58 protein-coding genes and 3 pseudogenes (2 of these 61 cut by a window edge) are annotated in these 54,248 nt (G+C 64.2%); 31 read left to right on the top strand and 30 right to left on the bottom strand.

Going from position 1 to position 54,248, the window contains the following annotated elements; all coding sequences use genetic code 11:
• Positions 1 to 147, bottom strand: the start of a protein-coding gene (locus tag ACVWY3_RS35180) for a hypothetical protein (RefSeq protein WP_456842548.1). The gene continues 156 nt to the left of window position 1, outside the view; the window shows 147 of its 303 coding nt (coding positions 1–147); it begins with the start codon at positions 145 to 147; its stop codon lies beyond the left edge, outside the window.
• A 498-nt stretch (positions 148 to 645) separates the two neighbouring features.
• Between ACVWY3_RS35180 and ACVWY3_RS35175 the strand changes: the two genes are divergently transcribed.
• Entirely contained in the window at positions 646 to 831 is a 186-nt protein-coding gene (locus tag ACVWY3_RS35175) for a hypothetical protein (protein ID WP_456842547.1), read from the top strand.
• A gap of 192 nt (positions 832 to 1,023) precedes the next feature.
• Here the strand turns inward: ACVWY3_RS35175 and lpxK are convergent, their stop codons facing one another.
• From lpxK to ACVWY3_RS35145, 6 genes are all read right to left on the bottom strand, one after another.
• A complete protein-coding gene (gene lpxK / locus ACVWY3_RS35170) occupies positions 1,024 to 2,040 on the bottom strand; it encodes a tetraacyldisaccharide 4'-kinase (RefSeq protein WP_456842546.1) in 1,017 nt (338 codons plus the stop codon).
• A complete protein-coding gene (locus ACVWY3_RS35165; protein ID WP_456842545.1) occupies positions 2,033 to 3,367 on the bottom strand; it encodes a 3-deoxy-D-manno-octulosonic acid transferase in 1,335 nt (444 codons plus the stop codon). The genes lpxK and ACVWY3_RS35165 overlap by 8 nt, the downstream gene beginning before the upstream one ends.
• Complete coding sequence (locus ACVWY3_RS35160; RefSeq protein WP_456842544.1) at positions 3,330 to 4,043, bottom strand: lysophospholipid acyltransferase family protein; 714 nt, start codon at positions 4,041 to 4,043, stop codon at positions 3,330 to 3,332. Before ACVWY3_RS35160 ends, ACVWY3_RS35165 begins: the two co-directional genes overlap by 38 nt.
• Positions 4,040 to 4,288 carry a DUF4170 domain-containing protein gene (locus ACVWY3_RS35155; RefSeq protein ID WP_027551945.1) on the bottom strand — a complete coding sequence of 83 codons (249 nt, stop codon included), beginning with the start codon at positions 4,286 to 4,288 and terminating at the stop codon, positions 4,040 to 4,042. Before ACVWY3_RS35155 ends, ACVWY3_RS35160 begins: the two co-directional genes overlap by 4 nt.
• Positions 4,289 to 4,349: 61 nt before the next feature.
• Complete coding sequence (locus tag ACVWY3_RS35150; RefSeq protein WP_456842543.1) at positions 4,350 to 5,165, bottom strand: 3'(2'),5'-bisphosphate nucleotidase CysQ; 816 nt, start codon at positions 5,163 to 5,165, stop codon at positions 4,350 to 4,352.
• Positions 5,152 to 6,543, bottom strand: a complete 1,392-nt coding sequence (locus ACVWY3_RS35145; RefSeq protein WP_456842542.1) for a TldD/PmbA family protein — start codon at positions 6,541 to 6,543, stop codon at positions 5,152 to 5,154. The genes ACVWY3_RS35150 and ACVWY3_RS35145 overlap by 14 nt, the downstream gene beginning before the upstream one ends.
• A gap of 253 nt (positions 6,544 to 6,796) precedes the next feature.
• On the opposite strand from ACVWY3_RS35145, the gene ACVWY3_RS35140 reads away from it, so the two are divergent.
• The gene (locus tag ACVWY3_RS35140; RefSeq protein ID WP_456842541.1) at positions 6,797 to 7,315 is read left to right on the top strand and encodes a DUF6101 family protein; all 519 of its coding nucleotides are present in this window, start codon (positions 6,797 to 6,799) and stop codon (positions 7,313 to 7,315) included.
• 104 nt (positions 7,316 to 7,419) lie between these two features.
• On the opposite strand, the gene ubiA is transcribed toward ACVWY3_RS35140, so the two are convergent.
• Both ubiA and ACVWY3_RS35130 read right to left on the bottom strand, forming a co-directional pair.
• Positions 7,420 to 8,352 carry a 4-hydroxybenzoate octaprenyltransferase gene (gene ubiA, locus ACVWY3_RS35135; protein ID WP_456842540.1) on the bottom strand — a complete coding sequence of 311 codons (933 nt, stop codon included), beginning with the start codon at positions 8,350 to 8,352 and terminating at the stop codon, positions 7,420 to 7,422.
• Positions 8,349 to 9,011 (bottom strand): hypothetical protein, encoded by a 663-nt coding sequence (locus ACVWY3_RS35130; RefSeq protein WP_456842539.1) that lies wholly within the window; start codon positions 9,009 to 9,011, stop codon positions 8,349 to 8,351. The genes ubiA and ACVWY3_RS35130 overlap by 4 nt, the downstream gene beginning before the upstream one ends.
• 211 nt (positions 9,012 to 9,222) lie before the next feature.
• On the opposite strand from ACVWY3_RS35130, the pseudogene ACVWY3_RS35125 reads away from it, so the two are divergent.
• The 6 genes and pseudogenes from ACVWY3_RS35125 to ACVWY3_RS35100 all read left to right on the top strand — a co-directional run bounded on the left by ACVWY3_RS35125 (position 9,223) and on the right by ACVWY3_RS35100 (position 15,188).
• A pseudogene (locus ACVWY3_RS35125) lies at positions 9,223 to 9,982 on the top strand (16S rRNA (uracil(1498)-N(3))-methyltransferase).
• Positions 9,983 to 10,113: 131 nt separating this feature from the next.
• A complete protein-coding gene (locus ACVWY3_RS35120; protein WP_456842538.1) occupies positions 10,114 to 11,265 on the top strand; it encodes an ATP phosphoribosyltransferase regulatory subunit in 1,152 nt (383 codons plus the stop codon).
• Positions 11,266 to 11,268: 3 nt separating this feature from the next.
• A complete protein-coding gene (hisG, locus tag ACVWY3_RS35115; protein WP_456842537.1) occupies positions 11,269 to 12,246 on the top strand; it encodes an ATP phosphoribosyltransferase in 978 nt (325 codons plus the stop codon).
• Positions 12,247 to 12,346: 100 nt separating this feature from the next.
• Positions 12,347 to 13,384: a glycosyltransferase family 2 protein gene (locus ACVWY3_RS35110; protein ID WP_456842536.1), complete on the top strand. Its 1,038-nt coding sequence runs from the start codon at positions 12,347 to 12,349 to the stop codon at positions 13,382 to 13,384.
• Entirely contained in the window at positions 13,381 to 14,226 is an 846-nt protein-coding gene (locus ACVWY3_RS35105; protein ID WP_456842535.1) for a ChbG/HpnK family deacetylase, read from the top strand. Before ACVWY3_RS35110 ends, ACVWY3_RS35105 begins: the two co-directional genes overlap by 4 nt.
• A 125-nt stretch (positions 14,227 to 14,351) precedes the next feature.
• Entirely contained in the window at positions 14,352 to 15,188 is an 837-nt protein-coding gene (locus ACVWY3_RS35100) for a DUF2076 domain-containing protein (RefSeq protein ID WP_456842534.1), read from the top strand.
• A 106-nt stretch (positions 15,189 to 15,294) separates the two neighbouring features.
• Here ACVWY3_RS35100 and ACVWY3_RS35095 read toward each other — a convergent pair whose 3' ends face one another.
• On the bottom strand, positions 15,295 to 16,107 hold the full coding sequence (locus tag ACVWY3_RS35095) for a L,D-transpeptidase family protein (RefSeq protein WP_456842533.1): 813 nt from the start codon (positions 16,105 to 16,107) through the stop codon (positions 15,295 to 15,297).
• A 314-nt stretch (positions 16,108 to 16,421) separates the two neighbouring features.
• Here ACVWY3_RS35095 and ACVWY3_RS35090 point away from each other — a divergent pair, with 314 nt between their 5' ends.
• Positions 16,422 to 17,207, top strand: a complete 786-nt coding sequence (locus ACVWY3_RS35090; RefSeq protein ID WP_456842532.1) for a protein phosphatase CheZ — start codon at positions 16,422 to 16,424, stop codon at positions 17,205 to 17,207.
• A gap of 183 nt (positions 17,208 to 17,390) precedes the next feature.
• On the opposite strand, the gene ACVWY3_RS35085 is transcribed toward ACVWY3_RS35090, so the two are convergent.
• On the bottom strand, positions 17,391 to 17,912 hold the full coding sequence (locus ACVWY3_RS35085; RefSeq protein WP_456842531.1) for a hypothetical protein: 522 nt from the start codon (positions 17,910 to 17,912) through the stop codon (positions 17,391 to 17,393).
• Positions 17,913 to 18,225: 313 nt separating this feature from the next.
• Between ACVWY3_RS35085 and ACVWY3_RS35080 the strand changes: the two genes are divergently transcribed.
• From ACVWY3_RS35080 to ACVWY3_RS35070, 3 genes are all read left to right on the top strand, one after another.
• A complete protein-coding gene (locus tag ACVWY3_RS35080) occupies positions 18,226 to 18,522 on the top strand; it encodes a co-chaperone GroES (protein ID WP_456842530.1) in 297 nt (98 codons plus the stop codon).
• A gap of 172 nt (positions 18,523 to 18,694) precedes the next feature.
• Positions 18,695 to 20,326 (top strand): chaperonin GroEL, encoded by a 1,632-nt coding sequence (gene groL, locus ACVWY3_RS35075; protein WP_456842529.1) that lies wholly within the window; start codon positions 18,695 to 18,697, stop codon positions 20,324 to 20,326.
• Between the two features lie 145 nt (positions 20,327 to 20,471).
• Positions 20,472 to 21,683 carry a hypothetical protein gene (locus tag ACVWY3_RS35070; RefSeq protein ID WP_456842528.1) on the top strand — a complete coding sequence of 404 codons (1,212 nt, stop codon included), beginning with the start codon at positions 20,472 to 20,474 and terminating at the stop codon, positions 21,681 to 21,683.
• A gap of 161 nt (positions 21,684 to 21,844) precedes the next feature.
• On the opposite strand, the gene ACVWY3_RS35065 is transcribed toward ACVWY3_RS35070, so the two are convergent.
• Both ACVWY3_RS35065 and ACVWY3_RS35060 read right to left on the bottom strand, forming a co-directional pair.
• The gene (locus ACVWY3_RS35065; RefSeq protein WP_456842527.1) at positions 21,845 to 22,243 is read right to left on the bottom strand and encodes an META domain-containing protein; all 399 of its coding nucleotides are present in this window, start codon (positions 22,241 to 22,243) and stop codon (positions 21,845 to 21,847) included.
• A 234-nt stretch (positions 22,244 to 22,477) separates the two neighbouring features.
• A complete protein-coding gene (locus ACVWY3_RS35060; protein WP_456842526.1) occupies positions 22,478 to 24,142 on the bottom strand; it encodes an L-lactate permease in 1,665 nt (554 codons plus the stop codon).
• Positions 24,143 to 24,460: 318 nt separating this feature from the next.
• On the opposite strand from ACVWY3_RS35060, the pseudogene ACVWY3_RS35055 reads away from it, so the two are divergent.
• Positions 24,461 to 26,223, top strand: a pseudogene (locus tag ACVWY3_RS35055) (ABC transporter ATP-binding protein/permease).
• 443 nt (positions 26,224 to 26,666) lie between these two features.
• On the opposite strand, the gene ACVWY3_RS35050 reads toward ACVWY3_RS35055, so the two are convergent.
• The 4 genes from ACVWY3_RS35050 to ACVWY3_RS35035 form a co-directional block, all read right to left on the bottom strand.
• On the bottom strand, positions 26,667 to 27,677 hold the full coding sequence (locus ACVWY3_RS35050; protein WP_456842525.1) for a TorF family putative porin: 1,011 nt from the start codon (positions 27,675 to 27,677) through the stop codon (positions 26,667 to 26,669).
• A gap of 434 nt (positions 27,678 to 28,111) precedes the next feature.
• On the bottom strand, positions 28,112 to 28,456 hold the full coding sequence (locus tag ACVWY3_RS35045; protein WP_456842524.1) for a histone: 345 nt from the start codon (positions 28,454 to 28,456) through the stop codon (positions 28,112 to 28,114).
• A gap of 85 nt (positions 28,457 to 28,541) precedes the next feature.
• The gene (gene glcF, locus ACVWY3_RS35040; RefSeq protein ID WP_456842523.1) at positions 28,542 to 29,864 is read right to left on the bottom strand and encodes a glycolate oxidase subunit GlcF; all 1,323 of its coding nucleotides are present in this window, start codon (positions 29,862 to 29,864) and stop codon (positions 28,542 to 28,544) included.
• The gene (locus ACVWY3_RS35035) at positions 29,861 to 31,099 is read right to left on the bottom strand and encodes an FAD-binding protein (protein WP_456842522.1); all 1,239 of its coding nucleotides are present in this window, start codon (positions 31,097 to 31,099) and stop codon (positions 29,861 to 29,863) included. Before ACVWY3_RS35035 ends, glcF begins: the two co-directional genes overlap by 4 nt.
• Positions 31,100 to 31,331: 232 nt before the next feature.
• Here ACVWY3_RS35035 and ACVWY3_RS35030 point away from each other — a divergent pair, with 232 nt between their 5' ends.
• On the top strand, positions 31,332 to 31,667 hold the full coding sequence (locus tag ACVWY3_RS35030; protein ID WP_456842521.1) for a putative quinol monooxygenase: 336 nt from the start codon (positions 31,332 to 31,334) through the stop codon (positions 31,665 to 31,667).
• Positions 31,668 to 31,713: 46 nt separating this feature from the next.
• On the opposite strand, the gene ACVWY3_RS35025 is transcribed toward ACVWY3_RS35030, so the two are convergent.
• Positions 31,714 to 33,207 (bottom strand): FAD-linked oxidase C-terminal domain-containing protein, encoded by a 1,494-nt coding sequence (locus ACVWY3_RS35025; RefSeq protein WP_456842520.1) that lies wholly within the window; start codon positions 33,205 to 33,207, stop codon positions 31,714 to 31,716.
• Positions 33,208 to 33,487: 280 nt separating this feature from the next.
• Between ACVWY3_RS35025 and cycA the strand changes: the two genes are divergently transcribed.
• Positions 33,488 to 33,883, top strand: a complete 396-nt coding sequence (cycA, locus tag ACVWY3_RS35020; RefSeq protein WP_456842519.1) for a cytochrome c-550 CycA — start codon at positions 33,488 to 33,490, stop codon at positions 33,881 to 33,883.
• Positions 33,884 to 33,996: 113 nt separating this feature from the next.
• Here the strand turns inward: cycA and ACVWY3_RS35015 are convergent, their stop codons facing one another.
• Positions 33,997 to 34,953 carry an alpha/beta fold hydrolase gene (locus tag ACVWY3_RS35015; protein ID WP_456842518.1) on the bottom strand — a complete coding sequence of 319 codons (957 nt, stop codon included), beginning with the start codon at positions 34,951 to 34,953 and terminating at the stop codon, positions 33,997 to 33,999.
• A 329-nt stretch (positions 34,954 to 35,282) separates the two neighbouring features.
• Between ACVWY3_RS35015 and ACVWY3_RS35010 the strand changes: the two genes are divergently transcribed.
• A complete protein-coding gene (locus ACVWY3_RS35010; protein ID WP_456842517.1) occupies positions 35,283 to 35,465 on the top strand; it encodes a hypothetical protein in 183 nt (60 codons plus the stop codon).
• 12 nt (positions 35,466 to 35,477) lie between these two features.
• Here ACVWY3_RS35010 and ACVWY3_RS35005 read toward each other — a convergent pair whose 3' ends face one another.
• The 3 genes from ACVWY3_RS35005 to ykgO all read right to left on the bottom strand — a co-directional run bounded on the left by ACVWY3_RS35005 (position 35,478) and on the right by ykgO (position 36,825).
• On the bottom strand, positions 35,478 to 35,738 hold the full coding sequence (locus ACVWY3_RS35005) for a hypothetical protein (protein ID WP_456842516.1): 261 nt from the start codon (positions 35,736 to 35,738) through the stop codon (positions 35,478 to 35,480).
• Between the two features lie 200 nt (positions 35,739 to 35,938).
• Positions 35,939 to 36,580: a tetratricopeptide repeat protein gene (locus ACVWY3_RS35000; protein WP_456842515.1), complete on the bottom strand. Its 642-nt coding sequence runs from the start codon at positions 36,578 to 36,580 to the stop codon at positions 35,939 to 35,941.
• A 119-nt stretch (positions 36,581 to 36,699) separates the two neighbouring features.
• Entirely contained in the window at positions 36,700 to 36,825 is a 126-nt protein-coding gene (gene ykgO, locus ACVWY3_RS34995) for a type B 50S ribosomal protein L36 (RefSeq protein ID WP_006611362.1), read from the bottom strand.
• Between the two features lie 341 nt (positions 36,826 to 37,166).
• Here ykgO and ACVWY3_RS34990 point away from each other — a divergent pair, with 341 nt between their 5' ends.
• Entirely contained in the window at positions 37,167 to 38,051 is an 885-nt protein-coding gene (locus ACVWY3_RS34990) for an amidohydrolase family protein (RefSeq protein WP_027563122.1), read from the top strand.
• 497 nt (positions 38,052 to 38,548) lie between these two features.
• On the opposite strand, the gene ACVWY3_RS34985 is transcribed toward ACVWY3_RS34990, so the two are convergent.
• Entirely contained in the window at positions 38,549 to 38,845 is a 297-nt protein-coding gene (locus ACVWY3_RS34985; RefSeq protein WP_456842514.1) for a DUF1127 domain-containing protein, read from the bottom strand.
• A 170-nt stretch (positions 38,846 to 39,015) separates the two neighbouring features.
• Between ACVWY3_RS34985 and ACVWY3_RS34980 the strand changes: the two genes are divergently transcribed.
• Positions 39,016 to 39,702 (top strand): winged helix-turn-helix domain-containing protein, encoded by a 687-nt coding sequence (locus ACVWY3_RS34980; protein ID WP_456842513.1) that lies wholly within the window; start codon positions 39,016 to 39,018, stop codon positions 39,700 to 39,702.
• Positions 39,656 to 40,576 (top strand): tetratricopeptide repeat protein, encoded by a 921-nt coding sequence (locus tag ACVWY3_RS34975; protein WP_456842512.1) that lies wholly within the window; start codon positions 39,656 to 39,658, stop codon positions 40,574 to 40,576. Before ACVWY3_RS34980 ends, ACVWY3_RS34975 begins: the two co-directional genes overlap by 47 nt.
• Before the next feature lie 61 nt (positions 40,577 to 40,637).
• Here ACVWY3_RS34975 and ACVWY3_RS34970 read toward each other — a convergent pair whose 3' ends face one another.
• From ACVWY3_RS34970 to ACVWY3_RS34960, 3 genes are all read right to left on the bottom strand, one after another.
• Positions 40,638 to 41,015, bottom strand: a complete 378-nt coding sequence (locus ACVWY3_RS34970; protein WP_456842511.1) for a VOC family protein — start codon at positions 41,013 to 41,015, stop codon at positions 40,638 to 40,640.
• Between the two features lie 193 nt (positions 41,016 to 41,208).
• Positions 41,209 to 42,204, bottom strand: a complete 996-nt coding sequence (locus tag ACVWY3_RS34965) for a hypothetical protein (RefSeq protein ID WP_456842510.1) — start codon at positions 42,202 to 42,204, stop codon at positions 41,209 to 41,211.
• A gap of 239 nt (positions 42,205 to 42,443) precedes the next feature.
• On the bottom strand, positions 42,444 to 43,178 hold the full coding sequence (locus ACVWY3_RS34960) for an SDR family NAD(P)-dependent oxidoreductase (RefSeq protein ID WP_456842509.1): 735 nt from the start codon (positions 43,176 to 43,178) through the stop codon (positions 42,444 to 42,446).
• A gap of 86 nt (positions 43,179 to 43,264) precedes the next feature.
• On the opposite strand from ACVWY3_RS34960, the gene ACVWY3_RS34955 reads away from it, so the two are divergent.
• The 7 genes from ACVWY3_RS34955 (at position 43,265) to ACVWY3_RS34925 (ending at position 49,082) form a co-directional block, all read left to right on the top strand.
• Complete coding sequence (locus ACVWY3_RS34955) at positions 43,265 to 43,690, top strand: winged helix-turn-helix transcriptional regulator (RefSeq protein WP_456842508.1); 426 nt, start codon at positions 43,265 to 43,267, stop codon at positions 43,688 to 43,690.
• Between the two features lie 399 nt (positions 43,691 to 44,089).
• Positions 44,090 to 45,067 (top strand): AraC family transcriptional regulator, encoded by a 978-nt coding sequence (locus ACVWY3_RS34950; RefSeq protein ID WP_456842507.1) that lies wholly within the window; start codon positions 44,090 to 44,092, stop codon positions 45,065 to 45,067.
• 95 nt (positions 45,068 to 45,162) lie between these two features.
• Positions 45,163 to 45,843 carry a nitroreductase family protein gene (locus ACVWY3_RS34945; RefSeq protein WP_456842506.1) on the top strand — a complete coding sequence of 227 codons (681 nt, stop codon included), beginning with the start codon at positions 45,163 to 45,165 and terminating at the stop codon, positions 45,841 to 45,843.
• A gap of 35 nt (positions 45,844 to 45,878) precedes the next feature.
• A complete protein-coding gene (locus ACVWY3_RS34940; protein WP_456842505.1) occupies positions 45,879 to 46,424 on the top strand; it encodes a carboxymuconolactone decarboxylase family protein in 546 nt (181 codons plus the stop codon).
• 53 nt (positions 46,425 to 46,477) lie between these two features.
• A complete protein-coding gene (locus ACVWY3_RS34935; protein ID WP_456842504.1) occupies positions 46,478 to 47,395 on the top strand; it encodes an NADP-dependent oxidoreductase in 918 nt (305 codons plus the stop codon).
• A 360-nt stretch (positions 47,396 to 47,755) separates the two neighbouring features.
• Positions 47,756 to 48,487 (top strand): haloacid dehalogenase type II, encoded by a 732-nt coding sequence (locus ACVWY3_RS34930; RefSeq protein ID WP_456842503.1) that lies wholly within the window; start codon positions 47,756 to 47,758, stop codon positions 48,485 to 48,487.
• A 127-nt stretch (positions 48,488 to 48,614) separates the two neighbouring features.
• Complete coding sequence (locus tag ACVWY3_RS34925; protein ID WP_456842502.1) at positions 48,615 to 49,082, top strand: YbaK/EbsC family protein; 468 nt, start codon at positions 48,615 to 48,617, stop codon at positions 49,080 to 49,082.
• A 114-nt stretch (positions 49,083 to 49,196) separates the two neighbouring features.
• Here ACVWY3_RS34925 and ACVWY3_RS34920 read toward each other — a convergent pair whose 3' ends face one another.
• The gene (locus ACVWY3_RS34920; RefSeq protein WP_456842501.1) at positions 49,197 to 49,523 is read right to left on the bottom strand and encodes a hypothetical protein; all 327 of its coding nucleotides are present in this window, start codon (positions 49,521 to 49,523) and stop codon (positions 49,197 to 49,199) included.
• 97 nt (positions 49,524 to 49,620) lie between these two features.
• A pseudogene (locus ACVWY3_RS34915) lies at positions 49,621 to 49,782 on the bottom strand (tripartite tricarboxylate transporter substrate binding protein); the annotation flags it as partial.
• A gap of 152 nt (positions 49,783 to 49,934) precedes the next feature.
• Here ACVWY3_RS34915 and ACVWY3_RS34910 point away from each other — a divergent pair.
• A complete protein-coding gene (locus ACVWY3_RS34910; RefSeq protein WP_456842500.1) occupies positions 49,935 to 50,192 on the top strand; it encodes a hypothetical protein in 258 nt (85 codons plus the stop codon).
• A gap of 67 nt (positions 50,193 to 50,259) precedes the next feature.
• Here ACVWY3_RS34910 and ACVWY3_RS34905 read toward each other — a convergent pair whose 3' ends face one another.
• Positions 50,260 to 51,195, bottom strand: coding sequence for a LysR family transcriptional regulator (locus tag ACVWY3_RS34905; protein ID WP_456842499.1), 936 nt, complete (start codon positions 51,193 to 51,195; stop codon positions 50,260 to 50,262).
• A gap of 117 nt (positions 51,196 to 51,312) precedes the next feature.
• Here ACVWY3_RS34905 and ACVWY3_RS34900 point away from each other — a divergent pair, with 117 nt between their 5' ends.
• From ACVWY3_RS34900 to ACVWY3_RS34885, 4 genes are all read left to right on the top strand, one after another.
• Positions 51,313 to 52,065 carry an SDR family NAD(P)-dependent oxidoreductase gene (locus ACVWY3_RS34900; RefSeq protein WP_456842498.1) on the top strand — a complete coding sequence of 251 codons (753 nt, stop codon included), beginning with the start codon at positions 51,313 to 51,315 and terminating at the stop codon, positions 52,063 to 52,065.
• A 31-nt stretch (positions 52,066 to 52,096) separates the two neighbouring features.
• A complete protein-coding gene (locus ACVWY3_RS34895; RefSeq protein WP_456842497.1) occupies positions 52,097 to 52,795 on the top strand; it encodes a pirin family protein in 699 nt (232 codons plus the stop codon).
• Positions 52,796 to 52,926: 131 nt separating this feature from the next.
• Positions 52,927 to 53,526 (top strand): NAD(P)H:quinone oxidoreductase, encoded by a 600-nt coding sequence (gene wrbA, locus ACVWY3_RS34890; protein ID WP_456842496.1) that lies wholly within the window; start codon positions 52,927 to 52,929, stop codon positions 53,524 to 53,526.
• Positions 53,527 to 53,633: 107 nt separating this feature from the next.
• Positions 53,634 to 53,768: a hypothetical protein gene (locus ACVWY3_RS34885; protein WP_456842495.1), complete on the top strand. Its 135-nt coding sequence runs from the start codon at positions 53,634 to 53,636 to the stop codon at positions 53,766 to 53,768.
• A 14-nt stretch (positions 53,769 to 53,782) separates the two neighbouring features.
• On the opposite strand, the gene ACVWY3_RS34880 is transcribed toward ACVWY3_RS34885, so the two are convergent.
• On the bottom strand, positions 53,783 to 54,248 hold the 3' portion of the coding sequence (locus ACVWY3_RS34880) for a protein-L-isoaspartate O-methyltransferase family protein (protein WP_456842494.1). It continues 419 nt past the right edge of the window; the window shows 466 of its 885 coding nt (coding positions 420–885); the start codon falls outside the window, past its right edge; it ends in the stop codon at positions 53,783 to 53,785.

Raw genomic sequence — 54,248 nt, 5'->3', positions numbered from 1 at the left:
ATTTTGCGTGGTGGCAAGACAGGTCACGCGCTTGGTCGCGGGAACCGGCACCGTGGCGGTCGGACTTGGCGCCGGCGCTTGCGCCAACACCGGCGCAATGATCAGACACACAAGGCTGGCGGCGAAGGCTGCGGAGGGCAATCTCATCGAATTCTCCTGATCGTCCGACATCGATAGGCGCCTTGCGATGAATGTCGCCTGAATGGCAGGCTGCTGCGGGATGACCGGGCGATGCAGCGAGGCTGGCGATGAAAGTACCAGCATCCCGACAGCGTTCGCGCGGGCCCCTGCCAGTCTCACAGCCGAAAATGATCTTCGTCGCACCGGTCTCGTTGCATCGAGCAGCGCGTGCACTCAATGGTGAGTCATTTCGCGCTGTGGTTGGATTCTTTGTTGCAATTCGGCGCGCTTAAGTTGTTTGACGAAGTCTTGGTGAAACACAGTGCTGCTATCATGCGTGTTAGGTAATTGGCCCTGCTGTTTTTATCGCGCAGACAATCAAGTCAACCAAAAGCCGTTGAGCATTGGAATTGGCTCAGTCTGTGAACGGGCTCATAACGAAGAGCCAATCTGACGGGCTACGATCACCTCGAAAATTTGCAGGTGGAACATCAGTCAATCGAATATGGACCGATGAGGGTGATCATGCCCACCATATTGGACCTGCTCTATCGTGAATATTGCCGCGCCCGTCTCGCTGAAATGCGCAAACAGCTTCTGATCGCAACAGAACGCTTCGAGGCTCTCGATGCTGATTGTCATCCGGCGGATCAGGGTGACGAGAATGAGATGACGGCGCACCACAGGACCGGCCGCAACGGGCCGCATTGAAGCGGCTCGAAGACCGGCGATCTCTCCCGCGTAGCAATGGCCAAGCAATTGGCTGCAGTTTGGGAGGAAGCGATGAATACACCTGAATGCTATACCTTCATGGTGGCCTGCGCCTCGTGCCTGACCATTATCGGAATGATCGCCGTAGGGGCGTGGTAAGCACGACCGAGTGCTGAGCCGCGATCCGCGGAATCATCGCCTGGAAAACAGCCGCTCGCGCGCCTTGTAGAGGTGATCGCTGATCAGCTGCCGCAGCCTTGCCGGATCATCGAAGGCGAGCTGCACGGCGAACGGCACGATGCCGCCTGGCACATCGTCGCGGCCGCGCAGGCGCGCGAGATCCTTTTCCGTCGTCACCAGCGTGAGCTGCTCGCGCCGGGCGTCCGCCGCAAGCAGGACGAGCTCGTCATGTGAGAACCTGTGGTGATCGGCAAAGGGGCGCGTGCGCGCGACATCGATGCCGCAGGCGCGCAGGCTGCGGAAGAAGCGCTCGGGATCGCCGATGCCGGCGAAGGCGAGAACGGACTTGCCGGACAGCTGCGCGACCGAGGCCGCATCCGGCGTCAGGCGCGCGCGCAGCCTGGGCTTGCCGCGCCTGTCGAGCTCGGCGGCGACATCGTCCGCGGCATGGCCATCGCCGATCAGCACCAGCGCATCGGTGCGCGCGAGCTGCGCCTTGAGCGGCGCACGCAGGGGGCCGGCCGGGAACACCTTGCCGTTGCCGAGGCCGCGCTCGCTGTCGATCACGATCAGCGAGACATCCTTCATCAGCTGTGGGTTCTGGAAGCCGTCATCCATCAGGATCACGGTGGCGCCTTGCGACTTCGCCAGCGCGACACCGTCGACGCGGTCGCGCGCGACCGCGACGGGAACGTCGCGCACCATCATCAGCGGCTCGTCGCCGACCTCAGTGGCGGTGTGGCGCGCGCGATCGACCATCACGGGACCGTGGAGCCGTCCACCATAGCCGCGGCTGAGCACCACCGGCGTTTCGCCGAGCTCGCGCAGCAGCTTCGTCAGCGCCAGAACGGTCGGCGTCTTGCCGGCGCCGCCGACATGATAATTGCCGACGCAGATCACGGGAATGCCGGCGTCAAAGCCCTTGCGCGCCATCCGGCGTGCGGTGATGGCGCCGTAGAGCGCGCCCAACGGGCTGAGGAGATGCAACTTCGGGGAACGTGGCCGGTACCAGAAGGCCGGCTCACGCATTGGCGGCCCCCATCTCGATCCGCAGCTGCAACAGATAGGGCTCGAGCGCGCTCATGGTGCGGTCGAGCGCGCCGCCGAGCTGATCCACCACGCCGCTGCCGGCGCGCTGCATCTTGTCGCGCACGGTGGGGTCGGCCAGGAGCTGGCCGAGCTGCTTGACCAGCGCTTCCTGCGTGTCGGCCTGACGCGCGCCGCCGCTCGCATCGAGCGCCTCGAAGACGTCGGCGAAGTTGAAGACGTGCGGGCCATGGACGATGGCGGCCCCCAGCTTGATCGCCTCGATCGGATTCTGCCCGCCATGGCGGATCAGCGATCCGCCCATGAAGACGATCGGCGAGAGACGATAGAACAGGCCGAGCTCGCCCATGGTGTCGGCGACATAGACGTCGGTCGCGGCGGTCGGCAGCTCCTCGCGCGAGCGCAAGGCGGGCTTCAGACCGGATGCCGTGATCAGCCCCGCGATCGATGGGCCGCGATCGGGATGGCGCGGCACGATCACGGTGAGGAGCTGCGGAAAGAAACCGGCGAGGCTGCGATGGGCCGCGACCAGCATCTCGTCCTCGCCCGGATGGGTCGAGGCCGCAACGATGATCGGACGCCCGCGCGTCATCGCCATCAGCCGCTCCAGCCTCGCCGGATCGGCCGGCGGCGCGGCAACGTCGAGCTTGAGATTGCCTGTGGTGACGACGTTGCGGCCGCCGAGCGCGGAGAAGCGCTCGGCATCGGTCTTGGACTGCGCCAGACAAATGTCGAAACGCGACAGCAGCGCCGAGATGGTGCCGTGCATCCGCCGCCAGCGCGGGAAGGAGCGCGGCGACATCCGCCCGTTGATCAGCACCATCGGCACCCGGCGGGCCGCGCCGGCCAGGATCAGGTTCGGCCACAGGTCGGATTCGATGAACAGCGCCAGCGACGGCTTCCAGTGGTCGAGGAAGCGCGCGACGTAGCGCGGCGAATCATAGGGCACGTATTGATGGATGACGTCGGGCGGAAAGCGCTTTGCGACCACGGCCGCAGAGGTCACGGTGCCCGAGGTGAGCAGGATGCGCAGGTTGAGGTCGCGCAAGCGCTCGATCAGCGCAGCCGCGGCCAGGACCTCGCCGACGCTGGCGCCGTGGATCCAGACCAGCGGACCGTGCGGTCGGACGTCCCGGGACAGGCCCCGCCGCTCGCCGACGCGCGCAGGATCCTCCTTGCCCTGCTTCAGCCGCCGCTTGATCAGCGCAGGCGCCAGCGGCACCAGGCCGCTCGCCAGGCGCTGATACATCCGCAGCGTCATCGGAATCGAACTAGCCATCTGCGGGTCCCGGACGGCCGAGCTGCGCATAGGCGCGGCGGGTCGCCTCGTTCAACGTCTCTTCCAGCTCGAGCCGCAGGGTTTCCATCATGGCCGCGTCGGCGTCCGGCGGAACGTGGATTTCCTTGATGCCGACCAATGCGCCGCGGCCGAATGGCAAATTGATGGTGGTGCGGTCCCAGTTCTTGAGCCGGATGAATCGGCTGGTCGCCATCGCGAAAGGCATGATCGGCCGCCCCGATTCCCGTGCCAGCATGATGATGCCGAGCCCGGCCACGCGCGCGCGCTTGGGGACATCGGCGGTCAGCGCGACATTACAACCGTCCTCGAGCGTCCGCACCATTTCCTTGAACGCGCCGACCCCACCCTTGCGGTGGAAGGCGCCGCCATGGTCGCCGGAACCGCGGATCGTGCCGATGCCGAGCCGCTCGGCGGCGATCGCGTTGTACTCGCCGTCGCGGTGCCGCGAGATCAGGACCCTCGCCTTGTAGGAGTCCTTGTTCTTGATGAACGGGGTGAGGAAGTGCTGGCCGTGCCAGAACGCGAAGATCGCCGGGATCTGCGGCTCGACGATCTCATAGACGTCGGGCGGATCGAACGTGAATGTGTTGGTCCGCCAGACAAAGCGCAGATATTCGGCCGCCAGGACCCCGACGGCACGCTGAAACCAGCTGCTTCGCAGCGTATTGCGAAGCAGTTTCTTCAACGCGCCGGCTTCGATTCTTGATTCGGGTCGAGCAGCCGGTGGAGGTGGACGATGAAATAGCGCATCTGGGCGTTGTCGACCGTGCTCTGCGCCTTGGCCCGCCAGGCAGCGTGTGCGGTCGCGTAGTTCGGATAGAGGCCGACGATCTCGACGTCGTCCAGGTTCTTGAACGTGTTGTGCTCGAGATCGACGAGCTCGCCGCCGATGACGAGATGCAGCAATTGTTGCGGGGCACTATCTGACATGGGTTCTGTTCCTAACGGGCTGCCCGGCAAAGCAGTGTTCGACAAGCACGACGAAAGCGCTTTAGGCTATGGGGCGGTTTCGAAAATGCGAGACAATGCTCGCATGACGATCGCGACCCGCTGCCACCAGCACCCCGTGCGCCACTTCCCGGCGGTTATAGAGGATGGGATCTCCGGAGAGATCGCTCATCCTACCATCCGCTTCCTGCACGATCAAATCGGCCGCCGCAAGGTCCCAATCATGGCTGTTGCCACCCGCAAAAGCCGCATCCAGCGCGCCATGGGCGACCCGGCACAGGCGCAGCGCGAGCGAGCCGATTCGCGGATGCAGCTTGATGTCGCCGAGCGACGGCTTCAGCCGCTCGACCAGGGGCTTCGGCCCGGCGACGCGGGCGAAATCGAGTGCGGAGCCGCCGGCCGCCTGCACGGCCTCGCCGTTGAGCGTGGTGCCCTGGCCGCGCGCCGCGAAGAAGAACTCGTCGCTGGCCGGCGCGTACACCGCGGCCAGCACCGGCGCGGCATCCTCGACCAGCGCGACGCTGACGCACCATTCGTCATGGCCGTTGAGATAGTTGCGCGTGCCGTCGATGGGATCGACCACCCAGGTCAGGCGCCGCGACAGCCGCGTCGAATCGTCGGCGCTCTCCTCGGACAGCCAGCCATAGGCTGGAGTCGCCGAGCGCAGGCGCGCCTCGAGCAAATCGTTGACGGCGATGTCGGCCTCCGACACCGGCGAGGACGCGCCCTTGATCCACTTCCTCAGCTCGGTGCGGAACATCGAGTGCGCGAGGCTGCCCGCCTCCCGCACCGTGTCTTTCAGCAGCGCCGCATCACGCGTCAGGATGGTTTCGAGGGAATGCGCGTCAACGTCCGCCAAGCGTCAAACCCTCGATGCGCACCGTCGGCGCATTGATGCCGTAGCGGAACTCCAGATTGTTGGCCGGCTGCATCGACTTGAAGATCTCGAACAGGTGGCCCGCGATCGTCACCTCGCTGACGGGATAGGTGATCTCGCCGTTCTCGATCCAGAACCCGGAGGCGCCGCGGCTGTAATCGCCGGTGACGCCATTGACGCCCGAGCCGATCAGGTCTGTGACGTAGAACCCCTGTTTGATGTCGGCGATCAGCTCGGCCGGGCTCGGCGTGCCGGCTTCGAGATGCAGATTGTAGGGTCCCGGCGAGGGCGAGGAGGAGACGCCGCGATGGGCATGGCCGGTGGTGACGAGGCCGAGCTCGCGCGCGGTGGCGCAGTCGAGCAGCCAGGTCGTCAGCACGCCCTCGTCGACCAGCGCGGTCCGCTTCACGGCAACGCCTTCGGCATCGAAGGTCTGCGAGCGCAGGCCGCGTTTGCGCAGGGGATCGTCGATGATGCGGATGTTCTTGGCGAACAGCTGCTGGCCGAGCTTGTCCTTGAGGAAGCTGGTCTTGCGCGCGATCGAGGCGCCGTTGATGGCGCCGACGAGATGGCCGACCAGCGAGCCCGCGACGCGCGGATCGAACACGACCGGCACCTTGCAGGTCTCGACCTTGCGCGGATTGAAGCGCGCCACCGTGCGCTCGCCGGCGGAACGGCCGACGACCTCCGGCGACAACAGATCGGACGCATGCGGCGCCGAGGTGAAGTCGTAGTCGCGCTCCATGCTGGTGCCTTCGCCTGATATCGCGGTGGCCGAAATGCCCTGGCTGGAGCGCAAATAAGAGCCGTGGAAGCCGGTCGAGGTGACGAGCACCATGCCGCCCATGCCGGCGGACGCCGATGCACCGCCGGATTTGGTCACGCCCTTCACGGCGAGCGCGGCGGCTTCAGCCGCGAGTGCGCGGCGCTCGAGCTCCGATGTCGCGGGCACGTTGGGATCGAGCAGATCGAGCTCGGGGAAGTCGCGCGCGAGCAGCGCGGGATCGGCAAGACCGACATATTTGTCTGATGGCGCGACCTTCGCCATCGCCACCGCGCGCTCGGCAAGCTTGGTCACCGCATCGCCGCTGACGTCGTTGGTCGAGACCACCGCCTGGCGCTGGCCGACCAGGACGCGCAGGCCGACATCGTCGCCCTCGGACCGCTCGGATTCCTCGACGCGGCCGTCGCGCACCTCGACGCCCTGCGAGACGCCGCGCACCGCGACCGCATCGGCCGCATCCGCCCCGGCGCGCTTCGCCGCCTCCACCAGCCGCTGTGCGAGATCGGACAGCGCGGACTGATCGAACAGATCGCGATTGGCTTTCGGCGAAAGCGTCGAGCTTGGTGAAGGGTTCACAAACGAAATCCTGTTGGGGGCGCGGGAGGTTTCGGGGCGGCAAGGGCCCCGAGCACCAGATGTGCCCAAATGGTGCGGACTTCAAGCATTTTCAGCCCGCAAAAGGCTCAGATTCGCGGCTCTCGGGCAACGTCTTGTCAATCATGCGCGGCGGTGAGGTTGGATTAACCAGCCTTTTTAAGCGGTTTCGGAAACGGCCGCGCTAAAGTCCCCGCATCGACCGGGAACATAATCCCGGCGGGGAGAATGAGCCGTGAGGCGTCAAACAGCAACATGCGGGGTCGCTCCCGCCGGGTCGAGCCGCTCCCTGCGGCTCGACCCTCTTTCCCTTCCGGTCCGCTTCGATGCGCACGATCCGCGCGCCGACGGATACATCCGGCAGATCGAGCTTCATCGCGAACGCGTCGTGCTGCGCCGTGCCGTCCACGGCATGCAGATGGCGATCAACGTGCGCGTCAGCGACTTCGTCGGCATTGCGCTGCGCGGCAATGACGAAGCGCAGGCGCTCGTCCTCGTGCATCGCGATCCCTCGCTTTCCGTTCCGCTGCTGGTCGGCGCCGATGGCGAAGAACTCAGCGAAGCCTGGGCCGTCTGGAGCGAGCTCTTCGCGCTGCCGCAGCTCGACGAAGGTGCGCGCAAGCCCGCAGCCCGCCGTCGCCGCGCCAACGCGATCCGCGCCCGCCGCCCGAAATTCTTGATGCGTCGCCGCGCCGGTATCGCGCGCGAGCTGCCGGTTCATCACGGCGAACGCGAGATCATCGCGCGGAACTGAGGTGCCGTAGGGTGGGCAAAGCGAAACGTGCCCACGTCTTCTATCCTTGAGAGATCGTGGGCACGGCGCAAGTGCGCCTTTGCCCACCCTACGAGAGCTGCGAATTAAGCCGCCCGCATCACCGCATCCAGCAGCAGTCCCGCAAACAGCAGCAGACCCGCATCGCGGTTCGACTTGAACAGGCGCAGGCACAGCGCCGGATCGTGGATATTCAGCCGCACGATCTGCGAGGCGAGGTGCGCGGCGAAGGCCATAAGGCCGAACCAGGCCGGCCAGCGCACATCGCCTGAAGCCAGCGCGACACCGATCAGCATCACCGCGAGACCGTAGAACAGGATCAAGGCCTGGTGCGTGTGCGCACCGAACAGGCGCGCGGTGGATTTGACGCCGATCAGCGCGTCGTCCTCGGCATCTTGATGCGCATAGATCGTGTCATAACCGATGACCCAGGCGATCGACCCGGCATAGAGCACCAGCGCGGTGACGTCGATGCGTCCGAAGGTGACTGCGAAGCCCATCAGCGCGCCCCAGGAGAACGCGAGCCCGAGGAAGACCTGCGGCCACCAGGTGACGCGCTTCATGAAGGGATAGACGGCGACGACCACGAGCGAGGCGATGCCGGTCACGACGGCGAAGCGGTTGAACTGGAGCAGCACGAGGAGGCCGACCAGCGCTAGCGCCACCAAAAAGGCCAGCGCCTGCTTCACCGTAATTTGGCCCGCGGGCAGCGGCCGCGAGCGGGTGCGCTCGACCCGGGCGTCGAGGTCGCGGTCGGTGATGTCGTTCCAGGCGCAGCCTGCCCCACGCATCGCAAAGGCGCCGACGAAGAACAGCACGATGGTGAGCGGCAGGCGGCGGACATCGTGCGCCATGCCGCTCGCGAGCGCCGCCGACCACCAGCACGGCATCAACAAGAGCCAGGAGCCGATCGGACGATCGAAGCGGGACAGGCGCAAATAAGGTCGCGCCCAATGCGGCGCGAGCGTATCGACCCAGTTGCCGGTGGAATCGGCAACGCGGGCGGATGTGTCGCTCATCGGGTGAGGACGTTGCCGTTGAGCGTGTCGAAGGTGCTGCCGCCTTTCTTGCCGGCATTGGCTTCAGGCGCCGAGCCCGACCCCAACACCTCGCTCAGCGACGGGCCGGCCGGCCGCGCCTGTTGTTGCTGCATCTGCTGTGCAACGTTGCAGACCTTCGTCGCCATGGCCTCGGTGTTCTTGTGGCCATCCTTCATCTGCGCGCCGACCTGCGGCGGGATTCCGCACTTCGCAGCGTTGGCCTCGATGTACTTGATCATCTTCGTTTCAGCCTGGCTGAAATTGCGGATCAGCTTGCAGGCCTCGTCCGGCGGGGCGTGACGGTCGCTCGCGGCCTTGATCAGCTTGCCGCGCTTCTCGGCCTCCTCGCGCAGAGGCATGAACGCCTTCATGCAGTCCTCACCGGGACCAGCCTGCGTCGGCGGAGCGGCGCTGAAGGCGCCGGCGCCGCCGATGGGCGCAGCGCCATTCACGGGAAACGAGGATTGCGGTGCCGCGCCGACAGAGGCGGTCGGCGCCGAGCCGTTCACGGGCGGAAAGGCCGAGCTGCTCGCAGCCTGGTTCGGCAGCGGCGCCGGGAAGGCGCTTTGCGCGCAGGCGCCCGCGGCGCCCAGGCTGACCATGGCGGCAGTGATCGGAACCATCAAATGACGGATCATGAAGAGAGTTTCTCCGGCAGGAGCTTACGGGGTTCGGCGTCTTCCCAATTGAAGCGCAACCAGCATGTTCGCGTTTTTACGATTCCCGCCGACCCTTAACAACCCGTCGAATAGGGCAAGAGCGCGGCGTCGGGACGCACCAATTTGGCGATATTTACCCCCGAAAGCGCTGCTTTGAGTTAAGAACGCCGGCAAATCGGACCTTCGAACCATGCCCTCCCACGATTTCCGCGCGCCCCGCCTGTACGTCGACGCTCCCCTGGCCCAGGACGCCAGGGTCGCGCTGGACCGCGACCAGAGCAATTATCTCGGCAACGTGCTGCGGCTGGCCGCGGGGGCGGAGGTTTTGGCCTTCAATGGCCGCGACGGCGAGTGGCAGGCCGCCATCGAAGGCCGCAAGCGGCCGGATGGACTGGTGATCCTGCAGCAGATCCGGCCCCAGGACCGGCTGGCCGACCTCGCTTACGTCTTTGCCCCGCTCAAGCATGCCCGGCTCGACTACATGGTCCAGAAGGCCATTGAGATGGGGGGCCGCCACGCTGCAACCGGTGCTGACCCGGTTCACCCAGGCCTCCCGGGTCAACACCGAGCGGATGCGCGCCAATGTCGTCGAGGCGGCCGAGCAATGCGGCATCCTGAGCATCGCCACCGTTGCCGAGCCGGTGCCGCTGGAACGCTTCCTCAGCCAGCGCGGCGCCAGCCGGCTGCTGATCTTCTGCGACGAGGCCGCGGAGGTCGAAAACCCCGTTCAGAGCCTGCAAAATGCACGGGAGGCCGCCGGCCACGGCATCGACGTGCTGATCGGCCCCGAAGGCGGCTTTGCCGAGGAAGAGCGGGCCTTGCTGCAGCGGCAACCCAAGATCCTGCGGCTCGCCCTCGGGCCACGGATCATGCGGGCGGACACAGCCGCCGTGGCGGCGCTGGCGCTGGTGCAGGCGGTGCTGGGCGATTGGGCCCGCCGGTCCGTGTGATTCCGCGGATTGGCCAGCCGTTAAGCGATTGATCCATTGGAGGTCGAAACCGCTTTCGGGCCATGCTAAGGGCTGCGCCAATTCGCCTCCCCCTTTTCTGCCCGGTTCCGCCGGGACGATGGACCCCTGTGATGACCGCGACTGCCACCACAAATGCTGCCGGCTCCGCCGCCTGGGCGGATACGCTGCTGTTGTCGTTCGCGCAGGCCGGATACATCCGGGCCGAGCCCGCGATTCTGCAACCGGCTGAGCCGTTCCTGGACCTCTCCGGCGAGGACATCCGCAAGAGCCTGTACCTGACCACGGACCTCTCCGGCGAGGAGCTCTGCCTGCGCCCGGACCTCACCATCCCGGTCGCCCGCGACTATCTCGCATCTAGCCGCGCCGGCCAGCCGGCCGGGTACAGCTATCTCGGTCCGGTGTTCCGCTACCGCAGCGGCCAGGCCAGCGAATTCCTTCAGGCCGGCATCGAATCGTTCGGCCGCCAGGACCGCGCCGCCGCCGATGCCGAGATGCTGGCGCTGGCGCTGGAAGCGACGAGCGCGTTTGGCGTCCGCGATGTCGAGATCCGCACCGGCGACGTCGCGCTGTTCAATGCGCTGCTCGACGCACTGAATCTTTTTCCGGTCTGGCGCCGCCGCCTGGTCAAGGATTTCAACCGCAAGATCAGCCTGGAGAAGGATCTGGAGAAGCTGGCGGCCGCGGCCGCCGCGACCCGCAGTGAATATGAGGGCGTGCTCGCCGCGCTGGCCGGCTCCGACCGCAAGGCGGCACTCGCCTTCGTCACCGATCTGATGTCGATCGCCGGCACCACCAATGTCGGCGGCCGCACCACGGCGGAGATCGCTGATCGCTTCCTGGAGCAATCGACGCTGAAGGGCGGCGCGCTACCGCGCGAGGCGATCGCCGTGCTCAAGCGCTTCCTGTCGATATCCGGCAATCCGGACGATGCCATCGCCGAGCTGCGCGCGCTCACGCTTGACGCGAAGCTCGATCTGTCTGCCGCAATCGACCAGTTCGAGAGTCGGGTCGGCTTCATGGCAGCGCGCGGCATCGACGTGAAGCAGACGCGCTTCTCGACCGCGTTCGGTCGCGGTCTCGACTATTACACCGGCTTCGAATTCGAGCTGCATCACCGCGGCAACGGCGCCGAGCCGCTGGTCGCCGGCGGCCGCTATGACGGGCTGATGACCCAGCTTGGATCGGCCGAGCCGATCCCCGCTGTCGGGTTCTCGGTCTGGATCGAGGCGCTGAGCCGGATCGGCCGCAAGGTGGGAGCTTAAGTCATGAGCGCGCCGTTCGTTCTGGCCGTTCCCTCCAAGGGCCGGCTGCAGGAAAACACCGAAGCGTTCTTCGCCCGCGCCGGCCTCAAGCTGTCGAAGGCCGGCGGCGCCCGCGATTATCGCGGCACCATCGCAGGCCTCGACAATGTCGAGGTCGCCTATCTCTCGGCGAGCGAGATCGCCTCGCAGCTCGCCCGCGGCTTTGCGCATCTCGGCGTCACCGGCGAGGACCTGGTGCGCGAGAACATCGCGGACGCCGACAAGCGCGTATCCCTGATCGAAGGCCTCGGCTTCGGCTATGCCGACGTCGTGGTCGCCGTGCCGCAGGCGTGGATCGACGTCCGCACCATGGCCGACCTCGACGACGTGACCACCGGCTTCCGCGAGCAGCATCACATGCGGATGCGGGTCGCGACCAAGTTCATCAACCTGACCCGCACGTTCTTCTCGCAGCACGGCATCACCGACTACCGCATCGTCGAAAGCGCGGGCGCCACCGAAGGCGCGCCCGCCGCAGGCAGCGCCGAGCTGATCGTCGACATCACCACCACGGGCGCCACCCTCGCCGCCAACGGCCTGCGGGTGCTCGACGACGGCGTGATGCTGCGCAGCCAGGCCAATCTGGTCGCCTCGAAGGACGCCGACTGGTCGCCGCAGGCGCGCGAGACCGCGCGCGTCATCCTCGACCACATCGCCGCGAGAGCGCGGGCCAACAAATACCGCGAGGTCCGCACCCGCTTCCGCCAGTGCGACGCGGCGCTGCTCGGCGAAGCCCACAGCCGGTTCGGCGTCGAGGCCCCGTTCGGCGGGCCGACCTCGTCAGGCATGCTGACGCTGCACTGCCCGCCGGGCCAGCTCTATGCGCTCGCCAGCTTCCTGCGCGAGCATGGCGCCGAGACGGTCTCGGTGGTCTCGCTCGACTATGTGTTCGACAGGGAGAACCCGCTGTTCGCCAAACTCGAGGCGTTCCTGCGGCGGTGAGCCCAAAGTTTGTTGAGCTGTTCCGTTCAGCGTAGCGACAGCAAACGGCAGCTACCATATGCTGTTGAGATGACCTTGAACGCTTCTGGAACCTTGATCGATGACGCTGGGCTCTGATGTTTCCGGCCTGACGACCACCGCAGCGAACGCCGCCGCGAAGGGACTGTCGATTGTCGTGCCCGTCTACAACGAGGCCGCAGGCCTTGCCGCCCTGCACCAGCGCATCTGCGATCTCGCCAGGACCTTGCGCCAGCGCTATCGGCTGTCCTGCGAGGTGGTCTATGTCGATGACGGCAGCGCAGACGCGACGCTGTCGATTGCCCGTTCGCTGCCGGCCGACGCGATCGATGTCCAGGTGGTGTCGCTGTCGCGCAATTTCGGCAAGGAGGCGGCACTGATGGCCGGCCTCGATCATGCCCGGCTCGGCGCCGTGATGTTCATGGACGGTGACGGTCAGCATCCGCCTGCTCTCATCGAGCAGCTGGTGCGGCACTGGATCGATGACGGCTATGACGTCGTCTATACCGCCAAGGCGCACCGCGATAACGAGACCTTCCTGCGCCGGCTCGCCGTGCACGGCTTTTACGCCCTGATCAACTGGGGCGCCCGCCAGAAAATTCCGGAGGACGCCGGCGACTTCCGCCTCCTGTCGCCGCGCGCAGTCACGGCGCTTCGGCAACTGCCCGAACGCAACCGCTTCTTCAAGGGCCTCGCCAGCTGGATCGGCTTCCGCCAGATCCGTGTCGATTACGAGCCGGCGCCGCGCGCCCATGGCGTCACCACCTTCAATGCCGCCCGCCTGCTCGGCCTGTCGATCGAGGGCCTGACCTCGTTCTCGGTGGCGCCGCTGCGCTTCGCCAGCCTGCTCGGCGTCATGCTCGCCGGCGTCGCCTTCCTGTTCGGCCTCTCGATTCTCTGGGAGGTCTTCACCACAGGCAAGCAGGTCCCCGGCTATCCCTCGCTCGTGGTCGGCCTGATGACGATCGGCGGCGTGCAGCTCATCATGATCGGCATCGTCGGCGAATATATCGGCAAGATCCTCTCCGAGCTGAAGGCGCGCCCGATCTACTTCGTCGCCGAGCACAGCGAGAAGCATTTCGAGGCTGATGACGCCGCCAAGAGGACCGCGGCCGAATGAGCGCGGCCGCGAGCCTGCGGCGGATCTGGCTCTGCGCCGACGATTACGGCATCAGCCCGGGCGTCAACCGCGCCATCCGCGACCTGATCGAACGCGGCCGCCTCAACGCGACCTCGGTGATGATGGTCGGCCCCGCGATCGAACGCGGCGAGGTCGAAGCGCTGCAAGCTTCCGCGAAGGCAAGCCCGCGCTGCGCGATCGGATTGCACGTGACGCTGTCGGCGCCGTTCCGGCCGCTCACGATGCATTTCCGCCCGCTCGACGGCGACATGTTCTTGCCGTTTCCAAAGCTGCTGCGCGCCGGTCTCGCGCGCCGGCTCGACCGCGAATTCTTTCGCAGCGAGGTGAAGGCGCAGCTGGCGGCCTTCGTGGAAGCGTTCGGCCGCGCGCCCGACTTCGTCGACGGCCACCAGCACGTACAGCTCTTTCCGCAGGTGCGCGACGGCTTTGTCGATGCAGTCGCTGAGACCGCGCCGAAGGCCTGGGTGCGCCAGGGCGGCCGCAACCTGCCGCTCTCACAGCGGCTGGCCTCACCGAAGGCCATGGTGCTCGACATCCTCAGCGCGCAATTCCGCCGCCGCGCGGGTAGCGCCGGCCTCAGCTTCAATCCGGGTTTTGCCGGCGCCTATGATTTCGCGCGCGCGGCCGATTTCGGCGCATTGATGCGGCAGTTCCTCGAAGGCCTGCCCGATGGGGGCCTCGTGATGTGCCACCCCGGCTTCGTCGATGACGTCCTCACCGGCCTCGACCCGATGACCGATGTCCGTGAGCGCGAGCATGCCTATCTCTCAGGCGATGCCTTTGCGCGCCTGCTGGCTGACAGCGGCGTCACGCTGGGGTGAACCCGGCCGAAAACAAGCCGCGGGTCAGCTTGTCGCATACCGAAATTTAATATGGCCGGCACTGTTGGGGCCATAATGGAACCCTACATCTTGCTCGCGCTTGGTTTGCGCGAAGGAGATTGATCATGACGCCGCAGGAACGCCAACTCGTTGACGAGCTTTTCGACCGGCTTTCGAAACTGGAAAATGCACCGCGCGATCCCGACGCGATCACCGCGATCTCCGACGGCCTGCGCAAGGCGCCTGGCGCGATCTACGCGCTAGTGCAGACCACGCTGGTGCAGGACGAAGCGCTGAAGCGCGCCCATAACCGCATCCAGGAGCTGGAAGCAGCCCGTGCGCCGGAGCAGGCTTCGTCCGGCGGCTTCCTCGACACCATGCGCGACACGCTGTTCGGCGGAAGCCAGTCTCGCGGCTCGGTTCCGAACGTGCCGCCGCGTGAGCAGCGGCCTGTCTGGAACAGCGGCCAGGCGATGCAGCAGACCCAGCCGGGCTACGGCCTGCCGCCTTATGGTCAGGCTTACGGACAAGGTCCGGGTCAGGGCCAAGCGCCGGGTTATGGCGCCCCGCCGGTCGGCGGTGGCGGCGGCTCGTTCCTCGGCACGGCGGCAGCAGCCGCGGCCGGCGTCGTCGGCGGCTCGCTGCTGCTCTCCAGCATCCGCGGCATGATGGGCGGCGGCTCGCATCAGGCCTTTGGCGACACCACGATCATCGAGGAACGCGGTGGCGGCAGTCCGTGGGGTGGTGGGGGCGATCAGTCCGGCGGCTCGCTCGCACGCGACGCCGGTCTCAACGACATCGGCTCCAACCGCGACTCCCGTCAGGGCTTCTTCGACCAGGCCTCGAACGATCGCGACGACAACGACCAGAACTACGACGACGATCGCGACGACGGCAACATGGACATGGCCGACGACAGCGATTTCGGCGGCGGCGACGATGGCGGCAGCGATTATGCGTGAGCTAGGGACGAATCTCAGTGCAAAGGCCGCCCTTGTGGGCGGCCTTTTTTCGCGCGTCGTGCTCATAACCTCTTTCCTTCCCCCTTGTCGGAGAGGGTAAAGAGACTCACATCACCACGACCTTGGTGCCGACATTGACGCGGCCGTAGAGGTCGATGACGTCCTCGTTGCGCATGCGGATGCAGCCGGAGGAGACGTTGGTGCCGATGGTCCAGGGCTCGTTGGAGCCGTGGATGCGGTAGAGCGTCGAGCCGAGATACATCGCGCGCGCACCAAGCGGGTTTTCCGGGCCGCCTTCCATGTGCCGCGGCAGGTCAGGTCGGCGCGCGAGCATTTCCGCCGGCGGCGTCCAGTCCGGCCATTCGCGTTTTGCGGTGATCGACTTGACGCCGGACCAGGTGAAGCCGGGACGACCGACGCCGATGCCGTAGCGCATCGCCTTGCCGTTGCCCTCGACGAGGTAGAGGAACTTGTTCGGCGTATCGACCACGATCGTGCCGGCACTTTCCTTGCCGCTATAGTCAACAATCTGTTTCTCGAATTTCGGATCGAACGGACGCTGGCGCGGATCGATCGCTTCCTGCTGGAGCGCGCCCTGCTGATATCCCCCCTGCATCTGCGGCTCGCCCATCGGCGGCAGGCGGCGCTGGTCGTAATAGCCGGGCTGCTGCTGATAGACCGGCGCTTGCGGCGCGTAGGCCGGGCCACGGCCGGGACCGTCGCCGAACAGGAACTCGATGAAGCCGCCGCCCATGTTGGAATTGGAGGCAACGCGCATCGGCGCGGGCGGCACCTGCGGGGCGTAGAGCACCGCGGGCGGGTCGTTCGGCACCGTGTTGTCGAAGGCGCTTGCGCTGTTCGCGCCGGCCATGAAGGAGCAAGCGCTGCCGAGCAGCGCGACAGACATTCTCTTGAACATCGACGTACTCTGTACTGTTTCGTCTAGATCATTTGCGTCATGGAGCTGATGGCTGATCGCGCCCCTCGACGTGGTCAATAAAGAGCAAAAGCTGTTTTGTTTGGTAAACGCATCGGGCGTTTCGATTCACCATGTCGTGCGCGAGGCTGCAATTTGGCGATCAGCGTTTATTTTCGATGAATGCCGCGCGGTGATGGTTAACCGCGTCTTTTGTGCGCCGTCGCGCACGTCTGCACCACAGTTCCGGCTGTGAACTTCGTGTTAAATCGCTTCTGCCTACAAAGACGCGTGAGTGAGGTGGGGGGAGTATCCTGATGGCTGTTCACCGCAAGCGTTTTCGCGTCGAAGATATCGTCGGTGGCGAGATGCCGATTCTTGACGCAACCGAAGAGGCGGGCCCGATGCATAGCGAGATCATGGCGGAGTTGCGCGCGATCCGCGCACAGATGGCCAAGGGCGTTGTGGCTGCCCCGCTGTCCGGCAGCGCAGCCATGGCGGCGATCGATGCGTCCACGGCGCATGAGCTTGCCGAAGCGCGCACCATGCTCGAGACCTACCGGGCGCAGATCGAACAGTGCGAGAAGCTGAAGGTCGAGCTCGACCTGATCCACGATGCCATCGACCGCACCAAGCGCGAGATCGCGACGCTGCACGGCAAGAGCTTCGATGGCGGCGAGATGGCCAAGGTCAACGGCGAGCTCGGCGCGGTCGTCGGCGGCACCGAGCAGGCGACCCAGCAGATCCTCGAAGCTGCCGAGTCGATCGACCAGGCGGCCAGCGCGATGTCCAAGGTGGACTCGGCCGACCAGCAGAAGCGCCTTGCCGACGACATCCAGGAACGTGTCATCTCGATCTTCGAAGCCTGCAACTTCCAGGACCTGACCGGCCAGCGCATCAGCAAGGTCATGACCACGATGAAGTTCATCGAGCAGCACATCAATGCGATGATGGACATCTGGGGCGGCGTCGACGCGATCAAGGCGCATGTGCCGGCGCCGGTCGATCACCGCAGCGAAGACGAAAAGCTCCTCAACGGCCCGAAGCTCGCCGGCGACGTCGGTCATGCCTCGCAGGACGACATCGACGCGCTGTTCGACTGAGCGCGGGAAACACGAAACAAAGCAAAACGCCGGCTGAGGGGCCGGCGTTTTTGTTCTAGCCATGACGTCATTCCGGGACGGCTCGACAAAGCCGAACCCGGGATCCAGAGCTTTAAGGCAGGAAGCCTACCACATCGAGATTCCGGGTTCGCGCTTCGCGCGCCCCGGAATGACGGAAAGAAATCACGCCCGTGGCGCGCAGCGGACGTAGACCATGTTGCCGTAGCGGGTGGCGGCGTCCTTGTCGATGAAGCGGGTGATCAGGACGCGGCCATCGAAGGAGACGATCTCGCGGTCCTGCTCGCCGGGGGTCGGGCCGGCCGGTCCAATGTAGTTCTTGCCGCTGGGCGAGCCCTTCAGCCGCAGTTCCTGCGGGGTGGCCTGGTCGGCCAGATGCATGATCACGCCGCCGGAGGAGCCGGCGGTGATCACGTAAGGGTTCTTGCACTGGGCCCTCGCCGCGGCCTCGGTGCGGGCGCGGTCGGCCGGGTTCTGGAACGAGGCGAGACCCCAGCGGCCGACGATCTCGTCGGCACGGATTGTCGCCGGCATTTCAGGACCGGTGCCGGGCTCGGCCTCGGGCGGCGGCTGGGAGGACGAGAACGACGGCAGGCTCATGCCGCCGCCGCAGGCGCCAAGCAGCAACGCCAGGCCAGAGGCAGCGGCCAGATTGGCGACCGTGCGCGCGCGAGCTGAATTGATCATGGCATTCCCCCGAACAAGACCATGGCCGCACCCCTGCCGCAGCCAAGCGCAAAACTGCCGCCGGAGCAATGACGTCCTTTAACACGCGGGCGCCCCGACCAAGTTTCCAATGCCACCATCCTATATCCGCCTCACCAATCGCTTAACCACCTTTGCTTGACAGGATCGCGGCCAAGCCATATTCCCGGGCCACTCTTAGCACTCGGAAAGCCCGATTGCTAAGCGCTCCGTTCGATCCTCGGGAAGAGGAGGAACGGCAGCGCCGCCCCACCGACTTCACTACTTCCGAAGTGAGCCTGCAAAGGGAAACGTCATGGCTAAGTCCAAATTTCGTCCGCTGCATGACCGTGTCGTGGTCAAACGTATCGACGCCGAGGAAAAGACCAAGGGCGGCATCATCATTCCGGACACCGCCAAGGAAAAGCCGTCCCAGGGCGAGGTCATCGCCGTCGGCCCCGGCGGCCGCGACGAGGCCGGCAAGCTGATTCCGATCGACCTCAAGGCCGGCGACCGCGTGCTGTTCGGCAAGTGGTCGGGCACCGAGGTCAAGATCGACAACGAGGAGCTCCTGATCATGAAGGAGTCGGACATCATGGGCGTGCTGGCCTAAGGCCATCCGCCTGAACGGCCGCTGAATACTCCATCGTCATGCCCCGGGCCTGACTCGGGCATCCATCCTTCTTCGCACCAGCATGGATTGCCGGGTCAAGCCCGGCAATGACGACGAGAGCGCCGCACTGCACGAAACAAGACACATCACGCAACACGAGGGACTGCAGACCATGGCTGCCAAGGACGTCAAGTTTTCCGGAGACGCGCGCGATCGCATGCTGCGCGGCGTCGACATTCTCGCCAACGCCGTCAAGGTGACGCTCGGCCCGAAGGGCCGCAACGTCGTCATCGAGAAGAGCTTCGGCGCGCCGCGCATCACCAAGGACGGCGTCACCGTCGCCAAGGAGATCGAGCTCGAGGACAAGTTCGAGAACATGGGCGCCCAGATGGTGCGTGAGGTCGCCTCCAAGACCAACGACCTCGCCGGCGACGGCACCACCACCGCGACCGTGCTGGCCCAGGCCATCGTGCGCGAAGGGGCCAAGGCGGTTGCCGCCGGCATGAACCCGATGGACCTCAAGCGCGGCATCGACAGCGCCGTCCAGGCCGTGGTCAAGGACATCGAGAAGCGCGCCAAGCCCGTCGCCGCCTCCTCCGAGGTCGCCCAGGTCGGCACCATCTCGGCCAATGGCGATGCCGCCATCGGCAAGATGATCGCCCAGGCGATGCAGAAGGTCGGCAACGAGGGCGTCATCACCGTCGAGGAGAACAAGTCGCTCGACACCGAGGTCGACATCGTCGAGGGCATGAAGTTCGATCGCGGCTATCTCAGCCCCTATTTCGTCACCAATGCCGAGAAGATGACGGCCGAGCTCGAGGACGCCTACATCCTCCTGCACGAGAAGAAGCTGTCGGGGCTGCAGGCCATGCTGCCGGTGCTGGAAGCCGTGGTGCAGTCGGGCAAGCCGCTCGTGATCATCGCAGAGGATGTCGAGGGCGAGGCACTGGCCACGCTGGTCGTCAACCGTCTCCGTGGCGGCCTCAAGGTGGCCGCTGTCAAGGCGCCGGGCTTCGGTGACCGTCGCAAGGCCATGCTCGAGGACATCGCGATCCTCACCGGCGGCCAGCTGATCTCGGAAGAGCTCGGCATCAAGCTCGAGAACGTCACGGTGAAGATGCTCGGCCGCGCCAAGAAGGTGGTGATCGACAAGGAGAACACCACGATCGTCAACGGTGCCGGCAAGAAGCCCGACATCGAGGCCCGCGTCGGCCAGATCAAGGCCCAGATCGAGGAGACCACCTCGGACTACGATCGTGAGAAGCTCCAGGAGCGGCTTGCCAAGCTCGCCGGCGGCGTCGCGGTGATCCGCGTCGGTGGCGCCACCGAGATCGAGGTCAAGGAGAAGAAAGACCGCGTCGAGGACGCGCTCAATGCCACCCGCGCCGCAGTGCAGGAAGGCATCGTCCCCGGCGGCGGCGTCGCGCTGCTCCGCGCCAAGAAGGCGGTGGGCCGTCTGTCCAACGACAATGCGGACGTGCAGGCCGGCATCAACATCGTGCTGAAGGCGCTGGAAGCTCCGATCCGCCAGATCTCCGAGAACGCGGGCGTGGAAGGCTCGATCGTGGTCGGCAAGATCCTGGAGAACAAGTCCGAGACCTTCGGCTTCGACGCCCAGAACGAGGACTATGTCGACATGGTCGAGAAGGGCATCATCGATCCCGCCAAGGTGGTCCGCACCGCGCTGCAGGACGCCTCCTCCGTGGCCGGCCTCTTGGTGACCACCGAGGCGATGGTCGCCGAAATGCCGAAGAAGGAAGCTCCACCCGCGATGCCCGCCGGCGGCGGCATGGGTGGCTTCTAAGCCCCTCCTTCACTGCAGCGCCTACGAAGGCCGCCTCCGGGCGGCCTTCTTTTTTGCCGATCCTCTCCCTGACGCTTTGCAATTCAACGGACGGCCAAAACCAATTACGGTGGCGGCCGATTCTGTTCCTTCGAGGATTTCGGCGATGCGCACACTCCTGGTTTGCCTGACGATTGTTTTGGCGGCTCTGCTCGCCGCCTCGCCCGAAATCGCATCCGCGCAGATGAAACTGTCGCCGAAGGCCACCGCGCCGGGCGGAACCGAGACGCGCTATTTCACCTCGATCGACGGGCTGATGGACGGCAATGCCGACGTGATCCTGAAGGAAACGCGGCAGGGCAAGACGGTCACATCCGCCGTGCTCGACGTCTGCTATCCCGTCGCGAAGAATTCCGAGCGCAAGGACCGCTTCGTCGTCAATCTCCAGGTCGCCGGCCAGAACTTGACGGGCACGACGCAGAGCCTCAGCGAGAAAGCGCCAGTCAGCGTCAAGCTGCTGCGCAAGCCGACCGGAGACACGTTCGAGTTCCGCGGTCAGATCAGCATCGGCTCAGTGGTGACCGAGGTCACCTCGCCGGACAACTCCGATCTCAGCGAGAGAGAGTTTCTCGACAACCAGACCTCCGACGACGGCATCACGCCGCAGCCGAAGGACTTCACCGAAGTCTCGCCGGAGGCGATCGCGGTCAAGGTCAAGCTGGATGCGGCAACCGAATTCCTGAAGAGCCTGAAGGGCCAGGATGTCGAGGTGACGCTGGCGAGCCTTTCGGTTGGCTGCGACGCGCTGCGCGCCGGCGAGCAGACCATCAACATGTCGGTCGATCCGGAGCGCGCGGCCGCGCTGCTCGGCAAGTTCAAGGCGATGCCCGGCGTCACCGCGGCCGGCTGGACCGCGGGGATGACCGAGATGGACCGCACCATCCGCATTCCCGCCGCCGATTGGCGCGAGGGCGACAAGGTCAACCGCGACAAGCTCGCTTCGGCCATCGCCGGCGTGCTGAGCAGGACGCTCGCGGCCAAGCCGGTGTCGCATAATTTCAACCCGGCCACCGGCAAGCTCAAGCTGGTCTTCAAGCGGCCGAACCAGGATTTCCCGGCGCTCGAGCTCACCGACACGATCGAGGTCGCAGGCCTGATCTCGCCCGACAAGCCGGGCACCACCGACAAGCTGATGCTGTGGATCGGCAGCCCTGCGATCACCACCGCCGATGAGAGCAGTGGCGCCAAGCTCAATCTTTCGGATGAAGCTTCCGCCGAGGAGGAAGGCGATCAACCCGACGACAACGGCTCGATCGAGGCGCTCGCCAGGGAGCTGAAGGGCCAGCGGTGGGACGCCGACAAGTCGGTGTGGAAGTGACGTGACGCTCGTGCCCCGGACGCAGCGCGAAAGCGCTGCAGAGCCGGGGCCCAGAAGCCACAAGCGAAGTCGCGGATAAGAAACTGGTCCCGGCTTGCACGTGAGGCAAGCCTTTGCGTCGTAGCGCCTGCGCGCTACGCCTTGTCCGGGACACGAGAGACCTAATTCCCATTGACGCGAAACCGCAGCGGCTTCGGGCCGATCAGGGTCAGCACGTCGCCCTGGCGCTTCCAGGTTTCGACGCTGCCGAGGGCTGCGACGAGGTCGTCGTCGGCCTGGGCTTTGGCCGGCGGACAGGAGCGATCCTGGATCTGGCCCGGCACGAAGATCACGGTGTTGCCGGCGACCGAGAACTGGCCCTTGCCGCCTTTGCACCAGAGCTCCAGCACGACCTCGCCATTGTCGCCGATCTCGATGTTCGGAATCCGCTTCGAGCCTGCTTGCGGCAGCGCCTCCAGCGTCATCTCGGTGCCGAACGGAAATCCCTCCTCGGCGCGCGCGAGGCCGGACGCGGCGAGCATTGCAACCGCCGCACACACCACCAGCTTGAACGAAACCATGGCACCTCTCGACCGACCTGATTTGCGGCACCTTCTATAAGACGGCGGCGCCATTGAGAAGGTTCGCCCGCACTAGCGCGACGAGATTGGCAAGAATCGTCATCGCGCTTTGGACCGTTGTTTGAGCATGATCTTCGCGGAAAACCGCTGCGCACTTTTCCGGATCATGCTTGAGATGCAAAAATCCCCGCGTGGGGACGACCCCCGCGGGGATTTGCCGCGAAACCGGTGTGGCTATTTCAGGACCAGCGCCGTGAACGGCCAGACATAGGCCTGCAACGTCACCAGCACACCGACGAGGCAGGCCAGCACGATCGAGTGCCAGAACACGAAGCGCAGGATCGTACCCTCATGGCCGTACCAGTTAGTGGCGGTGGAGGCGACGACGATCGATTGCGCGTCGATCATCTTGCCCATCACGCCGCCGGACGAGTTCGCCGCCGCCATCAGCACCGGCGACAGGCCAAGCTGTTCGGAGGTGATCTTCTGAAGGTTGCCGAACAGCACGTTGGAGGCGGTGTCCGATCCCGTCAGCGCCACGCCCAACCAGCCGAGCAGCGTGCCGAAGAAGGGATAGAGCACGCCGGTTGCGGCGAAGGCGAGACCGAGTGTGGCGTCGACGCCGGACAGCCGCGTCAGCGTGCCGATCGCGAGCATCGCCGAGATCGTGATCAGCGAGATCGCGCACAGCCGGATGGTGCGACCGTACTCGGTCAGGAGCCGGCCGGGACCGACGCCCATCAGGAAGCCGGAGATGATCGCCGCGATCAGCATGCCGGTGCCGGTGAAGGACAGATAGGTGAAGCTGAAGACTGCGCTCTCCTTGGTCGGTCCGGGCGCGACCGGCGGCATCTTGTTGATCATTTGGTGCAGCTCGGGCACCGGATAGTTCCAAGTGAAGATCGAATTCGCCCAGCTCTTGAAGGCGCCGTTGCCCCAGATCAGCATCACGACGCAGACGATGATCCACGGCAGCAGTGCGCTGAACAGCTCACTCTGGGTCAGCGGCGTCTTGTCCAGTGGTCTTGCCGCCGCCATGGTCGCGGCCGATTCATCGTGGCCGCGCAGGGCCGGCGACAGCCAGAGCTGCCGCGGCTGCCACACCCGCAGGAACAGGATCAGCGCGCCCATCGAGATCAGCGATGCGCCGATGTCGACGATCCAGGGATTAATGAAGTTCGAGATCACGAATTGCGGGATCGCGAACGATACGCCGGTGACCAGGATCGCCGGCCAGACGTCCTTCATGCCCTTCCAGCCCGCGAACGCCCACACCACCCAGAACGGCACGATCAGCGAGAAGAACGGCAATTGCCGGCCGACCATCGCACCTAAGATGTAGGGATCGAGCCCGGTCACCGAGGCAAGGCCCTGGATCGGGGTGCCCAGTGCACCGTAAGCCACCGGCGCGGTGTTGGCGATCAGCGACAGGCCGGATGCCGCGAGCGGCGAGAAGCCGAGGCCGATCAGCACGGCGCCGGTGATTGCGACCGGGGTGCCGAAGCCCGAGGCGCCTTCGAAGAAGGCGCCGAACGAGAATGCGATCAGCAGCAATTGCAGCCGCCGGTCCTCGGTGACGCCACCGACCGCGCGCTTGAGCAGCTCGAAGCGCCCGGTCGAGACCGTCACCTGGTACAGGAAGATGACGTTGAGGACGATCCAGCCGATCGGAAAGAAGCCGGTCACGATGCCGAGGATCGAGGCGCGGATCGACATGTTCGCCGGCATGGTGAAGACGAAGATCGTGATCAGGTTGGTCACGATCACGGCGATGACGGCCGCAATATGCGCCTGGACGCGGCCGCTCGCGATCAGGACCAGCAGCGTGACGACGGGCACCGCCGCGGCGATCGTCGACAGCACGGGGCTGTGCAGCGGATCATAGATTTGATTCCACATGGTCTTCCTCCCCCACGCATGTGTTGCGGCAGGCGGCCTTGCGTGGACGGCCAAGCCTGCTTGACGCTGGGAAGATAACCCCCGAGCTGGACGTGAATTCCTCGCAATTTGCGGCGGTTCCCGCCCGCTCACAAGCTCGCGAAATACTGGAGGCCCCCACCCCGCGCCGTTGAAGCCCATGCTAAGGTTGCAAGCCGCGACAAGCCAACGCAAATTGCAGAACCTGCGACTTTAGTCTAAGCGCAGCCAATTTCCGCCATCGCCGCAGCCATTTGGCTCCCGGCATTTGTGCACACCCCCTCGAGGAGATCCTGCTCTGTGAAGAACATCAGCGCCACGCTCGCGGTCGTCTGGCGAATCGCCGGTCCGTATTTCCGATCGGAAGACAAATGGGCCGGCCGCGGCCTGCTTGGCGTCGTCATCGCGATGGAGCTGACGCTGGTGGCGATCAACGTGCTGCTCAATCAATGGCAGAACCGGTTCTACAGCGCACTCCAAGCCTACGATCTCAACGCGTTCGTCATGGAGGTCTGGATCTTCCTTGGCCTTGCCTTCACCTATGTCGCCCTGGCCGTCTACAAGCTTTACCTGAACCAGTGGCTCCAGATCCGCTGGCGGCGATGGCTGACGCAACACTATCTCGGCGAATGGCTGGACGGTGCCACGCATTACCGCATGCAGCTCAAGGGTGATCCGGCCGACAACCCGGACCAGCGCATCACCGAGGACGTCAAGAACTTCGTCGAGCAGACGCTCGTCCTTGGCCTCGGTCTGCTGTCGTCGATCGTGACGCTGGCCTCGTTCGTCGTCATCCTCTGGGGTCTGTCCAACAAGGCCCCCCTGCACATCTACGGCACCGATTTCGTCATCCCGGGTTTTCTGGTCTGGTGTGCGCTGGTCTATGCGATCCTGGGCACGGGACTGACGCACTGGATCGGCGCTCCGCTGATCAACCTCAATTTCGAGCAGCAGCGCTTTGAAGCCGACTTCCGCTTCAACCTGATCCGCGTGCGCGAAAATTCCGAGCAGATCGCACTGTTGAGGGGTGAGAGCGCGGAGCGGGGGCATCTGCTGCACCGCTTCGGCTCCGTCATCGCCAACTGGTACGCGATCATGAGCCGGACCAAGCGCCTCACCGCCTTCACGGCTAGCTACGGTCAGGCGGCAACGATCTTTCCCTACGTCGTGGTCGCTCCGGCCTACTTCGCCAAACGCATCCAGCTCGGCGACATGATGCAGACCGGCTCGGCCTTCGGCAGCGTGCAGGATGCGCTGTCCTTCTTCGTCACAGCCTACCGCTCGCTCGCCGAATGGCGCGCCATCGTCGCCCGTCTCGACGGCTTCGAGATGTCGGTCAGCTCCGCCGCCACCGTCACCGCGCGCGAGCCGACCATCGGCGTCGCGCGGTCGAGTGGCAAGGCAATCACCCTTGCACGCTTGCTGGTGGAGCTGCCAAACGGCGAGCCGCTGGTCAGCGCCGATGCCTTCACGGTCGAGCCGGCGGAGCGGGTGCTGGTGAGCGGGCCATCCGGCGCCGGCAAGTCGACATTGTTCCGGGCGATCGCCGGCATCTGGCCATTCGGCACCGGGACCATCGCCATTCCCGAGAAGGCCAGACTGATGATGCTGCCGCAGCGGCCGTATTTTCCAATCGGCCCGCTCGGCGACGCAGTGATCTATCCGGCCGAACACGGCACGGTCGCGCCCGAGAAGATCGCGGAAGCGCTCAACGCGGTCGGCATGCCGCGGCTGGCCAAACGGCTCGACGAGGACGGTCATTGGAACCGGATCCTATCGCTCGGCGAGCAACAGCGGCTGGGGCTCGCCCGCGCGCTGCTCCATGCGCCGGACTATCTGTTCCTGGACGAGGCCACCGCGTCGCTGGACGAACCCTCCGAGGCGCCCGGCTGTACCGGCTGCTCGCGGAGAAGCTGCCACAGGCGACCATCGTCTCGATCGGCCACCGCTCGACGCTGGATGCCTTCCACAGCCGGAAGGTGGCGATGGTGAAGGATGGCGATATCCACGTTCTCGGCAAGGGCGGCGAGGCGGCCCGGGCGGAGACGACCGCGGCGCGCTGACGCGCAAAGGCAGCCCCGGCAACTCCGGCCGGAAGAAGAACCAGCACGTCCTGTCGTGTCCCCGACAAGCCGCAACGCGCTTCAGCGTTGCGGCGCAGACCCGGGATCCAGGTATCGCACGCCAGAAGCATGGGCCCCGGCTCTGCAGCGCAGCGCTGACCGGACGATGCTTCGCATCGCCGGGATAGCGCTGCGCTGCGTCCGGGGCACGAGAGGGAGATCCGCTCGCTAAAGCATGATCCGGACCCGGAGGGCCGCGTTAGTGCAAAGTGCGCAGCGGTTTTCCCTCGCGACAAACGCGGAACGCGTTTGCGCGGAGATCATGCTCAAACAACAACCTAAAGCGCGATGACGATTCATCCTGATTTCATCGCGCTTTAGCCCCAAAAGCAAAAGGGCGGCAGGTTGCCCTGCCGCCCGCGTCAAGTTGCTCGGGACGAAACTTACTTGAGATTGCTCATCGCCGTCAGGTCGAAGGACAGCTTGGCGATGCCGGCCGCGCCGCACCAGTTCGAGGCGACGCCGGTCGGGTTGATCGGCGTCACGCTCGTGCCAGCGTTCGGAGCGATGTTGCCGCGGGCAGCCCAGTCGCTGGTGAAGGCGTTGCAGTTACCCTTGGAGAGGTCGGTGTCGGAGTAACGCAGATCGAGCGTGAACACCTTGTAGGTGAAGCCGATGCCGATGTTCCAGGTGTTGTAGTCGGCATATTTGATTCCGTTCGGGAAGGCCGGGACGCCGTAGAAGCTGTCCGAGGTGCCGAGCCACTGACGGCCGAACTCGCCCGACACGTACATGCCGACGCCGCTCGATCCGAAGGTCGTGCTCGGCGCCGTGTACTTGGCGGTGATCGAGGTGTAGTTGCCCCACGCGCCGGAGTTCAGGTAGCTCGGCGTGTAGTACTCGTTGAGGCCGACGGCCCAGCTGTCATTGATGGTGTAGAGAACCTTGCCATAGACTTCGAAGAAGTTGAGGTTCTTCTTGATGACGTTGCCGTTGAGCAGGCCCTTCTCGGCGCACTCGGCGCCCTGGAAGACGCCGGCGTTGTCGATGCCGGGTGGGCCAAAATAGCAGGTCCCGCCCGGATACAGGTAACCCCAGACACCGATATCGAAAGCGAAGGCGCCGAAGGTCGGGCGGATACCACCGTAGATGTCGACCTCGGCCGCGGCGCGGTTCGGGAAGGAGATGCTCTCAGCCGACGTACCGATATAGAGCTGCAGGTCCTTGGTGACGTTGTAGCGTGGCTCGAAATAGGCCGTCACGGACGGCTTGTGGTTCGACTGGGTGATGCCGCGGAAGATGTAGTCGCTCATGATACCGCCGCCGAAGGCGACGTCCCAGGGATCGAAGGCGGGCGGCGGCGGAGCCTTCAATGCCTTGACGGGCATGTCTGCCGCGAAAGCCGAACCCGTCACCATTGCCAGCGCCGTTGCCAACAAAGCTACTTTCTTCATTTCGATCCCCATCACCAGTTCTACCAGCCAGTCCCCCGGAAGCCCCCCGGGGCACACGATCTGACTTCAAAAATTCGTAACTGCGGCAATTTGGATTGGGGCGGGTAAACCGTGAAGCAAAAAACGCGGGCATCTGCCGACTTTTTGGGCGTTTTGACGATTCCACGAAAGGTTGTCAGGCTGTGTGTCTTCTCGATCACATTATTTGCATTCCAAAGTGCACCGGGGGGCCCGGGTAACTACGGAGAACCGAGCCGCAGTGGTGCCCGCGCCACGAATCGGGCCGACGGTGAGAAACGGCCGCCGCCCCCGACCATCATGACGATGCAAAAAGGCCGCAGCGTCACCGCCGCGGCCTTTGCTGTTGTCGCTCGTTGCCGTTGGGGTGGCTCCACCTTTGGTGCCCCTTGGGACCCACCCCAAGGCCTTCCGGCCTAACCTTGCCCGTCGGCCGGCGTCGGCTCCGCAGAAGACGAAGGCATCGCCCAGCTCGTCTCAGCAGCGGGCTCGGGAGCCGGAGCCGCCATCGGCGCTGACGGCTTCGGCGCGGGAGCTGCCTTCGCCTTCTTCGGTGCTGCTTTCTTCGCAGCCTTCTTCGGTGCAGCCTGCTTCACAGCCTTCTTGGCTGACTTCGCAGCCTTCTTCGGCGCGGCCTTCTTCGCGGCCTTCTTGGCCGACCTCGTTGCTTTCTTGGCAGACTTCTTCGCGGACTTCTTCGCCGCTACAACCTTCTTGGCCTTTTTGGCCTTCTTGCTTTTCTTCTTCTTCGCTTTCGCCATCGTGGTCCTCCTGTTGCCGCCGAACAATGGTCGATCGGGCGTCGTTCTGCCGTCACCTGCGGACCAAAGCTCAGCCCTTGAAAGCTCAAACCTGCGCGTTCAATGCCGGCCGCGACCCGCCCGTAGCCCAATCGAGAAGCTCAATCGTGTGTACGACCGGAACTGACGTGCCACTGGCAATCTGCACCATGCAGCCGATATTGCCCGCGGCAATCATGTCCGGCTTGACGCTTGCGATGTTGGCGACCTTGCGATCGCGCAACCTGCCCGCAAGCTCGGGCTGGAGAATGTTGTAGGTCCCCGCCGAGCCGCAACACAAATGGCTCTCCGGGACATCTTTCACCACGAATCCATTCTTGGAAAGCAATTCTTTCGGAAGGCCTGTGATTTTCTGTCCGTGCTGCAACGAACACGCGGAGTGATAAGCGACGACGATGTCGTCGTGCCGTGCAGTCGATTCCAATCCGAGGCCGGCGACGTATTCGGTGATGTCCTTGGCGAGCGCAGACACCTTGGCAGCATCGGCCGCGAACGCCGTGTCCTCACGCAGCAGATAGCCGTAGTCCTTGATCACAGTGCCGCAGCCGGAGGTCGTCACCAGGATGGCGTCGAGCCCCTCGCCGGCCGCTTCCTTTTGCCACGCCGTGACGTTGGCGCGGGCCCGCGCCAACGCATCCTGGTCGTTGCCGAGGTGATGGGTCAGCGCACCGCAGCACTGCTCGTCGCGTACCAGCACGACCTCGATGCCGTGGCGGGTGAGCAGGCTGATGGCAGCCTGGTTGATGCGCGGCGCCAGCACCTGCTGGGCGCAGCCCTGGAGCAGCGCGACGCGCCCACGCTTCTTGCCAAGCGCCGCGAACACGCTGCCGGCGGCAGGCCCCGGCGACGGCAGCCGGTTCGGCGCCAGCGCCAACATCGCCTTGAGGCGCTGGATCAGGCCCGGCGTCGCCGACGGCCGCGGTGTCGGCAAGAATACGGCCAGCGGGCGGGCGAGCCGCGCCAGCCACATGCTGACGCGGAAGCGCTGCGGATCCGGCAGGACGAAGGCCAGCACCTGGCGCAGCAGCCGCTCGGCCAGGGGCCGCTCATAGCGCTGCTCGATCCTGACCCGGGCCTGGTCGACGAGGTGCATGTAGTTGACCCCGGAAGGACAGGTCGTCATGCAGGCCAGGCACGAGAGGCAGCGATCGACATGCTTGACCACCTCGGCGGTCGGCGCCTGGTCCTTCTCCAGCATCTCCTTGATCAGATAGATGCGGCCGCGCGGGCTATCGAGCTCGTCGCCGAGCAGCACATAGGTCGGACAGGTTGCGGTGCAGAAGCCGCAATGGACGCAGGCCCGCAGGATCTTGTCGGCCTCCGCGATGTCAGGGTCGGCGAGCTGCGCCAGTGAGAATTCGGTCTTCATGCCGCAGCGCCCCGCCTCAGGCGTCCCCGGTTCAAGATGGTCTTCGGATCGAAGCTGGCGCGCACCCGCTCGCTCAGGGCAGCAACGCCCGGCGCCTGCGGATGGAAGACGTCGACATCGCGCCTGACGTCCTCCGCCGCCCGGATCAGCGTGGCGTGGCCCCCGACGGCATCCGCGCGCTGGCGCACGACCGGGGCATGGGCGTCGCCCTTCGGCGGCAACGCGGCCCAGATCAGCCCGCCCCCCCAGTCGTAGATCACATCGCCGCCGGTCTCGCGCGCCAATTGCGTGCCGAGCGCCGCGCCCGAGGCGGGCGGACAGACGATCCGCCACACCGGCCAGGCGCCGAGCGCGCCGGCGACGGCGAACGGCAGCACGTCGCGGATGCTGGCCCATAGCGCGGCAGAGTCCGTGTCCTCGATCAGCGTCGCGGTTCCGAACGGCGCCAGCAATTCGCGCAAGGACCCGGCGCGGTGCGCGGCGGAGGACGTGATGCCCTCGAGCCGCAGCACGGTCAGCGCCTCGCCCTGGCCGGCGATATCGCCGAGTCCCTCAGTTTTGGCGCGGAACGCCGATTTCGGCAGATGCGCAGCGGCGGAAACGTCGTAGGGCGAGCCGAGCGCCGCGGTCATCGCCTTGTTGGCGGCGGCATCATCCAGTCCGCGCAGCAGCAGCGTGCGCTCGGCCTCGGGCTTTGGCATCACCTTCAGCGTCACCTCGGTCATCACCGACAGCGTGCCCCAGGACCCCGCGAGCAGCTTGCAGAGGTCGTAGCCGGTGACGTTCTTCACCACCTTGCCGCCGGTTTTGAAGCTGTCGCCGAAACCGGAGACGGCGTGCGCCCCCAGCAGATGGTCGCGGACCCCGCCCGCCCTGATCCGCCGCGGGCCGGCGAGTCCCGCCGCGATCATGCCGCCGATGGTCCCGACCGCCGGCGTGCCGAGCAGCGGCGCCGTGTTGACAGGCTCGAAGGCAAATTGCTGGTTCTTGGCATCGATCAGCGAGAGCACGTCGGCCAGCGGCGCACCGGCCTGGAGCGTGACGATCAGTTCGTTCGGCTCGTAGGAGGTGACGGCATTCAGCGCGGAGACGTCGAGCACGGCGTTCGTCGCCATCGTGTGCCCGATGCCGCGCTTAGAGCCATGACCGATAATCTCGAGCGGCTGCTCATTGGCAATTGCCGCGCGCACCACCTCTTCGACGTCCTTGGCGTCTCTGACCCTGAGCGTGTCCACGGGAAAAGGCGGTAGCGAAATTCGCCGTCAAAATCAAATGCGGCGTGACGCCGGCGACTATCGCCGGCGCGCTCGAGCTCCGACACCCGAGCCACCGCAACGCATCGATCATGACCCTAGCGTTCACGACATCGACACTTCGATGGCTGGCGAACCAAGCTGGTTCGGCGCCTCGCTACAAGCTCGCACCGGTCGTGATCGAGACTGAAGCCAAAAGCAAGGAGGAAGAGCCATGAACCACTATGCCACGCAGAAATCCCTAAGCGACGCCGTCGATGGCGGCGGCCTGCTCGTCGTCGCGCAATGGGAGGCAAAGCCAGGCGAGGCCGACAGGATCGCGGGAATCCTCGACCGCTTCCTGCCAGAGGCGCAGCGCGAGGACGGCGTAAAACTGTTCCTGATCTCGCGCGGCAAGGACAATCCGGCCCAGTTCCTGTTCTACGAGCTGTTCCGCGACGAGGCTGCCTTCAAGGCGCATCAGGAGAGCGCGCATTTCAAGACCTGGATCGCCGGCCAAGCCCTGCCGCTGCTGGCCAGGCGCGAGCGGGCGCAGTACGGGCTGCTGTGAGTGTCTTGCGGAGGGACGGGCTCGTCCCTTCCCTCCGCGCGATCGCTCAGAACCGCGGAATGTCCGGAAAGTCCAGCTTGCCGGCATGGACATGCATGCGGCCGAGTTCGGCGCAGCGGTGCAGGGTCGGAAACACTTTTCCGGGATTGAGGAGGCCCTGCGCGTCGAACGCGCATTTCAGCCGCTGCTGCTGGTTGAGGTCGATCTCGGTGAACATATCCGGCATCAGGTCGCGCTTCTCGATGCCGACGCCGTGCTCGCCTGTGAGCACGCCGCCGAACTCGACGCAGGCGCGCAGGATGTCGGCGCCGAAGGCTTCGGCGCGCTCGATCTCGCCGGGCTTGTTGGCATCGTAGAGGATCAGCGGATGCAGATTGCCGTCGCCGGCGTGGAACACGTTGGCGCAGCCGAGCTGGTACTTTTCACCGAGCTCGCGGATGCGCGCCAGCGCCTTCGGCAGCGCGCCGCGCGGGATAGTGCCGTCCATGCAGAGATAGTCGGGCGAGATGCGGCCGACGGCGGGGAAGGCGGCTTTGCGGCCGGCCCAGAACAGATTGCGCTCGGCTTCCGAATTGGAGATCTGGCACGTGGTCGAGCCGCAGCCATTCGCGATGGCCTCGACGCGCATGATCAGCTCGTCGACCTCGATCTTGGGACCGTCGAGCTCGATGATGAGCAGCGCCTCGACGTCGAGCGGGTAGCCGGCATGGACGAAGGCTTCGGCGGCGTGGATCGCCGGCTTGTCCATCATCTCCATGCCGCCCGGGATGATGCCGGCGCCGATGATGCGCGCGACGCATTCGCCGGCCGCTTCGACCTGTGCGAATCCGACCATCAGCGCGCGCGCCGTCTCCGGCTTCTGCAGGATGCGCACCGTGATCTCGGTGATGACGCCGAGCAGCCCTTCCGAGCCGGTGATGACGCCCATCAGATCGTAACCGGAATTCTCGCACCCCTTGCCGCCGATGCGCAGGATCTCGCCGCTCATCAGCACGATCTCGCAGCCCAGCACGTTGTTGGTGGTCATGCCGTATTTCAGGCAATGCACGCCGCCGGAATTCTCCGCGACATTGCCGCCGATCGAGCAGGCGATCTGCGAGGACGGATCGGGCGCGTAATAGAATCCGGCATGCGCGACGGCCTGGCTGATCGCGAGATTGGTAACACCGGGCTCGGTGACGACGACGCGGTTGTCGAAATCGATCTCGCGGATGCGCTTGAACTTGCCAAGACCCAGCAGCACGCCGTCCTCCACCGGCAGCGCACCGCCTGACAGCGACGTGCCGGAGCCGCGCGGCACCACCTTGATGCCCTTCCCGGCACAATATTTCAGGACCAGCGAGACCTGTTCGGTCGTATCGGGCAGCACCACCACCATCGGCGGCTGCCGGTAGGCGGTCAGCCCGTCGGATTCGTAGGCCCGCATCTCGGCAGGCGTATCGATCACGCCCTCGCCGGGCACGATTGCGCGCAATGCAGCCACGATCTCGGCGCGGCGCGCGAGCACCGCCTGGTCGCTCGCAGGCATCATGATGGCCATATCAGATCCCTCATGGCATATTCTTCCGGCTCACGCCGCACGATCAATTTGTCACGCCAAATCAATCACGTCCGCGCGGGTTTGGGTAGGCCATCCGAAAGTCGGAGCCGCGATCTTCGGCGAGTTCGCTCTGGGACAAGTAGGCAGCCATGAAACCTGTCATGGTTTCAAAGCTTGTCCAAGCCGGGCGGGCCTGCCACAACCGGCGGGTTCGACGACTGCCGACCAGGCAAGACACCGAACAGGCCAAACCCTCCAGGGAAGAGACGAAGGGCACCCGATGACAAAACTGACTTTTGGCGCACTGATGATCCTCACCGTGACCGCCGCCGCACCCGCCGCGATGGCGCAGGATGTCGCGGCCGGCAAATCGTCATTCAACAAGTGCCTGGCCTGCCACGCGATCGGCGAAGGCGCCAAGAACAAGGTGGGCCCCGAACTCAACGGCCTCAACGGCCGCAAGTCCGGCACCGCGCCGGACTACAGCTATTCGGACGCGAACAAGAATTCCGGCATCACCTGGGACGAGGCCACGTTCAAGGAATACATCAAGGATCCCAAGGCCAAGATCCCCGGCACCAAGATGGCATTCGCCGGTATCAAGAACGAGACCGAGATCAACAATCTCTGGGCCTATGTCTCGCAGTTCGACAAGGACGGGAAGATCAAGCAGTAAGAAGGGACAGCCGCTCGAGCTTCGGTTCTGATTGACTCAGAACCGAAGCCCCGGCTTCTTGGATTGACGCGTTTTCTTCACGCGGACCGGTCTCCACTTCGCTCGAAGACGCTTTAGTCGGCGGCAGCCTGCGCCGGCACGATTCTCCCGATCATCGCCTCGATCTCCGTCCTCACCAGATCAGGCACGGCGTTCTGCACCATGTGGCCGAGATCTGGCAGCACGATCAGCTTTGCATTCGGCACGGTCGCGGCGAACGGGCGTGCGTGGATGCTGGTCTTCACCGTCTTGTCCGGCTCGCCGGCGATGATCGTGACCGGCGCCTTGATCTCGCCGTAGCGCGGAGCTTGCGCAATCACCGCGTCCTTCAGCGTCACCAGGTCAAAGGCGTTGGCGATGAACTCGCGCGGGCGCAGCAGCAGCGGCGTTGCGGAGTCCTGCACGAAACCATCCGGCATCATCTGCGGCAGGAACACGTTGCGCGCGCCGGATTCGGCGAGAAAATAACCGAGCGGCAGCGTGATCGTGTAGGCGAGCAGCGGGCCGATCACGGGCGTTGCGATGATCTCGTTGTAGCGGCCAACCCCGCCGCGCCAGGGATGCGTCACGGGTGCGAGCATCACGAGGCCGGCGACGCGGGACGGATGATCGAGCGCGATCCGCGCGCCGAGCGCCCCGCTCCAGGAATGCACGACGAACACCGCGCGTTCGATCCCCAGCTTGCCAAGCGCCTCGTCGATCATCCGCGCCTGGATCTCCGGCGTCGAATCCTGCCGCCTGGCGCGCGTGCTCCAGCCATGGCCGGGACGGTCGACCAGGATGACGCGATGCTCCTTGGCGAGCGTGTCGCCGAGCGGCCGCCGCATCGCTTCGAGATTGGAGCTTGCGCCATGCAGCATCACGATCGGCAGGCCGGCCTCGCGCGGGCCGATGTCGACGACGTGGAGCGTCGCGCCCTCGACCTCGATCATCCGGCCCTGCGGCGGAAAGGCGCGCTGCACGGCCATGATTCCGGCCTGCGTGACCAGCGCCAGCAGGACCAGCGTCGTCACGACTGACATTATGATCATGGGAAGAATCCGGACGATCCAGGGCACAGGGCAGTTACGGGTCTTGCACGCGACAGTTTCGCCCGGAGCGCGTCAGCGCTTCCATTGAATTGAGGGGCTGTGGATATGTGCACAATTGCCGAACCAAAAAATCGAGCAAAATCAATGTCATTTTCTCGTGACACACAAGCCTCGGACCAGCTTCATGCAGTCGTCATCGCGGCCTCCATATAATCGCCATGGTCGGTTCCGCCATTTACACGCGGGTGGGCGCCGATCCTCCTCGCAGCCTCAGGGGATACGAGGATAGGCCGGCAGGATTTGTCCTGGTTTGAACCGGAGAATTTTCGATGAGCTTCAGATCGAACGACACTGCGATCGACGAGATCGTGGCGAGCTGCAACGGCGATCTGCGCGGTGCCGTGCGGGCGCTGCTCCTGATCAACGAGCATCTCGAGGCGGAGCTGGCAAGGGCCTACGCCGCGGCCGCCGATCGCGGCCTGACCGAGCGCGGCGGCAGCGTCCTGCACTAGGACGCGGTCGGCTTAATTCGTGCTGTCCTCGTCCTTTTCCTCGTCCGGGCTGACGGCGGGACAGGCGCGGATGGTCGAGCGGGCAAGCTTGGCGTCGTCCCTGGATTTGTAGGGGCCATCGCCGAACCAGATGTCGCCGTTGATCACGGGATTGCTGGTCACGATGTTGCACTTGCCGGTGGCGCGGTTGCCGACCACCCAGAACAGCCCGTCGGCGAGACTCACCGTCCCCGACGCCAGCAGCAATGTACCTGCAAGGATCAAACGCTTCATGGCTGTGCTCCTGCCATGAAGGTAAGCCCGCGACCGTGGCGCCAACACCCCTCGCAACGCGGCGCGTGTCGTCGTGGTTAATCCACCGCCGCCGCACCGGCTCAAGAACTGATCGACTTGTCCGTATTGTTCGAGCGCGACCTCTTGCAAAAGCGCTTCACACTTTGCGCTGATGCGCCCCTTGGGGTCCGGATTGTGCCCTAGATATCGCGGCCTTCGACCTTCTCGGTCAGCGCCTTGACCTGCTCGGGGATCTTCTCGAGGTGCGGATTGACCGCGAGTGCCTTGCGGTAGGCCTCGAGCGCGCGCTTCTCGTCGCCGACCTCCTGCATGATCATGCCGAGGCCTGCGAGCGCGCCGAAGTGACGGGGCTCGCGGATCAGCACCTCGCGGATGTCGGCGAGCGAGCGACCATAATCGTTCTGCATGTAGTAGAGCGTGGCGCGCCGGTTCCAGGCCTCGATGTAGTCGGGCCTGAGCTTGATGACCGAATCCAGCAGCTTGATCGCGATGTCGATCTTCTGCGCCTCGACCGCGGTCTTGGCCCGCGACATCAGCAGCGCCGCGGTGTCGCTCGGGGTCTGGATCCAGATCGCCCAGATGCGCGCCTCGACATGCTTGGCGCTGGCCTCGTCGGGCGCAGCCTTCAGCGCACCGAACAGGAAATCGAGATTCTTGCTGCGGTCGACCTTCGGCAGCTTGGCCGGCGCCTCGGGAAGCTTCTTCTGCTTGCCGGGCGGAGGCGGCGGCTCAACCTGCTGCGCCAGGGCGGGAGCCAGCCCGGCGGTTCCCAGCACAAGGGCCAGACACAGGGTGCGCGCGAAAGGGAATCTCACAGCCATCATCAAAGTCTAAACGCGCAAAGCCGCCCTTGCATAGCAGGGGCGGCGTCAAACTCGTGTGAGACCGTGGTCTTGCGGGTGCGCGCGAAAGGCGACCGCGAGGGCAATCAGTCGCCTGATCAGCCCTGGCGAGCCTTGAAGCGGCGCTGCACCTTGTTGATCACATAGACCCGGCCCTTGCGGCGGACCAGGCGGTTGGCGCGATGGCGACCGCGCAGCGACTTCAGGGAGTTACGGACCTTCATGGCAGAATCCTGAACGTTCGAAAGGCCGTGTTCGGCACTACCGTTTCGGCACGCGCGAATGTGGCAAAATGAGATTTTTCCCGCTGGCGGACCGACCGCCCGGGACGAGGCGGTTCTTAAGGCATGGCGGGAGGTGATGTCAATGTTAACTGCCCGGTCCCGAACCGGCAAAGTCGTGAAAACAACCCCATGCACAGTAGAAACGGCCGGATCGGCCCGATCTTGTCCGTTCGCGGCCAAGCACGGCAAGGACTTTTGCAGGCAGCGCTTTTGCCTGCGGCAACGCCTTGCCAAATTCGTTATATCATATAATCAATTTGCCAACCCGTCGGGAGGACACCATGCCGAAACTGAAGCTGCCAAACATCGACGACGTCGTCGCCATCGACATCCACACCCATGCCGAGGAGCCCTGCGGCACCCATCCCGACGACGGCTATGACGATTTCCAGGCGCAGATGGCGGAGTACTTCAAGTCGCCGCATAAGCATCCGCCGACCGTGCCGGAGACCGCGGCCTACTATCGCTCCAAGAACATCGCCGCGGTGATCTTCCCGGTCGACGCCGAGCGCGAGACCGGCTTCCGCCGCTACAAGAACGAGGAGATGCTGGAGATCGCCTCCGACCATCTCGACGTCCTCATCCCCTTCGTCTCGATCGACCCGCACAAGGGCAAGCTTGGCGCACGCGAGGCGCGCAAGCTGATCGAGGAATACGGCGTGCGCGGCTTCAAATTCCACCCGACCATGCAGGGCTTCTACGCCAACGACCGCATGGCCTATCCGCTCTACGAAGAGATCAACAATGGCGGCGCGATCGCGCTGTTCCACACCGGCCAGACCGGCGTGGGCTCGGGCATGCCTGGCGGCATGGGGATGCGGCTGAAATATTCCAACCCGATGTACATGGACGACGTCGCGGCCGATTTCCCCGACCTCAAGATCATTCTCGCCCACCCCTCCTTCCCTTGGCAGGAAGAGGCGCTGTCAGTCGCGACCCACAAGCCGAACGTCTACATCGACCTGTCGGGCTGGTCGCCGAAATACTTCCCGCCGATCCTGGTGCGCTACATCAACTCGATCCTGCAGGACAAGATGCTGTTCGGCTCGGACTGGCCGGTGATCACGCCGGACCGCTGGCTGTCGGATTTTGCCAAGATCGAGATCCGCGACGAGATCCGGCCGAAGGTGTTGAAGGCGAACGCGCGCAAGCTGCTGGGGATCTAGAGCCTGATCCGGAAAACCGCAGCGCTTTCCGAAAAGATCATGCTCAAACAACAACCTGAAGCGCGATGATGATTCATCCAAATCTCATCGCGCTTTAGCCTAAAGCGTGAAGCGATCAGGAATATCGCGCATCGACGACGAATGGGTGCTCGTGCCAGACGGCGCTCTCATCAAGCAATCCGATCTCGCCGGACAGACGATGGTCTGGAAGCACCACATCGATGGACATCCTCGTGTCCGCTGTTTCGTCCCGGGCAGCATGACCTGATACGCCGCCTCGTCGAACGCACTGCGCATGATCCGAGGTCGATGGTCCGGTCCACCATTGGGATCGGTTGCTCAGTTTCGTTAAAACAAGAGGCTTCGTCTCTCTTCACTGTTGCGGTGCAGGCATCCGGAAATGGCCCTTCTGGACCTCACCGCGACCAGGTCCAATGTCTCGTCTCTGAGGAAGATCAGAAGAGACTTCAGGTGCAGCAATCCAGCGCGCGTGATCTCTATCGAAAGTCGGTAGGTCCAACCTGGCCGTCCACAGTCGGCAGATATCGCAGCCATTCGCCGGATCGGATGCCCCGCGGGTCAGTATTTCGGTGCGAGGCGACGTAGTCGATCTCGCCGCGCGTGGTGCCGATATCCATCAGTTCTCCGTCACTTAGGTCGGACAACGTGGCGCTCAATTTCTGGCGTTCGCGGCGCTCATGAAAGGCATCCCAACATTTCCAGATGAAGCTGGTGACATGCCGGGTCGATACGGATGTCCGTTCCAGCCATTTAGTGCCGTGCGTCGTGGTCATCGCGGCGTCTCCTGGACGGTGTTCTTGCACCGACCGGAGAGTGCCGCGGGGTTGGCGGGGACGCTTGACCGGCAGCTTACATTTTCCCTACCGGCGGCTTATTCTTGCGAGTTTCGGCGAGGCCAAAACGTACCCGGTTATGGGAGGCCTCATCCAACGGGGTTCGCATCTTGCGCTATCTCTTTGCGGAGTACGTATTCGACACTGATCGGCGCGAGCTGCATCGCGGGGCGGACGTCGTCTCCGTCGCGCCACAAGTATTTGACCTGATCGATTACCTGATCCGCAATAGGGAGCGAGTTGTCAGCAAGGATGACCTCATCAAAGCCGTTTGGAATGGGCGCAGCGTATCCGATGCGGCGCTAACAACCCGCTTAAACGCCGCCCGGATTGCAATTGGCGATTCTGGCGACGAACAGCGCTTCATTAAGACACTCCAGCGCAAGGGCTTTCGTTTCGTTGGAGTTGTTCGGGAAGCGAAGGAACCGGCAGGCGCAACAGTTGCCGACGATCAGGTAGAACTTCAAAAGCTCGATCTTGCGCTCCCGGACAGACCTTCCATCGCCGTGCTGCCGTTTGAGAACATGAGCGGCGACCCTGAGCAGGAATATTTTGCGGATGGCATGGTAGAAGAGATCATCACAGCGCTGTCGCGATTTAAGTCTCTGTTTGTTATCGCACGTCATTCGAGTTTTAACCTTCAAGGGCAAAGCCGTCGATATCAAGGAAGTCGGACGCAGGCTTGGCGTGCGCTATATCCTCGAGGGCTCTGTACGGAAGGCGTCGGGGAAAGTTCGCATCGCAGGGCAGTTGATCGATGCGGTTACAGGCGCGCATCTATGGGCGGACAGGTTTGAGCGTGACCTTGCCGACGTCTTTGCTCTCCAGGACGAAGTAACCGTCGCGGTTGTCTCGGCTATTCAACCAAAGATGATTCAGACAGAAATCGAAATGGCTACGCGTAGGCGATCAGAGAACCTCACCGCCTATGACTTGTTTCTCCGCTCCATGCAGCAGTATTACCTGACGACCCGCGAAAGCTTGGCCGAGGCGATCAGGCTGGCTCATTGCGCTTTGGAGCTAGATCCGAGATTCGGGTCTGCAGCGGCGCTGGCAGGCGACTGCCATGCGAGCAACGTCGCCTTTGGCTACGCCAACGATCCTCAGTTTGACTGCAAGGAAGCAGTTCGGCTCGCTCGTTTGGCATTGAGGATCGATGATGGTGATCCAGACATCTTGTCAAGGGTTGCGGTGATCTCGGCGGGCATGGTCGGCGATAGTGAAGCCGAGATCGAAATGGCTGACAGAGCGGTGGCACTCAACCCAAATTCATGGCGCACTTGGAACAACAGAGGCTGGGTCTATGTAATGGTGGGCCAGCCGGAGGAAGCGATACTCAGCTTTGAACGCGCAATTCGCATGAGCCCAGTAGATCCGCTGCTTCACATGACGTTTCTTGGCATTGCGCATGCCCTTATAGGGCTTCATCGCTTTGACGAGGCAATTGTCGCACTGAAGAGAGCCCTTCGTCATAATCCCTCCTTTGCGCCAGCTTGCCGCGGCCTTGCGTCCGCCTTCGCCCATCTAGGACGCGACGCTGAGGCGCACGCTGCGGCGGCGCGAGTGCTTGAGATCGATCCCTCCTTCACAATATCGGCGCATACGGCCCGGTCCTCCAAAAGCCCAAAGCTGTTTATTGAGGGGCTTCGAAAAGCGGGGTTGCCCGAATAGACCGTGCTCACCCGCATCGGCGGGCTGATCGTCCGGCACGAGCTGCTGCGGTGCGGAGGATTTATTGAGCACCGGCGCGGAGACGGGTTGGCCAACCGACACGAACCAACGTGTCATCAGGATCAGACACGGCAAATTCGTACATCCCCCATGGCTTGTCCTCGGGTGATTGCTGAAATTCGCGCGCCGCAGCGTCAACATCCTCAAGGTAAAGATAAAGCCCAAAAGGGTTTCTGCCCGGTATCAACCATCCCTCGACCGCGTCCCTTAGATGTAGATGTCCGCCGTTCGAGTTCGACAGCATGCGATAGCAGTCGCGTTCTCCTGGAGCAGGCCTCTGGCTGTCCGCACGCGCAAAGCCCAATCGGTTATAGAACCGCTCCGACGCATCAAGGTCGTTACACGGCAGGATCGCGATCAAAGATCCGGAAGGGCTCATTCGCGCGCTCTGTCTTAATGAAGCAACTCTCGACCACTCTTTTCAAGAACCCGTCGTCGCTGTTCTTGACAATGCGGAAGAGCAAGGCGGCCCGCCGATGCGGCGCTCGCGGCTTTTTGCCATTGCGGCAGGCAATGCGATCCTAAAACTCCAGCTTGCCGCGTATGGCGTCGATTCCGGCCTTGGCGCAGGCTCAATTCAGCGCACCGTATGTCAGGTCGTCGAATACGGTGACACTGTCGGCCTTGGTCCACAAGCCGATCATGCCGGCGTCCCTGATCGATTCGTCCTCGACCTCGAACATCGGCTTGCCGTCATACGTCACCTTGAACAGCTTTCCGGCGAATTCGCAGCGCAGGGAATGCCATTGACCTGATGGCACCGATGCCTTGACGCCATAGCCGCCTTTCCGCCCGACGATATCGAGCGCGCTGCGAACACCCTTGATCGTCTTGTAAAGCACAATGTTGTCTTCAAGCGCGTTGGCCCGCACGACATAGTAATTGTCCGCATCCCTTGCGCGCCAGACAATACCGGCCGCACGATCCTCGGAGCCTGAGATCGCCTTGAACTTGACCTCGACGAACCCGTCCATGATGCTGGTGCCGTTCCTGAGCGCCACCGGAAACGTCGCCTGACCGGATTGTTTCAGGACGTTCGGCTTGCTTGGCGCCGTCGACTCCACCTCGACCGTCCATTTGGGATGGCCACGACCGGTCATCGTCAGAGTCCAGCCTTCGGGCGCTGCGCCGGCTGGTGCGTTGTCGAAGTTTACAGTTTCTGCCATCGCGTTTCCTTCCGCCAGCAATAGAAACAACGCCGCGCCCAAGAGCGCTACGCCAATTTTTTGCAGGACGTCTAACCTTCCCGTCTGCATTGATCGTACAGAGCTGCAGCGTTGTCCCATTTGATCGCTTCCATCTGGATGTCGACGTATTTCGCGGCGGCGGCGCCATAATCCATGTGATAGGCTGATGAAGTCTCGGCGGTCTGTATTGGTGGTCATGGAGTCCTCCACCTGATCGTCGTCCCGAAAGTGCCCCGCGTGCTCATGCTGCTCGCCGTCTCGTCGAGTGCGCAAATCGGCCGCGCGGTGTTCATCGACACGGACATCGACCAGGGTCGGCGCGCTGGCGGCACCAATATGACGGGATAATTCTTCTGCTGAGGTCGGGATGTAAGAAGACATGCAGCGTCCTTGGTGAGCAGGACGCGATACTTGGGCATGTCGCCTCGCGGGGAGATCGCACATCCCCGTGCCCTGAATTAAACGCCTGCCCGCAGCAGTGTCAATCCGCTGCGCCAGGATCGACAGGATAACGATTCTTTGAAAGAAGCTTGCACGAACTCCGAGACGCGTCAGCGCCACAGCGCATTGAGGGCTTCGATGCCAATGATCGAAGCCCTCTTGCTCAAGCCCTCAAAGCTTCAGACTTGCGCCAGGCCGCCATCGACGAAGACCTCGCCGCCGGTCATGTAGCTGCTGTCCGAGGATGCGAGGAAAGCCGCCACCGCGCCTGTCTCGGACGGATCGCCCAGACGCCCGATGGGCGTAGCGCTGCCGAGTGCATTAAATGCTTCCTCGCCCACGACCTCCAGCGCCAGCTCCGTCTTGGTCGGCCCCGGCGACAGCACGTTGACGCGGATGCCGCTGCCGCGCAGGTCCAGCGCCCAGCTCCGCGCCAGATTGCGGATCGCGGCCTTGGTCGCGCTGTAGATGCTGAACTGCGGCGTCCCCATCACCCCGGTGCTCGAGCCGGTGAGGATGATGGAAGACCCTTTCGTCATCAGCGGCAGGGCCTTCTGCACCGTGAACACCAGCCCCTTCACGTTGACGTCGAAAATCTGATCGTAGTGCTCGACCGTGATCTCGCCGAGCGGCGCGAACGATCCGGTCCCTGCATTGGCAAACAGAATATCGAGCCTGCCCCGTTCGGCTTTCACCGCCGCGTACAGCCTGTCGAGATCGGACAGATCCGTCACCGAGCCCCTGACGGCGCGCGCCGAGGGCCCTAGCTGCGCAACGGCGGCATCGAGCGGGGCCTGCCGCCGCCCGAAGAGATAGACGAACGCGCCTTCGTCGATGAACCGTTTCGCCGCTCCCAATCCGATCCCGGTTCCGCCGCCGGTCACCACTGCCGTCTTGCCTTGTAGTCTGCTCATGATGTGCTCCCGTCATTGAGGTTGCACTGAGCTGGCGGCGTACCCACCTATCGACAAGTATGCACCTTTTGGTAAGTGCCCAAAAAATGTCGTCAGATCACTCCCAACCAAATCCGCCGGTCCAGAGCTGCACGCCGACTGTGCCCGGCTTCACCTGCGGCCTCGACGCAACCCTGCGAGTCATCTCAGGCAAGTGGAAGCCGCTGATCCTCTACTTCCTCGCCCAGGACGGTCCCACCCGCTACGGCGAGCTCCGCCGCGCGGTGCGCGATGTCAGCGACAAGGTGCTGATCCAGCAGCTCAAGGAGCTGGAGGCCGACGGCCTCGTGAAGCGCACCGACTACAAGGAGGTGCCGCCGCGGGTGGACTACAGTCTCACCGCTCTGGGGCACAGCCTCGCCCAGGCCCTCGTGCCGCTTTGCTCATGGGGCACGGAGCATATGGCGGAGGTTATCGAGGTCTACGCAGAGCGAGCGACCTGGACGCGGCGAGCACGCGAGCCGACCGGCTAACTTGCGCTGAACGTGTGAGACAGGTCGGCGTCCGAAGCCATCACTGTCGCTAACTTCGCGGCGTTGGCTGCGGCGCCCGCCTATGTTCGTGCTCGCTAACGGGAACGGAAGGGCGTTGGCAAAGTTCCGAGCGGCGCACAGGCGCTGGCGATCATGCGCGCTCCCCAAAGCAGCGTTCTTTGACCACACCAGCCGCCCATGAGCCTCAGGGCCGTCGCCTTCGATGCCGGATCACTCCGCGCGTTCCAAGTCATGTCGACCATATCTCCGGCCGGCGGACGAAGGGTCCATGTCGGTTGGCTTTCATCGCCGCGATCAATGAAGACGAAAGACCAAGCCTTTCGTCGAAAGCGTCGCTAATTGATATGCTGCGTCGGCGATCCACGCTCTCGAGGTCTTATGTCTCAAGTCGACTGGTTGAGTCATCTGCTGCAGATCATCACCGTCACCGGCCAACTCGAGGTCCGCTGCGCCTACGGCGCACCGTGGCGTATCATCTGGCCCAAGGCGGCGGCGAACGAAATCCCCTACCATGTCATCGTCATGGGCCGGGCCATTTTCGAGGACCCTGATGCGAGAACGGTGCAGGAGCTTGGGAGCGGGGATATCGTGCTGCTTCCTCACGGTTCGTCGCACGTGCTGCACGACGGCAGCGGCGAAACGCCGATCAGCACGCGCCAAAGCAGGGGCTCCGCAGGTTGGATGTTGAGCGAGAACGATGGACCGGGTGAGCGACTCGATCTGCTGTGCGGACGATTTTTCGTCGTGCCACCCCATGATCGATTGATCCGCAGCTACCTGCCGGCAAATCTGGTCGTGCGGGCTATGAAAAACCATGGAGAAGAGGACATCGCGTCGGCATCGAGTCAACTTTCCGGACTGGTCGGCCTGATGCGAATGGAGTCCGCTGGGGACAGAGCGGGAGGACGCGCCATTCTCAACGCGCTTTCTTCAGTCCTGTTCACTCTGGTTCTCCGCGCCGCGAGCGAAGCCGGCAAATCCACCGAAGGCTTGTTGGCCCTTGCCGGCAATCCGAGATTGGCAGCGGCCATTGCGGCGATGTTCGCGGATCCGGCGCGACCCTGGAAGCTTCCCGATCTGGCCGATCTATGCGGCATGTCACGCGCGACATTCATGCGCCAGTTTCAGGACAAGCTAGGCCGCTCCGCCCTCGACCTGTTGACCGATCTACGCATGAGCATGGCCGCCAACGAGCTCAAGAAGCCAACGATCAGCACGGAAGCTGTGGCCGAAGCGGTCGGGTATCAATCCGTTTCGGCATTCCGGCGTGTGTTTGCGGAGAGGATGGGGATGACGCCAGGGGAATGGCGCCGACTGGCGCACAATGGCGATGAGTCTGGGTCGTCACCAGATTGATCCTTTTGAGCATCAAAATGAGCATATGAAGGCTCGAAACGATCATTTCCATCGGTAGGTTGGGCTCCGTCATCACTTGATTACGGAGCAACCCAATGACCCACACCGCTACAACCGCCGCCCATCACGAAACCTCCCGCTGGCTCGCGGGGCCGCTGCCGACAAATGCCGTCATCGAAACCATTCTGAGCCGCAGTGCTGCGAAGTACTATGACCAGACCGCTACCTTAAGCGATGATCAGATCCGCGACCTGGTGCGGATCGGTACGTCAGCGCCGACATCCTTCCATCTGCAGAACTGGCGCTTCGTCGCTGTGCGCTCACCCGAAGCGAAGGCGCGGCTGCTTCCCATCGCCTGGAATCAGCCCGCAATCACCGAAGCAGCCGTTACCTTCATCATCATCGGCCAATTGGCCGATGCGAGCACCGTCCCTGAGCGCCTGGCACCCGTCGTGGAAGCCGGAATCATGCCGGCACATGTGGTGCCGGAATGGGAGGGGCCTGCGCGCGGCCTGTACGACGATCATCCGCAGCGCCAGCGCGACGAAGCGGTACGCTCCGCGACCTTCGGCGCCGCAGCTATTATCTATGCGGCCCGCTCGCTAGGCCTGGGGTCGACACCGATGATCGGTTTCGATGCAGAGGCCGTGCACAGAGAGTTCGGCCTGGCCGAAGACGAAATCCCGGTCATGCTGCTGACGGTCGGGCGAGAGCGGTCCGGCAACTGGCCGCAGAAGCCGCGCCTGCCCGTGGCCGATGTGCTGCACTTCGCCTAACCAACCCTGAAATCGATCAATTGAGGAGAAATATCATGGCCAGAGCTGCTGCTCTGAAGCCGGAACACGTGCCGGTCGATTCGAAACCAACCCTCGATAAGTTCACTGAGAACATCGGGTTCACGCCAAACATGATGGCGACCTTCGCGCAAAGCCCGATCGCGTTCAATGCATGGGCCGCTCTGCTCGGCTCCTTGAGCAAGGCGCTCGACGTCAGGACACGCGACAGCATCGGCCTTGCGGTCTCCGAAGTGAACGGCTGCAACTACTGCCTGACGGTGCACAGCTTCACGGCGGAGCATATGGCCAAGCTGCCGGCGGAGGACATTGTTCTCGCCCGAAAGGGTCATGCCAGGGACCCGAAGCGGGATGCCGCCGTCCAGTTTGCACGCAAGATCATCGAGAGCCGTGGCCATGTCACAGACCTCGATCTGCAAGCCGTCCGCGATGCGGGCTACACGGATGCGAACATCATGGAGATCGTCGCGCTTGTCGCCATGTACTCCCTGACGAACTTCTTCAACAACGTGTTCAATCCCGACAGGGACTTCCCCGCGGTGGCACCGGCCGGCTCGATCTGAGCACGGTCGGGAAGTTCGGAATCTGCAAAACACCAGACGCAAAGGAGTCGAAGATGAAAGCGATTATTGTGACGGATCAAGCCGCCGGGTTTGCCGGGATGAAGCTGGTGGAACGCCCCAAACCTCAACCAGCGATCAACGACGTGATCGTCGAGGTTCACGCATCGGGCTTCGTTCCGACGGAATTGGAATGGCCCTCGACCTGGACCGATCGCCGCGAGCAGGACAGAACTCCGTCAATCCCTGGGCACGAATTCGCCGGCATCGTCACGACGCTCGGCTACGGCACGACAGGACTGTCGGTGGGACAGCGCGTATTCGGCCTTGCCGACTGGTATCGCGATGGCTCGCTCGCCGAATATATTGCCATCGAGGCGCGCAATCTCGCGCCATTGCCGGGTGACGTCGATTTCAAGGTGGGCGCGAGTCTGCCGATCTCGGGCTTAACCGCGTGGCAAGGGCTTTTCCAGCACGGCCGTCTTCAGCCAGGCCAGAGCGTGCTCGCGCATGGCGCGGCCGGCGCGGTCGGCTCCATGGTCGTTCAACTCGCGCGCGAGGCTGGTGCCTATGTCATCGGAACAGGACGTGCGGCCGACCGGCAGAAAGCGCTCGACTTCGGCGCGAATGAATTCGTCGACCTGGAGAACGAGGCGCTCAAAGATGTCGGTGGGGTCGATCTCGCATTCGACGTCATCGGCGGCGACATCCAGAAGCAGTCTGCAGCCCTTGTTAGAGCCGGAGGCACGCTGGTGAGTGTTGTCGGCCCGGCGGAGGCTCGGCCGCTGGACGGTTTGGCCATCGACTTCGTCGTGGAGGCCGATCGTGGCCAATTGAGCGAGATCGTCCAGAGGGTGCGGGACGGACGACTGCGGACAAACATCGGAAAGGTCTCCTCCCTGGAAGAGGCGCTCGCCACCTTCAGTTCGGCACAGCGACGCCACGGCAAGACGGTCATTCATGTCCGCTCCTGAGAGCTTGGGTAGCGCGAGGGCTTCACTCTCGCCGGCCAATTACCGTTCGCTTCTGGATCGTGGCGAGTTCTCGGCACGATCCAGGCGACGCCTTGTTCCCCTCTATGCGCAGAATATGCTGGCACCCAGCGTCGTCGCCAGAGCGCTTGACGGGGGCACGCCGACGGTCGATTTGGCCTTAGGGTACAACCAGGCAAATTCCTCGCCCTTGCTTCATCGCCTTTTGTCTTGGGCGGATGAGTTGATCGCCAACGTTCAGAATCAGAGCATTATCCGCTAGGTCGACGCTCAATAGTCGGCGACACGGGAAGCGCGTAGCCGGTATAATCCGTGCGCTTGCAAATACGAAGGAGCGCGCCCATGACCATCAAAGCCGTCGTGTTCGACGCCTACGGGACGCTCTACGACATCCAGTCGGTGGCCGAGATCACCGAGGATGCGTTTCCGGGTTATGGCGAGATCATCACGCAGGTCTGGCGGATCAAGCAGCTCGAATACACCTGGCTGCGCTCGCTGATGCGGCGCTACCAGGATTTCACGTCTGTCACCCGCGATTCGCTGGCCTATACGCTGCGCGTGCTCGGGCTCGCCTATGAGAAGGATGCGTTCGAGCGCGTGATCGAGAAATATCTGCATCTCGATCTCTATCCGGATGCAGCGGCGGCGCTGGCGGCCTTGAAACCGCGAAAACTCGCCATCCTCTCCAACGGCAGTCCGGACATGCTTGATACGCTGGTGCGCAACACCGGGCTCGACAGCCTGCTCGATGCCACCATCAGCGTCGATGCGAAGAAGATCTTCAAGCCGAGCCCTGAGGCCTATGAGCTGGTCGGCGAGGTGCTCGGCACCGCGCCGAACGAGGTGCTGTTCGTCTCCTCCAATCCCTGGGACGTGGCGGGCGCAAAGTCGTTTGGATTGAACGTCGCCTGGATCGAGCGCGTCACGCCCGAGGCGATGGCGCTGGCTTGCGTCGAGAACGAACTCGTGGCACCGCTGACGATGTTCAAGGCGATCCGCACCCAGATGGACGAGCTTGACTTCGCGCCGGACCACCGCGTCCGGGCGCTCTCCGAGCTGGCAGGAATCATCTAAAGCGCGATGAAATTAGGATGAATCGTCATCGCGCTTTAGTTGTTGTTTGCGCATGATCTTTTCGGAAAACCGCTGCGCACTTTTCCGGATCATGCTTTAGGGATCGCCGCCCGCCCGTGAGAAGTCAATGAGCCTGGAATCCGTTCGCGCCTTCTTCGCCGAGAAAGCTCCCGACATCTCTGTCATGGAATCCCCGATCAGCTCCGCGACGGTGCAGCTGGCGGCCGAAGCCTATGGCGTCGAGCCCGGGCGCATCGCCAAGACATTGAGCCTGCGGATCGGCGAGCGCGTGATCCTGATCGTCGCCGCCGGCACCTCGCGCATGGACAACAAGAAGGTCAAGACGCAGTTCGGCGGAAAGCCGAAGATGCTGGGATTGGAAGAGGTCGCCGAGATCACCGGCCATGAGGTCGGCGGCGTCTGCCCGTTCGGGCTGAAATCGCCGCTGCCGATCTACTGCGATGTGTCGCTGAAAGCCTTCGACATCGTCGTTCCCGCCGCGGGCTCGACCCACAGCGCGGTGCGCATTGCGCCCGACCGCATGGCCGAACTCGTCGGCGCCGAATGGGTCGACGTCTGCGAGCACCGGCCCTGATAGCGGCTGTGATGAAATTCGGTTCGGCGGGCTGTCCGTGGTTTACCTCTCTCCGTCGGGGAGAGGTGAACCGAAATCCGAGCGCGCATCGATTTAACCAGGACCTCAGCCGCTCTAATCATTCTCATCGTAAGGCGGCCGCGGCGCGGGAGGCGGCGCGGGGTAGTAGCGCGGTGGCGATGCGGCACGACCGCGCGGCACCTGGTTGTTGGACTGGAACACCGCGCGGCAGGCGCTCGAGAGCTGCGGCGTGTTCTGTTGCAGGCAGGCCACGATGCGGTTCACGTCCGGAATCTGGTCGCTGCACAGCCGCCACACATCCGGTGTGCAGGCCATCTGCTGCTCCATGGTGCCGCGATATTCCTGAGCGGATGCAGCGCCCTGCGCGACGATGCCTCCGATCGCAAGCGCCACACCCAGCGCAATCCGCTCTGTTCGCATCTTCGGATTCCTTCCCGATTTCTCTCAAAAGCTTCTCAATCAATGAGCCACGGGAAGGTTCTGGCCCAACAACAAAACGTGAATGCTCCGGCGGAACCTACTCCAGCTTGCCGATCTTCTTCACGGCCGCGATCAGGCGCGTGCTGTCGGCCGCGACGAATTCGGAGAAGGCCGGCGCGGCCTGCGCGGGCAGTTAGCTCTGCGCGACCAAGCCGGCCCAGATATACATCTCGACGTCGTTGTAGCCGAGCTCCTGGAAGTCCATCGCAGCTCCCCTCCCCGACTTTCTTGTTTCGGCCCCTGCCTAGCGTGGCGACCGGCAAGAACAAGACGTTTACCAGGCATTAACCATGTTCAGCCCGGTCTGGAACGCATCCCTTGAGCGGCTGTTGCCCTGGCAGGGAGTGGGTCATGCGGAATGTTGCGACCATCGACGTCGCGCTGGACGAGATGCTGGTGAATCTCGCAGCGATCGTCTTGCGGCTTTCGAAGCCCGACCTGACGCGAACGCCGGAAGCGCGGCGCGCGTTGGCGCAATCGGTTCATCAATACGCAGTGTGCGCGGCCCGCTCGACGGACCCGCGGGTGCGCGAATTGAAGGCGCAGCTGGACGAGACGCTGAAGCCGGCCTTGCGCATCGTCGCGATCGACGGCGTGAAGATGCCGTAGTCAGGTCGAAAAGCGAGATGCCGTAGAGCGGGCAAAGGCGCGCCCGTCGCGCGCCGTGCCCACCAATCTATCCGGCTTTGCCACCCTTCCCCGGCCGCCGCTTGCAGCTGCCCGGAAGCTTCGCGGCGAGGAAATCTGCCAGCGCCTCGACGCGGGCGGGGCGCGGGCCGCCGGGCGGGGTTACCAGGTGCACGGCGCCTTCGGCCTGCTTCCAGTCCTTCAGGATGACTTCGAGGGCGCCGGAGGAGATCGCGTCGCCGACGATGAACTCCGGCAGCTCCGCGATGCCGAGGCCGGCGAGCAGCGAGGGCATCACGGCTTCGCCGTTGTTGACGCGGAGCTGACCGCCGGGACGCACGCTCGCCTGCTCGCCGGCCGAATTCGTGTAGTGCCAGATGTTGGGCGTGGAGAGATAGGCATAGCTGAAGCATTTGTGCTCGGCGAGATGCATCGGATGCGTCGGGCGGCCGTGCTTCCTGAGATAGGACGGGGCGGCCACGGTGAAGCGGGGCATGGTGAAGAGCCGCCGCGCGATCAGCGAGGAGTCCGGCAGCCGCGCGATCCGCACCGCCATGTCAAAACCCTCGCCGATCAGATCGATGGTCGCATCGCTCAAATGCAGATCGACCGAGACCTCCGGATAGGTTTCGAAAAACTCCGGCAGCAGCGGCGCCACCGCCTTGATCCCGAACGTCATGGGCACCGCGAGCCGCACCAGGCCGCGCGGCGCCACCGATTGCGCCAGCGCCTCGTTCTCGGCCGCCTCGCCGTCGGCGAGCAGGCGCGTGGCGCGGTCGGCGAGCTTGTGGCCGGCATCGGTCAGCGCCAGCCGGCGCGAGGTGCGGTTGAAGAGGCGGGCGCCGAGCCGCTCCTCCAGCCGCGTGACCGCCTTGGAGACCGTGGCCTTGGACATCGTGAGCTCGCTCGCCGCCCCCGCAAACGAGCGTAATTCCACGACTTTTGCGAAAATCGCGAGGGCCTCGAAATCGGGGAGCTTTGCCATGGCAGCCGGTCCGTCAGGGATATTTCAGGAAACAATGTGTTTCAACAGTTTCTATTTCTATACCACAAGCGGAGGCTTATCCAAGGGTCATCAGACAGTCAGGACTGGAGAAATCCGATGACCAAGAAGCTCTCAGGCAAGGTTGCCCTCGTCACCGGCGGCTCGCGCGGCATCGGCGCGGCCACGGCCCGGGCTCTCGCCAATGAAGGCGCGGATGTCGCCATCAGCTATGTCGCCTCGCCCGCAAAGGCCGAGGCCGTCGTCGCCGAGTTGAAGGCAAAGGGTGTGAAGGCCCGCGCCTACAAGGCCGACCAGGCGTCGGCCAAGGACGTGACGCAGCTCGTCAATGATGTGGCCAAGGAGTTTGGCCATCTCGACATCCTCGTCAACAATGCCGGCGTCGCTGCCGGTGCTGCGATCGACGATGCCAAGGCCGACACCGAGGCGCTCACCCGTCAGGATGCCATCAACGTGCACGGCGTGATCGCGGCGATCCGCGCCGCCTCGCAACTGATGAATGAAGGCGGCCGCATCGTCACGGTCGGCTCCATGCTGGCCGACCGCGCCTCGTTCCCCGGACTTGCCGACTACGTCGCCACCAAGGCGGCCGTGGTCGGCTACACCAAGGGCGCGGCACGCGACCTCGGCCCGCGCGGCATCACCGTGAACGTGGTGCAGCCCGGCTCGATCGACACCGACATGAACCCGAAGGACGGCGGCGAGTTCGCCGAGACCCAGCGCAAGCAGCACGCACTGCAGCGCTTCGGCCGCCCCGAGGAAGTCGCTGCCGGCGTCGTGTTCCTCGCAAGTCCGGAAGCCTCCTTCGTCACCGGCACCGTGCTCAATGTCGACGGCGGGTTTGGCGCCTAGCGCCAAACCCGCCAACCAAGGAAACATTTCCATGATCGAACTCAGACCTTTCGCAAAGCTCGGCGGCGCCGATCACGGCTGGCTCAAGGCCAAGCATCACTTCTCCTTCGCCAGCCACTATGACCCGAACAACATGGGGCACGGCGCCTTGCGCGTGTGGAACGACGACGAGATCGCGCCGAACACCGGCTTCCCGGCGCATCCCCACGCCAACATGGAAATCATCACCTATGTGCGCGAAGGCGCGATCACCCATCAGGACAGCCTCGGCAACGAGGGCCGCACTGAAGCAGGCGACGTGCAGGTGATGAGCGCGGGCAGCGGCATCCGCCACTCCGAATACAACCTGGAGCCGACGCAGACGCGCATCTTCCAGATCTGGATCGAGCCGACCGCGCGCGGCGGACAGCCGACCTGGGGCTCGAAACCTTTCCCGAAGGCAGACCGCTCCGGCAAGCTCGTCACCATCGCGAGCGGGATCGCGGGCGACACGGACGCACTGCCGATTCGCGCCGATGCGCGGGTGCTCGCCACTACGCTGAAGGCTGGCGAGAGCGCGGAGTACGCGCCGCAGAAGTCGCGGCATCTTTATCTCGTGCCCGCGGCGGGCTCAGTCGAGATCAACGGCGTGCGCGTCGACGCCCGCGACGGCGCCGCGATCCGCGACGAGGACAGGCTGAAGATCACGGCGCTCGAAGATTCGGAGATCGTGCTCGTCGACGCGGCGTAACGGTATCATTCGACGTCATTCCGGGATGGCGCGAAGCGCCAGACCCGAAATCTCGAGCTTCCGGGTTCGATGTTTTGCATCGCCCCGGAACGACGGAGAGATCACGAACATCAATCCCAACGGAGACCACCATGACCAAAGTTCTCGTCCTCTATTATTCCGCCTATGGCCACATCGAGGCGATGGCCAATGCCGTCGCCGAAGGCGCGCGCGAAGCCGGCGCGACCGTCGACATCAAGCGCGTGCCGGAGCTGGTGCCGGCCGAAGTCGCGAAAGCCGCGCATTACAAGGTCGACCAGGCGGCGCCGATCGCCAAAATCGAGGACCTCGCCAATTATGACGCGATCATCGTCGGCACCGGCACCCGCTTCGGCCGCATGGCCTCGCAGATGGCGAACTTCCTGGACCAGGCCGGTGGGCTGTGGGCCAAGGGCGCGCTGCACGGCAAGGTTGGCGGCGCCTTCACGTCCACCGCGACCCAGCATGGCGGCCAGGAGACGACGCTGTTCTCGATCATCACCAACCTCCTGCATTTCGGCATGGTCGTGGTCGGCATGAACTACGGCTTTGCCGGCCAGATGAAGCTCGACGAGGTCACCGGCGGAGCGCCCTACGGCGCCACCACCATCACCGGCGGCGACGGCAGCCGCCAGCCCAGCGCCAACGAGCTCGCCGGCGCGCGCTATCAGGGCCGCCAGATCGCGGAGACCGCCAAGAAGCTTCACGGCTGAACTGCACGCGGCCGATTGCATGGCTGATGCGACGCGGGCGGCATTCTCATTCGGGGATGCCGCCCCATCTCTACTCGCAGGATATTTCCACCAAAAAAGCGATACGAATGGCTTTCGAACTCCTGTTGATCGCGCAGATGATCCGCAAGCCCGTCCAGGCGCTGGCGCGGCGCTGGTATTGCCGCAGCCTGTTCCGCGCCTCGCGCGGCCGGCTGCACTGCGCGGAATGCACGGAATCGTAACGACCCGGTCTTCGTTACGCCTGCGTGATGTCCGCGTGGGGCGGGACTGAATCCATCGGCATGGGCGCCGGCGCCGTGGACAGCCACCAGCCCTCACCGGCGAACCAGCAGGTCTCGTCGGGAGCGCCCTCCCTCCGTAACGACTGCACGCTTTCCCAGCCTTTCGCGAACGCCTCGGCCAATCGGCGGGCGGAGTCTTCATCCTGCAATCCCGCACAGCCGATGAACTGGGCACGGCTGAGGAATTTCGCCGGCCAGACCGCGCCGGCATCCGGGCGTGTGATCATCAGCATGCCGCCGAGCATGCCTTCCGGCGCCAGGGGAAACACCAGCCGGCCGGCGGGGCGCAGCGCCTCGAGCCATTCCGTCGCCGGCTGCGCCGCCCCCGCGCAGACGTAGATCACGTCGGTTGCAGGCAGGTCCGAGGCGATGCCCGAGCGGTCGCGCACATCGACATGCGCGACGTCCTTCAGATTGTCG

This window comes from Bradyrhizobium sp. USDA 4486 (assembly GCF_054057995.1).
Note: the sequence above shows the minus strand (reverse complement) of the source record. Positions and strands in the feature narration are given on the sequence as shown.

Bases quoted from the DNA above. Each gene is read 5' to 3' on its own strand.
- ACVWY3_RS35175 (WP_456842547.1), top strand. From the start codon at position 646: ATGCCCACCATATTGGACCTGCTCTATCGTGAATATTGCCGCGCCCGT.
- lpxK (WP_456842546.1), bottom strand. From the start codon at position 2,040: ATGCGTGAGCCGGCCTTCTGGTACCGGCCACGTTCCCCGAAGTTGCAT.
- ACVWY3_RS35165 (WP_456842545.1), bottom strand. From the start codon at position 3,367: ATGCGCAGCTCGGCCGTCCGGGACCCGCAGATGGCTAGTTCGATTCCG.
- ACVWY3_RS35155 (WP_027551945.1), bottom strand. From the start codon at position 4,288: ATGTCAGATAGTGCCCCGCAACAATTGCTGCATCTCGTCATCGGCGGC.
- ubiA (WP_456842540.1), bottom strand. From the start codon at position 8,352: ATGAGCGACACATCCGCCCGCGTTGCCGATTCCACCGGCAACTGGGTC.
- ACVWY3_RS35130 (WP_456842539.1), bottom strand. From the start codon at position 9,011: ATGATCCGTCATTTGATGGTTCCGATCACTGCCGCCATGGTCAGCCTG.
- ACVWY3_RS35120 (WP_456842538.1), top strand. From the start codon at position 10,114: ATGACCGCGACTGCCACCACAAATGCTGCCGGCTCCGCCGCCTGGGCG.
- hisG (WP_456842537.1), top strand. From the start codon at position 11,269: ATGAGCGCGCCGTTCGTTCTGGCCGTTCCCTCCAAGGGCCGGCTGCAG.
- ACVWY3_RS35110 (WP_456842536.1), top strand. From the start codon at position 12,347: ATGACGCTGGGCTCTGATGTTTCCGGCCTGACGACCACCGCAGCGAAC.
- ACVWY3_RS35105 (WP_456842535.1), top strand. From the start codon at position 13,381: ATGAGCGCGGCCGCGAGCCTGCGGCGGATCTGGCTCTGCGCCGACGAT.
- ACVWY3_RS35100 (WP_456842534.1), top strand. From the start codon at position 14,352: ATGACGCCGCAGGAACGCCAACTCGTTGACGAGCTTTTCGACCGGCTT.
- ACVWY3_RS35095 (WP_456842533.1), bottom strand. From the start codon at position 16,107: ATGTTCAAGAGAATGTCTGTCGCGCTGCTCGGCAGCGCTTGCTCCTTC.
- ACVWY3_RS35090 (WP_456842532.1), top strand. From the start codon at position 16,422: ATGGCTGTTCACCGCAAGCGTTTTCGCGTCGAAGATATCGTCGGTGGC.
- ACVWY3_RS35085 (WP_456842531.1), bottom strand. From the start codon at position 17,912: ATGATCAATTCAGCTCGCGCGCGCACGGTCGCCAATCTGGCCGCTGCC.
- ACVWY3_RS35080 (WP_456842530.1), top strand. From the start codon at position 18,226: ATGGCTAAGTCCAAATTTCGTCCGCTGCATGACCGTGTCGTGGTCAAA.
- groL (WP_456842529.1), top strand. From the start codon at position 18,695: ATGGCTGCCAAGGACGTCAAGTTTTCCGGAGACGCGCGCGATCGCATG.
- ACVWY3_RS35070 (WP_456842528.1), top strand. From the start codon at position 20,472: ATGCGCACACTCCTGGTTTGCCTGACGATTGTTTTGGCGGCTCTGCTC.
- ACVWY3_RS35065 (WP_456842527.1), bottom strand. From the start codon at position 22,243: ATGGTTTCGTTCAAGCTGGTGGTGTGTGCGGCGGTTGCAATGCTCGCC.
- ACVWY3_RS35060 (WP_456842526.1), bottom strand. From the start codon at position 24,142: ATGTGGAATCAAATCTATGATCCGCTGCACAGCCCCGTGCTGTCGACG.
- ACVWY3_RS35050 (WP_456842525.1), bottom strand. From the start codon at position 27,677: ATGAAGAAAGTAGCTTTGTTGGCAACGGCGCTGGCAATGGTGACGGGT.
- ACVWY3_RS35045 (WP_456842524.1), bottom strand. From the start codon at position 28,456: ATGGCGAAAGCGAAGAAGAAGAAAAGCAAGAAGGCCAAAAAGGCCAAG.
- glcF (WP_456842523.1), bottom strand. From the start codon at position 29,864: ATGAAGACCGAATTCTCACTGGCGCAGCTCGCCGACCCTGACATCGCG.
- ACVWY3_RS35030 (WP_456842521.1), top strand. From the start codon at position 31,332: ATGAACCACTATGCCACGCAGAAATCCCTAAGCGACGCCGTCGATGGC.
- ACVWY3_RS35025 (WP_456842520.1), bottom strand. From the start codon at position 33,207: ATGGCCATCATGATGCCTGCGAGCGACCAGGCGGTGCTCGCGCGCCGC.
- cycA (WP_456842519.1), top strand. From the start codon at position 33,488: ATGACAAAACTGACTTTTGGCGCACTGATGATCCTCACCGTGACCGCC.
- ACVWY3_RS35015 (WP_456842518.1), bottom strand. From the start codon at position 34,953: ATGATCATAATGTCAGTCGTGACGACGCTGGTCCTGCTGGCGCTGGTC.
- ACVWY3_RS35010 (WP_456842517.1), top strand. From the start codon at position 35,283: ATGAGCTTCAGATCGAACGACACTGCGATCGACGAGATCGTGGCGAGC.
- ACVWY3_RS35005 (WP_456842516.1), bottom strand. From the start codon at position 35,738: ATGAAGCGTTTGATCCTTGCAGGTACATTGCTGCTGGCGTCGGGGACG.
- ACVWY3_RS35000 (WP_456842515.1), bottom strand. From the start codon at position 36,580: ATGGCTGTGAGATTCCCTTTCGCGCGCACCCTGTGTCTGGCCCTTGTG.
- ykgO (WP_006611362.1), bottom strand. From the start codon at position 36,825: ATGAAGGTCCGTAACTCCCTGAAGTCGCTGCGCGGTCGCCATCGCGCC.
- ACVWY3_RS34990 (WP_027563122.1), top strand. From the start codon at position 37,167: ATGCCGAAACTGAAGCTGCCAAACATCGACGACGTCGTCGCCATCGAC.
- ACVWY3_RS34985 (WP_456842514.1), bottom strand. From the start codon at position 38,845: ATGACCACGACGCACGGCACTAAATGGCTGGAACGGACATCCGTATCG.
- ACVWY3_RS34970 (WP_456842511.1), bottom strand. From the start codon at position 41,015: ATGAGCCCTTCCGGATCTTTGATCGCGATCCTGCCGTGTAACGACCTT.
- ACVWY3_RS34965 (WP_456842510.1), bottom strand. From the start codon at position 42,204: ATGTCTTCTTACATCCCGACCTCAGCAGAAGAATTATCCCGTCATATT.
- ACVWY3_RS34960 (WP_456842509.1), bottom strand. From the start codon at position 43,178: ATGAGCAGACTACAAGGCAAGACGGCAGTGGTGACCGGCGGCGGAACC.
- ACVWY3_RS34955 (WP_456842508.1), top strand. From the start codon at position 43,265: ATGTCGTCAGATCACTCCCAACCAAATCCGCCGGTCCAGAGCTGCACG.
- ACVWY3_RS34950 (WP_456842507.1), top strand. From the start codon at position 44,090: ATGTCTCAAGTCGACTGGTTGAGTCATCTGCTGCAGATCATCACCGTC.
- ACVWY3_RS34945 (WP_456842506.1), top strand. From the start codon at position 45,163: ATGACCCACACCGCTACAACCGCCGCCCATCACGAAACCTCCCGCTGG.
- ACVWY3_RS34940 (WP_456842505.1), top strand. From the start codon at position 45,879: ATGGCCAGAGCTGCTGCTCTGAAGCCGGAACACGTGCCGGTCGATTCG.
- ACVWY3_RS34935 (WP_456842504.1), top strand. From the start codon at position 46,478: ATGAAAGCGATTATTGTGACGGATCAAGCCGCCGGGTTTGCCGGGATG.
- ACVWY3_RS34930 (WP_456842503.1), top strand. From the start codon at position 47,756: ATGACCATCAAAGCCGTCGTGTTCGACGCCTACGGGACGCTCTACGAC.
- ACVWY3_RS34925 (WP_456842502.1), top strand. From the start codon at position 48,615: ATGAGCCTGGAATCCGTTCGCGCCTTCTTCGCCGAGAAAGCTCCCGAC.
- ACVWY3_RS34920 (WP_456842501.1), bottom strand. From the start codon at position 49,523: ATGCGAACAGAGCGGATTGCGCTGGGTGTGGCGCTTGCGATCGGAGGC.
- ACVWY3_RS34910 (WP_456842500.1), top strand. From the start codon at position 49,935: ATGCGGAATGTTGCGACCATCGACGTCGCGCTGGACGAGATGCTGGTG.
- ACVWY3_RS34905 (WP_456842499.1), bottom strand. From the start codon at position 51,195: ATGGCAAAGCTCCCCGATTTCGAGGCCCTCGCGATTTTCGCAAAAGTC.
- ACVWY3_RS34900 (WP_456842498.1), top strand. From the start codon at position 51,313: ATGACCAAGAAGCTCTCAGGCAAGGTTGCCCTCGTCACCGGCGGCTCG.
- ACVWY3_RS34895 (WP_456842497.1), top strand. From the start codon at position 52,097: ATGATCGAACTCAGACCTTTCGCAAAGCTCGGCGGCGCCGATCACGGC.
- wrbA (WP_456842496.1), top strand. From the start codon at position 52,927: ATGACCAAAGTTCTCGTCCTCTATTATTCCGCCTATGGCCACATCGAG.
- ACVWY3_RS34885 (WP_456842495.1), top strand. From the start codon at position 53,634: ATGGCTTTCGAACTCCTGTTGATCGCGCAGATGATCCGCAAGCCCGTC.